The sequence below is a fragment of the Pseudomonas sp. P20 genome (assembly GCF_016463925.1).
In the GTDB taxonomy this organism is placed as follows: domain Bacteria; phylum Pseudomonadota; class Gammaproteobacteria; order Pseudomonadales; family Pseudomonadaceae; genus Pseudomonas; species Pseudomonas aeruginosa.
This window is the reverse complement of sequence record NZ_JAEMVM010000015.1, coordinates 1-57,671: the sequence shown is the minus strand read 5'-3', so window position 1 is coordinate 57,671 and position 57,671 is coordinate 1. Positions and strand designations below refer to the sequence as shown.

46 protein-coding genes and 3 pseudogenes (1 of these 49 running past the window's edge) are annotated in these 57,671 nt (G+C 61.3%); 20 read left to right on the top strand and 29 right to left on the bottom strand.

Annotated elements, in window-relative coordinates:
* The 9 genes from JHD77_RS20510 to JHD77_RS20470 form a co-directional block, all read right to left on the bottom strand.
* Positions 1–191: the 5' end (the start) of a cellulase family glycosylhydrolase gene (locus tag JHD77_RS20510; RefSeq protein ID WP_003089230.1), read on the bottom strand. The gene continues 1,138 nt to the left of window position 1, outside the view; 191 of the gene's 1,329 nt are visible here — the first part of the coding sequence; the start codon lies at positions 189–191; its stop codon lies off the left edge, out of view.
* A complete protein-coding gene (locus JHD77_RS20505; protein ID WP_003158941.1) occupies positions 181–1,368 on the bottom strand; it encodes a glycosyltransferase family 4 protein in 1,188 nt (395 codons plus the stop codon). The genes JHD77_RS20510 and JHD77_RS20505 overlap by 11 nt, the downstream gene beginning before the upstream one ends.
* On the bottom strand, positions 1,368–3,356 hold the full coding sequence (locus tag JHD77_RS20500) for a GumC family protein (RefSeq protein ID WP_003113719.1): 1,989 nt from the start codon (positions 3,354–3,356) through the stop codon (positions 1,368–1,370). Before JHD77_RS20500 ends, JHD77_RS20505 begins: the two co-directional genes overlap by 1 nt.
* 14 nt (positions 3,357–3,370) lie before the next feature.
* Positions 3,371–4,141 (bottom strand): polysaccharide biosynthesis/export family protein, encoded by a 771-nt coding sequence (locus JHD77_RS20495; protein WP_003089227.1) that lies wholly within the window; start codon positions 4,139–4,141, stop codon positions 3,371–3,373.
* A gap of 29 nt (positions 4,142–4,170) precedes the next feature.
* The gene (locus tag JHD77_RS20490) at positions 4,171–5,082 is read right to left on the bottom strand and encodes a glycosyltransferase family 2 protein (protein ID WP_003089226.1); all 912 of its coding nucleotides are present in this window, start codon (positions 5,080–5,082) and stop codon (positions 4,171–4,173) included.
* On the bottom strand, positions 5,082–6,548 hold the full coding sequence (locus JHD77_RS20485) for a mannose-1-phosphate guanylyltransferase/mannose-6-phosphate isomerase (protein ID WP_003113717.1): 1,467 nt from the start codon (positions 6,546–6,548) through the stop codon (positions 5,082–5,084). Before JHD77_RS20485 ends, JHD77_RS20490 begins: the two co-directional genes overlap by 1 nt.
* The gene (locus JHD77_RS20480) at positions 6,548–7,984 is read right to left on the bottom strand and encodes an undecaprenyl-phosphate glucose phosphotransferase (protein WP_003111160.1); all 1,437 of its coding nucleotides are present in this window, start codon (positions 7,982–7,984) and stop codon (positions 6,548–6,550) included. Before JHD77_RS20480 ends, JHD77_RS20485 begins: the two co-directional genes overlap by 1 nt.
* Before the next feature lie 531 nt (positions 7,985–8,515).
* Positions 8,516–9,112, bottom strand: a complete 597-nt coding sequence (locus JHD77_RS20475; protein WP_003089218.1) for a transglycosylase SLT domain-containing protein — start codon at positions 9,110–9,112, stop codon at positions 8,516–8,518.
* Between the two features lie 117 nt (positions 9,113–9,229).
* On the bottom strand, positions 9,230–9,949 hold the full coding sequence (locus JHD77_RS20470) for an MOSC domain-containing protein (protein WP_003117249.1): 720 nt from the start codon (positions 9,947–9,949) through the stop codon (positions 9,230–9,232).
* Between the two features lie 941 nt (positions 9,950–10,890).
* Here JHD77_RS20470 and JHD77_RS20465 point away from each other — a divergent pair.
* The 7 genes from JHD77_RS20465 (at position 10,891) to JHD77_RS20435 (ending at position 16,771) form a co-directional block, all read left to right on the top strand.
* Positions 10,891–12,102, top strand: coding sequence for a serine hydrolase domain-containing protein (locus JHD77_RS20465; protein ID WP_003113715.1), 1,212 nt, complete (start codon positions 10,891–10,893; stop codon positions 12,100–12,102).
* An 8-nt stretch (positions 12,103–12,110) separates the two neighbouring features.
* Complete coding sequence (gene vqsM / locus JHD77_RS20460) at positions 12,111–13,088, top strand: HTH-type transcriptional regulator VqsM (protein WP_003113714.1); 978 nt, start codon at positions 12,111–12,113, stop codon at positions 13,086–13,088.
* Positions 13,089–13,122: 34 nt separating this feature from the next.
* Positions 13,123–13,623: a hypothetical protein gene (locus JHD77_RS20455; RefSeq protein ID WP_003124674.1), complete on the top strand. Its 501-nt coding sequence runs from the start codon at positions 13,123–13,125 to the stop codon at positions 13,621–13,623.
* A 43-nt stretch (positions 13,624–13,666) separates the two neighbouring features.
* Positions 13,667–14,083, top strand: coding sequence for a hypothetical protein (locus JHD77_RS20450; protein ID WP_003115932.1), 417 nt, complete (start codon positions 13,667–13,669; stop codon positions 14,081–14,083).
* Positions 14,084–14,331: 248 nt separating this feature from the next.
* The gene (locus JHD77_RS20445; RefSeq protein ID WP_010895605.1) at positions 14,332–15,060 is read left to right on the top strand and encodes a hypothetical protein; all 729 of its coding nucleotides are present in this window, start codon (positions 14,332–14,334) and stop codon (positions 15,058–15,060) included.
* 32 nt (positions 15,061–15,092) lie between these two features.
* Positions 15,093–16,112, top strand: coding sequence for a pesticin C-terminus-like muramidase (locus JHD77_RS20440; RefSeq protein WP_019485419.1), 1,020 nt, complete (start codon positions 15,093–15,095; stop codon positions 16,110–16,112).
* Positions 16,113–16,123: 11 nt separating this feature from the next.
* Positions 16,124–16,771 carry a DUF3218 family protein gene (locus tag JHD77_RS20435; RefSeq protein WP_023088818.1) on the top strand — a complete coding sequence of 216 codons (648 nt, stop codon included), beginning with the start codon at positions 16,124–16,126 and terminating at the stop codon, positions 16,769–16,771.
* A 489-nt stretch (positions 16,772–17,260) separates the two neighbouring features.
* On the opposite strand, the gene JHD77_RS20430 is transcribed toward JHD77_RS20435, so the two are convergent.
* The 3 genes and pseudogenes from JHD77_RS20430 to JHD77_RS33110 form a co-directional block, all read right to left on the bottom strand.
* Positions 17,261–18,502, bottom strand: coding sequence for a helix-turn-helix domain-containing protein (locus JHD77_RS20430; protein ID WP_031756555.1), 1,242 nt, complete (start codon positions 18,500–18,502; stop codon positions 17,261–17,263).
* A 192-nt stretch (positions 18,503–18,694) separates the two neighbouring features.
* A pseudogene (locus tag JHD77_RS20425) lies at positions 18,695–19,519 on the bottom strand (hypothetical protein); the annotation flags it as partial.
* A gap of 62 nt (positions 19,520–19,581) precedes the next feature.
* Positions 19,582–20,459: pseudogene (locus JHD77_RS33110) on the bottom strand (IS3 family transposase); the annotation flags it as partial.
* Between the two features lie 418 nt (positions 20,460–20,877).
* Here JHD77_RS33110 and JHD77_RS20415 point away from each other — a divergent pair.
* Together JHD77_RS20415 and JHD77_RS20410 are read left to right on the top strand one after the other, a co-directional pair.
* The gene (locus JHD77_RS20415) at positions 20,878–21,519 is read left to right on the top strand and encodes a hypothetical protein (RefSeq protein ID WP_023087971.1); all 642 of its coding nucleotides are present in this window, start codon (positions 20,878–20,880) and stop codon (positions 21,517–21,519) included.
* 177 nt (positions 21,520–21,696) lie between these two features.
* On the top strand, positions 21,697–22,323 hold the full coding sequence (locus tag JHD77_RS20410; RefSeq protein WP_169311264.1) for a hypothetical protein: 627 nt from the start codon (positions 21,697–21,699) through the stop codon (positions 22,321–22,323).
* A 129-nt stretch (positions 22,324–22,452) separates the two neighbouring features.
* On the opposite strand, the pseudogene JHD77_RS20405 reads toward JHD77_RS20410, so the two are convergent.
* Positions 22,453–23,415, bottom strand: a pseudogene (locus JHD77_RS20405) (IS3 family transposase).
* 470 nt (positions 23,416–23,885) lie between these two features.
* Here JHD77_RS20405 and JHD77_RS20400 point away from each other — a divergent pair.
* Positions 23,886–24,428: a hypothetical protein gene (locus tag JHD77_RS20400; protein ID WP_003122765.1), complete on the top strand. Its 543-nt coding sequence runs from the start codon at positions 23,886–23,888 to the stop codon at positions 24,426–24,428.
* Positions 24,429–24,450: 22 nt separating this feature from the next.
* Here the strand turns inward: JHD77_RS20400 and JHD77_RS20395 are convergent, their stop codons facing one another.
* Entirely contained in the window at positions 24,451–25,650 is a 1,200-nt protein-coding gene (locus JHD77_RS20395; protein WP_003160255.1) for a PucR family transcriptional regulator, read from the bottom strand.
* A gap of 294 nt (positions 25,651–25,944) precedes the next feature.
* On the opposite strand from JHD77_RS20395, the gene JHD77_RS20390 reads away from it, so the two are divergent.
* Positions 25,945–26,811, top strand: coding sequence for a phytanoyl-CoA dioxygenase family protein (locus JHD77_RS20390; RefSeq protein ID WP_003089190.1), 867 nt, complete (start codon positions 25,945–25,947; stop codon positions 26,809–26,811).
* 84 nt (positions 26,812–26,895) lie between these two features.
* Here JHD77_RS20390 and JHD77_RS20385 read toward each other — a convergent pair whose 3' ends face one another.
* The 7 genes from JHD77_RS20385 to JHD77_RS20355 form a co-directional block, all read right to left on the bottom strand.
* Positions 26,896–27,858 carry a WD40/YVTN/BNR-like repeat-containing protein gene (locus JHD77_RS20385; RefSeq protein ID WP_024099933.1) on the bottom strand — a complete coding sequence of 321 codons (963 nt, stop codon included), beginning with the start codon at positions 27,856–27,858 and terminating at the stop codon, positions 26,896–26,898.
* A gap of 10 nt (positions 27,859–27,868) precedes the next feature.
* Positions 27,869–30,271: an efflux RND transporter permease subunit gene (locus JHD77_RS20380; RefSeq protein WP_052155813.1), complete on the bottom strand. Its 2,403-nt coding sequence runs from the start codon at positions 30,269–30,271 to the stop codon at positions 27,869–27,871.
* A gap of 8 nt (positions 30,272–30,279) precedes the next feature.
* Complete coding sequence (locus tag JHD77_RS20375; RefSeq protein ID WP_003089183.1) at positions 30,280–31,926, bottom strand: DUF1302 domain-containing protein; 1,647 nt, start codon at positions 31,924–31,926, stop codon at positions 30,280–30,282.
* Positions 31,927–31,949: 23 nt separating this feature from the next.
* Positions 31,950–33,374 carry a DUF1329 domain-containing protein gene (locus tag JHD77_RS20370; RefSeq protein WP_003089182.1) on the bottom strand — a complete coding sequence of 475 codons (1,425 nt, stop codon included), beginning with the start codon at positions 33,372–33,374 and terminating at the stop codon, positions 31,950–31,952.
* Between the two features lie 554 nt (positions 33,375–33,928).
* Positions 33,929–34,576 carry a hypothetical protein gene (locus tag JHD77_RS20365; RefSeq protein ID WP_003122770.1) on the bottom strand — a complete coding sequence of 216 codons (648 nt, stop codon included), beginning with the start codon at positions 34,574–34,576 and terminating at the stop codon, positions 33,929–33,931.
* Between the two features lie 110 nt (positions 34,577–34,686).
* Positions 34,687–36,054, bottom strand: a complete 1,368-nt coding sequence (locus JHD77_RS20360) for an NAD(P)/FAD-dependent oxidoreductase (RefSeq protein ID WP_003122771.1) — start codon at positions 36,052–36,054, stop codon at positions 34,687–34,689.
* A 61-nt stretch (positions 36,055–36,115) separates the two neighbouring features.
* Positions 36,116–37,003, bottom strand: a complete 888-nt coding sequence (locus JHD77_RS20355) for a phytanoyl-CoA dioxygenase family protein (RefSeq protein WP_023089827.1) — start codon at positions 37,001–37,003, stop codon at positions 36,116–36,118.
* Positions 37,004–37,451: 448 nt separating this feature from the next.
* On the opposite strand from JHD77_RS20355, the gene JHD77_RS20350 reads away from it, so the two are divergent.
* The 8 genes from JHD77_RS20350 (at position 37,452) to JHD77_RS20315 (ending at position 47,358) form a co-directional block, all read left to right on the top strand.
* The gene (locus JHD77_RS20350; protein WP_003122773.1) at positions 37,452–38,033 is read left to right on the top strand and encodes a TetR/AcrR family transcriptional regulator; all 582 of its coding nucleotides are present in this window, start codon (positions 37,452–37,454) and stop codon (positions 38,031–38,033) included.
* Between the two features lie 383 nt (positions 38,034–38,416).
* The gene (locus JHD77_RS20345; protein ID WP_004349748.1) at positions 38,417–39,943 is read left to right on the top strand and encodes a flavin-containing monooxygenase; all 1,527 of its coding nucleotides are present in this window, start codon (positions 38,417–38,419) and stop codon (positions 39,941–39,943) included.
* A complete protein-coding gene (locus tag JHD77_RS20340; protein ID WP_003144183.1) occupies positions 39,940–40,815 on the top strand; it encodes an alpha/beta fold hydrolase in 876 nt (291 codons plus the stop codon). Before JHD77_RS20345 ends, JHD77_RS20340 begins: the two co-directional genes overlap by 4 nt.
* Before the next feature lie 230 nt (positions 40,816–41,045).
* A complete protein-coding gene (locus JHD77_RS20335) occupies positions 41,046–42,203 on the top strand; it encodes an iron-containing alcohol dehydrogenase (RefSeq protein ID WP_003089170.1) in 1,158 nt (385 codons plus the stop codon).
* A gap of 12 nt (positions 42,204–42,215) precedes the next feature.
* Positions 42,216–43,547 carry an APC family permease gene (locus tag JHD77_RS20330; RefSeq protein ID WP_003158801.1) on the top strand — a complete coding sequence of 444 codons (1,332 nt, stop codon included), beginning with the start codon at positions 42,216–42,218 and terminating at the stop codon, positions 43,545–43,547.
* Positions 43,548–43,625: 78 nt separating this feature from the next.
* Positions 43,626–45,050 carry a gamma-aminobutyraldehyde dehydrogenase gene (locus JHD77_RS20325; RefSeq protein ID WP_009876410.1) on the top strand — a complete coding sequence of 475 codons (1,425 nt, stop codon included), beginning with the start codon at positions 43,626–43,628 and terminating at the stop codon, positions 45,048–45,050.
* Between the two features lie 45 nt (positions 45,051–45,095).
* Positions 45,096–46,349: an aspartate aminotransferase family protein gene (locus JHD77_RS20320; protein ID WP_017001518.1), complete on the top strand. Its 1,254-nt coding sequence runs from the start codon at positions 45,096–45,098 to the stop codon at positions 46,347–46,349.
* 88 nt (positions 46,350–46,437) lie between these two features.
* A complete protein-coding gene (locus tag JHD77_RS20315; protein WP_003122778.1) occupies positions 46,438–47,358 on the top strand; it encodes an NAD(P)-dependent oxidoreductase in 921 nt (306 codons plus the stop codon).
* Positions 47,359–47,661: 303 nt separating this feature from the next.
* Here the strand turns inward: JHD77_RS20315 and JHD77_RS20310 are convergent, their stop codons facing one another.
* From JHD77_RS20310 to JHD77_RS20280, 7 genes are all read right to left on the bottom strand, one after another.
* On the bottom strand, positions 47,662–49,320 hold the full coding sequence (locus JHD77_RS20310; protein WP_034022851.1) for a cation acetate symporter: 1,659 nt from the start codon (positions 49,318–49,320) through the stop codon (positions 47,662–47,664).
* Complete coding sequence (locus tag JHD77_RS20305) at positions 49,317–49,640, bottom strand: DUF485 domain-containing protein (protein WP_012614186.1); 324 nt, start codon at positions 49,638–49,640, stop codon at positions 49,317–49,319. The genes JHD77_RS20310 and JHD77_RS20305 overlap by 4 nt, the downstream gene beginning before the upstream one ends.
* Positions 49,641–49,696: 56 nt before the next feature.
* Positions 49,697–51,343, bottom strand: coding sequence for an acyl-CoA synthetase (locus JHD77_RS20300; RefSeq protein ID WP_011666659.1), 1,647 nt, complete (start codon positions 51,341–51,343; stop codon positions 49,697–49,699).
* A gap of 86 nt (positions 51,344–51,429) precedes the next feature.
* The gene (locus JHD77_RS20295) at positions 51,430–52,197 is read right to left on the bottom strand and encodes an SDR family NAD(P)-dependent oxidoreductase (RefSeq protein WP_003123438.1); all 768 of its coding nucleotides are present in this window, start codon (positions 52,195–52,197) and stop codon (positions 51,430–51,432) included.
* The gene (locus JHD77_RS20290) at positions 52,197–53,369 is read right to left on the bottom strand and encodes an acyl-CoA dehydrogenase family protein (RefSeq protein ID WP_034022849.1); all 1,173 of its coding nucleotides are present in this window, start codon (positions 53,367–53,369) and stop codon (positions 52,197–52,199) included. Before JHD77_RS20290 ends, JHD77_RS20295 begins: the two co-directional genes overlap by 1 nt.
* 50 nt (positions 53,370–53,419) lie before the next feature.
* On the bottom strand, positions 53,420–53,776 hold the full coding sequence (locus tag JHD77_RS20285; RefSeq protein WP_003089151.1) for a DUF6285 domain-containing protein: 357 nt from the start codon (positions 53,774–53,776) through the stop codon (positions 53,420–53,422).
* Entirely contained in the window at positions 53,773–54,828 is a 1,056-nt protein-coding gene (locus JHD77_RS20280; protein ID WP_052155812.1) for a phosphotransferase family protein, read from the bottom strand. Before JHD77_RS20280 ends, JHD77_RS20285 begins: the two co-directional genes overlap by 4 nt.
* Positions 54,829–55,024: 196 nt before the next feature.
* Here JHD77_RS20280 and JHD77_RS20275 point away from each other — a divergent pair, with 196 nt between their 5' ends.
* The gene (locus JHD77_RS20275) at positions 55,025–56,977 is read left to right on the top strand and encodes a sigma-54-dependent Fis family transcriptional regulator (RefSeq protein WP_003144202.1); all 1,953 of its coding nucleotides are present in this window, start codon (positions 55,025–55,027) and stop codon (positions 56,975–56,977) included.
* A 65-nt stretch (positions 56,978–57,042) separates the two neighbouring features.
* On the opposite strand, the gene JHD77_RS20270 is transcribed toward JHD77_RS20275, so the two are convergent.
* Entirely contained in the window at positions 57,043–57,525 is a 483-nt protein-coding gene (locus tag JHD77_RS20270; RefSeq protein ID WP_223309047.1) for a transcriptional regulator, read from the bottom strand.
* Between the last annotated feature and the right edge of the window lie 146 nt (positions 57,526–57,671).

Sequence of the window (57,671 nt, the reverse complement as noted above, 5' to 3'; positions counted from 1 at the left end):
TGCTTGTTGTAACGCTCCGGGCTGAACCAGAGGAACTGCGCGTTGACCCCGAGGAAGTCTTTCCAGACCACCGCGCGAGGCGCCTTCAGTACCTGGATCTCGGCGTCGGCGGGACGCCCCCAGAACACCAGCAGCAGTACCACGGCGAGCAGCAGCGCGCTGCCGCCCAGATAGAGTCCCTTACGTGCCATGAACGGTTCCCACCATGTCGTTGAACAGTGCCTGGAAGCGCAGCGCGGTGCGCGGCCAGGTCCGCGCATGGCCGATCGCTCCGGCGCGCTCGGCCCAGGCCTGTGCCAGGCGGGGTTCGCGAGCGAGGTTCAACAACTGTTCGGAGAGGGCTGCCACGTCTCCCTGAGGGTAGATGGCGCCGTTGCCGCTGGCGACTTCCTCGGCGAAGGCACGAGCGTCCGAGGTGATCGCGCCGCGCCCGCAGGCTGCCGCCCAGGACAGGGCGCCGCTGGTGCCGCGCTGCTGGCCGAGCAGACCGAGTTTCTTCGACTCGCGGTACGGCAGGACCATCACGTGGTGGGCCTGGATGGTACGCGGGATGTCCGCGGCGGCCAGGTTCAGGTTCCAGTCGATGGCGTCGGCCAGGCCAAGCTCGGCGATCTGTGCCTTCAACTGGTCGAGGTAGTTGCCGCCGGCGCCGAAGGCCATTTCCGCGGCGGTGCCGCCGGCCAGGGTCAGGCGCACGCGCTGGCGCATCTCCGGCGCGCTGGCGAACAGGTCGGCGAGGGCCTCGAGCAGGTCCTCGATGCCTTTGCCGCGATAGATGAATCCGAAGTACAGCAGGCGCAGGGTGTCCAGCGACGGCAGCGGCACCGTGGCGATCTCCAGGTTGCCGTGGTTGATCACCTCGACCCGCCCGGGCGGCAGGCGCATCCGCCGGGCCAGGCACTCGCCGCCCAGGCCGGTGAGGGTCACCAGGCGCGTCAGGCCCTGGGCCACGGCACGTTCTTCGCGCAGGGTCAGCGGGTCGGCGAGCACCACGGCGGCCTGGGGCAGGGGAGAGGGCAGGCGTTCCAGCAGGTTCAGCGGCCAGGGCAGGCGCTCGCGGCGCCAGACCATGCGCTCCGGATCGTGCACCGTGGCGCTCAGCGGCAGGCGCGGGAAGCGCTTGCGCAGCTCGCGCAGGGCGATGAACTCGCCCAGGCGGCCGCCGCCGAGTTCGGCATGGACCAGGTCGAAGCCGTTCCAGTCGACGCTGTCCAGCCGGCTGGCGATATTCGCGCTGTCGGCCGCCACGCCGGCGAGCGGCGTGGCTACTTCGATGCCGAGACCCTGCAGGGCGTTGCGGAAATGACTGGCGTAGTCGGCGATGCCATTCTTTTCCGGCGGCAGGGGCGCGAGGAGGGCGATCCGCATCAGAACGCGCTCCGGTAGCGGGCGATGGTCTGCAGGACCTTGCTCGGCACCTCGAAGCGGCGCCGGTTGATGATGATCCCGTCGACCTTGCCGAATGCCGTGGTGAGGATGGTCAGCGCATGCTCGACCACCGGCACGGTGCTCTTCTGCGCCTCTACCACCAGGGCGATCAGGTCGGCGCGGCGCAGGGCGATGAAGGCCTCGCGGCTGTCCAGCAGGGCCGGCGCGTCGAGCAATACCACCTCACCCGGCTGGGCCGGTTCGCCGCCGATCCGCACGCGCACGCCGTTTTCCTCCAGCAGGCGGCGCAGTTGCTCGATGATGAAGGTCACGCCTTCACCGTGGCGCGCCGAGGTCAGGCCCAGGGTCAGGCCCTTTTCCTCGATGCGCGCGTAGGGCAGCAGCCCGTACAGCCGGTAGATGCTGGCGGTGAAGGCGTTGCTGCTCTCCGCGGTGCTGTTGCTCAGCTCCGGCAGGGTGGTCCACAGCGGCAGGCCGAATTTCTCCTCGACCAGGCCGCCGTCGTGGATGCGCTGGTCGAGCAGGTAGCAGAGATAGACCACCAGCAGGCCGACGGCGAGGCCGAAGGGCACGGCGAGGAACAGCATCAGCAGGGTTTTCGGGAAGATCCGCCCGGGGTTGTAGGTGGCTTCCTCGATCACCGAGATGTTGCTGATCTGGCTCTTGTCCAGTTCACGGTCGATCCGCGATTTCTCCAGGCTGTCGACGTACAGCGCGTAGTTGCGCTCGGTGGCGTTCAGCTCGCGCTGCAGGCGCGCCAGGGTCGGCTCGATGTCCAGCGCTTCGCGCCGTTGCGCCTCGAGTTCGGCGAGCTGCTTTTCCTGCTCCGCGAGCTGGGTGCGCAGGGCCGCGTTGTTGCTGGTCTCGTCCAGCAGGACCCGTTCCAGGTGAGTGGTCAGGGTGTTCGGCGCGCGGTCCTCGGAACTCTGCACGGTGGCGCCTTCGTCCTGGACTTCCTTCTCCAGGGCACGGATCGAGGCGTCCAGGGCCTTCACCGGCGGCGCGTCGTCGGTGTAGGTGCGCATCATGTCGGCGCGTTCCAGGCGCTTCTGGTTGAGCAGCCGGCGCAGGTCCTGCTGCGCCGGGTTCAGCGCGATCTGCCGCACCGTGACGATCTCCCTGGGCAGCCCCTTGAGTTGCTGGCGGGTGGATTCCAGGGCGCTGTCGGAGGAGGCGATCAGGCGGATCGAGTTGAAACGCTCGCCGCGCAGCACGTTGATCCGCTCGGACAGGTCCTGCAGGCGGTCCTCGATGCTGGATGCGCCGATCTCGTTGAGGTGCTTGAGGATCTGCGCCTTGTAGCTCTTGATCTGCGCCGCGCTGTCGGCAGTCTGCGCCTCGTAGAAGGCGTACAGGCTCTTGCGGCCGAGCGCCTGGGTGCGCTCTTCCATGTAGATCTCGATCCAGGCCTTGACCACTTCCTGGGCGACTTCCGGCTCGCTCCAGGTGAAGCTGATCTCCATCACCGTCGAGCCGGCCGCATGGGTGACCTCGAATTTCTTCTCGAGGTCCTTGGCCAGGCGCTCGACCGCGGTGGTTTCCTCGATCACGCCGAAGGTTTCCAGGGTCACGCGAATCCCGTCGAACACCGCGCCGATGGCCTTCTTCACATAGAACTTGGTGCGCTTCCACAGGCCCTCCGGCGGCGGCCGGTTGGCCAGCACCTCGAGGTAGCGCTCGGCCACCTGACGGACGATCGGCCGGCCGGTGAGCAGGCGCTCTTCGTCGACGATAGGGTCGCGCTGGGTGCTCGGCATCACCAGCGCCTGGCGGTTGCTGATCTCTATCGGCAGGGTCGAGTCACGGCCCGGCTTGACCAGCAGGCGTGCGTTGGACTCGTACTTGGCCGGCAGCAGGAAGGCGCCGAGGACGATGATCACCACCGCGCTGAGGGCCGCCAGCTTGAACTCGCGCTGGTAGATGAACAGCAGGCGCAACAGATCACGCAAGGAACGAATTTCTATCATGGCGATGTCGCTCCTCAGCGATCGTTGTTGACGGTGTAGCTGACGCCGACGCCGATGGACTTGGCGAAGGGCAGCAACTGGTTCAGGTAGACGTCGACGCCCTCGATACGGTCGCCGACCATCGACTTGGGCACGAAGACGATGTCGCCACGCTGCATGGCCAGGGGCTTGCGGCCTTCCGGCCCGATCTTCATCAACTGGCTGAAGTCGAGGAAGTAGGCGTGATAGCGGCCTTCCGAGTCCTCGCGCATGAGCGCCACGCGGCGGGCGTCGCCCACCGGCAGGATGCCGCCGGCGCCGAGGATCGCCTGCTCCATGTTGTTGGCGGCGGGGATCGGCACGGCCGACGGGTTGCGCACCGCGCCGCCGACGAACACCGTATTGCCCGGCGCCTGGTTGATGTTCACCGTGACCCGCGGCTCGCGGTAGATCGGCGCGAGCTTGGTGGTCAGCTCGTTGGCGATTTCCTGCGGCGTGCGGTGCGCGGCCTGGATGCGACCGATGAACGGATAGTAGATGCTGCCGTCGTTGAGCACGGTGTACAGCGTCAGTTCATAGATGGTGGCGACGTTGAACGCCGAGAGGGTCGGCATCTCCCCGGCATCGCGGACGATCCGCAGGGTGTCCCCGACGCGCACCCGCTCCATCGCCGGCGGTAGCCTGGCGAGTTCTTCCAGGGCACGCTTGCCGCTGTCCACGGTGTCGCTGTCCGGTGCGGGAATCCGTGCGGGGGTGTTGCATGCGGCCAGGGCGAGCATGGCGAGCATGAGGAGGGTGCGTTTCATGAGGGAGCACTTCCTGTAGGTCATGATGTTCACTTCCAGTAGCCTGGAAACATGCTGATGCGGCGCTTGAGGGCGACCGGCAGGTGGCGTTCCAGCTGGCCAAGGCGGTAGCCGAGCAGCTTGAACGCGCTACGCAGCGCTATTTCAGGTACGCGATACAGGGCACCGGCGGCACGCAAGGCCTGTATCTCGGCGAGGACATAGCGCTTGCCCTCGCCACCCGCGCCGCCGAAGGCGGCACGTATCCAACGCTCGCGGCCGTAGAACACGCCGATGTCGAAATAGCGGCGGAACTCTTCCAGCAAGCGGTAATCGTGGGAATGGTAGACCTCGGCGCTGGCCGCGTAGCGCACCGCGTAGCCGGCCTGCAGCAGGCGCGCGGCGACGTAGGCGTCCTCGCTGCCGATGACGTCTTCGGGGAAGCCGCCGACGGCCGCCAGGGCGTCGCTGCGGTAGGCGGAGAACGAGTCGGAACTGAAGCAGGTCTTGATCCCCAGTTCCGAGGCGTCGGCCAGGCGCTTGCTGCGGCTTTCCGGCGGGTAGTTGAAGCGCCGCGCCTGGGCGCCGAGCAGGCCGGCGCCGGGGTGCGGCAACTGGCGGCCGTAGGCCACGCCGATGTCGGCCTCGGCATAGAGTTCGTCGAGCAGGTTGGCGAAACTGTCGGGCGAGGCGGGAATGGCGTCCTGGGTCAGGTAGATCAGCGCGTCGGCCTCGACCTGCTGGCTGGCCCAGCGCCGCGTCCCGCCGTGGTTGAAGCTGGCCGGCTCGATGACCTCGACCCGCGCGCCGAAGGCGCGGAAGCGCTCCACCGTGTCGTCGCTGGAGCGGCTGTCCACCACCAGGATGCTGTCCGGCTGCCGCCGTTGCGCGGCCAGGGCCGGCAGCAGCCGGTCCAGGTGCGCGCCGGCGTTGCGCGTGGGAATGACCAGGGCGCAGCGCATCAGGCTTTCTTCTCGTCGCTGGCGGGGGCGCGACCGTAGATGTCGTTGAAGCGGACGATGTCGTCCTCGCCGAGGTACTCGCCGCTCTGTACCTCGATCATCACCAGGTCGATGATCCCCGGATTGCTCAGGCGGTGGCTATGCCCGGCGGGGATGAAGGTGGATTCGTTGGTGTTGAGGAGAAACTCGCGCTCGCCGTTCTCCACCAGCGCCATGCCGCTGACCACGATCCAGTGCTCGCTGCGATGGTGGTGCATCTGCAACGACAGCGAAGCCTTGGGGCGCACCACGATGCGCTTGATCTTGAAGCGGCGGCCTTCCTCGAGCACGGTGTAGGTGCCCCAGGGCCGGCTGACCGTGCGGTGCAGGCGGAAGGCGTCGTGGCCGCGACGCTTGAGTTCCTGGGCGACGAACTTGACGTCCTGGCTGCGCGCCGCGTCGGCCACCAGCAGGGCGTCGGGGGTGTCGACGATGATCAGGTCGTGCACGCCGACGGCGCCGACCAGGCGCTTCGGCGAATCGATGTAGCAGTTGCTGACGTCGTGCAGCACGCTCTCGCCGCGTACCTGGTTGCCGTTCTCGTCCGCCGCGCTGAGTTCGCGCAGCGCCTGCCAGGAGCCGATGTCGCTCCAGCCGATGGAGCAGGGCACCACGGCGACCTTGTCCGAGCGCTCCATCAGCGCGTAGTCGACGGAGATGTCCGGCGCCTCGGCGAAGGCCCCGGCGGCCAGCTCGCGCTGGCGGCACTGGCCGTTCTCCAGGCTGCTGCCGTCGGCCAGGGCGGCGCGGGCGGCGATCAGCACCTCCGGCGCGTGGCGCTCCAGTTCCTGCAACACGGTGGCGGCCTGGAAGCAGAACATGCCGGCGTTCCACAGGTACTTGCCGCTGTCCAGGTAGGACTGGGCGGTGGCCTGGTCGGGTTTCTCGACGAAGCGCGCGACCCGGAAGCCGTTGCCCAGCGGGGCGCCCTGTTCGATATAGCCGAAGCCGGTCTCGGCGCGCTCCGGGGTGATGCCGAAGGTCACCAGGTAGCCTTGGGCCGCGAGTCCGCGAGCCTCGGCCACCGCCGCGGCGAAGGCCTGCTCGTCGCGGATCAGGTGGTCGGCGGGAAGGATCAGCAACTGCGCCTGGTCGCCGAAGTGCTCCTGCACATGCAGCGCGGCGGCGGCGATGGCCGGCGCGGTATTGCGTCCCACCGGCTCCAGCAGCAGGTCCTGGGCCAGGCCGCTGCGGTTGACCGCGCGGTAGTCGTCCAGGGTGCGGAACAGCAGGTCGCGGTTGGTCACCGTGAGCAGGCGGGCGACGTCCGGCAGCCCGGCGATACGCAGGAAGGTCTTCTGCAACAGGCTCTGGTCATCGGCCAGGCGCATGAAGGGTTTCGGCATGCTCTCCCGGGAAACCGGCCACAGGCGGGTCCCGGAACCGCCGGAAACGATGCAGGGGATCAGCGGGGCGACGGCGTTCATCAGTAGACTTCCTTGGTCAGGAGTACGGCTGGCACCGTACGGAACAGGATGTAGAGGTCGAACCACACCGACCACTTGGCGATGTATTCGAGGTCGTATTCCACGCGTTTCTTGATCTTGTGCAGGGTGTCGGTCTCACCCCGGTAGCCGTTGATCTGCGCCCAGCCGGTGATGCCGGGCTTGACCCGGTGGCGCGAGCTGTATTCGCTGACCGCCTCCTCGAAGGGAATGCCGGCGGCCTTGGTCGCGGTGGCGTGGGGGCGCGGGCCGACCATCGACATGCTGCCGGCGAGCACGTTGAACAGCTGCGGCAGCTCGTCGATGCTGGTCTTGCGGATGAAGCGGCCGACCCGGGTGATGCGGTCGTCGTCGCGGGTGGTCTGGCGTTCGGCGTTGGCGTCGGTCCTTTCCGTGTACATCGAGCGGAACTTGAAGACCCAGATCAGCCGGTTGTTGTAGCCGTAGCGTTTCTGCCGGAACAGCACAGGCCCCTTGGAGTCGAGCCTGATCGCCAGGGCCACCAGGGCCATCAGCGGGGCGAAGAGGACCAGCGCGATGCTCGCCAGGACCAGGTCCTCGCAGCGCTTGATCAGCGGCGACCAGCCGCGCAGCGGCAGCTCGGACGCGTTGAACATGGGGATTCCGGAAACGTCGACGATGCGGTTGTGGGCATGCCGGAAGGCAGCCATGTCCGGCACCAGCAGGACGTTCACCGGCAATTGCCGCAGGCGGTGGACGATGGCGCCGATGCGCCCCTCGGCGAACCAGGGCAGGGCGACCAGCACCTGGTCGACCTGTTCCTGGCGGATCAGCTTCTCCAGGTCCTTGGTGTTGCCCAGCAGCGGCAGCGAGTTGTAGTTCTCCGGGACCCGCTCGGAGCGGTCGTCGATGAAGCCGATGATGCCGGAGCGGATGTCGTGGTTGCGTACCAGGTATTCGGCCAGGTGCATGCCGCTCTCGGTGAAGCCGAGGATCACCGTGCGTTGCAGGTACATGCCGCGTTTCATCCAGGCCCGGTACAGGCGCAGCACCAGCAGGCGCTGCACGCCGAACAGCAGCAGGCTGCCGGTGAACCAGAAGATCACCAGCTTGCTGCTGAGGTAGGGAAACAGGCCCAGGCCCTGGTACATGAACAACAGCAGGCAGAACGCCGAGGCCCAGGCGAAGAACATGATGCGGAAGCGCAGGCGGTTGCTGAAGATATCGTCGGAGTAGACGTCCAGTGCCTGGAACATGATCACCGTGAGCGCGCCGAAGAACAGCAGCAGCCCGAGCATGTTGCTGCGCAGCTCCACGGGAACCAGGCCGGGGTAGTACAGCAGGAACAGCGCCGGGGCGATGGCGGTGAGCGCGTGTACCAGCTTGGTCGCGACCAGGAAGTACTCGATGAATCCAGCCCGTGTCAGCGACAGGCTATCTACCGACTTCGAATGCATGTTGTTTGCTCTGCCGATCACGGGCAGTCCATTGAGTGGATAGGGAAGAGCAAGGCGGTGAAGCGTCAATTTAGTGACTATTTTTCATTTGCCACGCGGTTTAGTCATTTTCCCGTCGAATAGGTTCATTCGTCGATAGTGGCTTTGTGATAGCTATCTTAGCATTCCCAGGGAAATATCCGTAGTCTGGGTAAGTTTTTTTAGTCAATTTATTGACGTATTTCTGGCGCCAAACTTTTATCCAAACAGTAGACGAGGAAATCTGACGCCGCCAATCCGCGAGCGCTCTGGCCTGGGAAGCGAAGCGGGGTGAAAGGTGAGGGCAGGCCGCTCGGCCAGGTGGCCAGCCGCCGGTTCGACGACCCGCCTGTTCACTGGCGCTGCGGGCTGCCTGGGCAGGATGCGCCTGCGGTTCCATGACGCAGGTTGGCCGTTCGAGCGTGCCGGTCCGACCTGGGGGGCTTGGCGGACGTTGTCCGTTGCCCTCGTCGAAGGCGGAATAGGTTCGGGCCTGCGGCGTGCGCGGACGGGCTACCAGAACCAGCCGCCGCGCGACAGTTCCTGCTGGCAACTGCGGTACTGGGCGCCGAACAGCGAGGCGCGGGACTGGACCTTCTGCGAGACGTTCTTCAGCCATGGCTTGGCGTCGTAGCTGCGGTTGCGGTAGCCGCCCCAGCCCTCGTGGTAGTTCAGGTACTGGCCGTAGGCGTCCCACTTGGAGACGCCGTTGACCCGCTGGCTCTTCTGGATGTACCAGCCCATGAAGTCCAGGGCGTCGGCGAAGTCGTCGCGGCTGGCGCCCCAGCCGCCGGCCTCGCGCTTGTAGTCGGCCCAGGTCTCGTCCTTGGCCTGGGCGTAGCCGTAGGCGGAGCTGACCCGGCCCCAGGGGATGAAACCGAGGAAGTAGTAGCGCGGCGGCAGGGCGTCATGCTTGAAGGAGGATTCCTGGTACATCATCGCCATCGGCACCTGGACCGGCGCGCCCCAGCGCTGCTGCATCTTCAGCGCCGCCTCGTGCCATTTCGGTTTTTCGCGGAAGATCTCGCAGAGGTTGTCGGGATTGGCGGGGGGCTTGGTGGCGCAGCCGGCAAGAGCCAGGAGCAGGGCCGGCATCGAGAGCCGCAGCATGAAAGGGGTCCTTTGGCAGACGTCTGGGTCGCTTAACGCTGGCGCTTTATACCCGCTTTCCGGCACTCCATGCATCCCCAGGCCGATTCCCTGCCTGCGGGGGGCGTCGGCGCTTCCTCAGGTCGGCCTGGGCGTCTCGGCCTGGCCGGGGGCTCCCTCCAGGCGCGGCCCCCAGTCCTCGACCTGGCCTTTTTCCAGGCGCCGCTCCAGGGTGCGCCGCCAGGATGGCGTCAGCGGCAGCGCCAGGCACTGGCGCAGCAGCTCGGCGTCGGCCCGCCTGTCGAACAGCACCTCGGACAGGCGCAACAACGACCAGTCCGGATGGCGCCGTTCGACCAGTTGCAGGATATCGCCAGCCGCCACCACGCCTTCCTCCAGCACCCGGTAGTACCAGCCGGTGCGCCCGGACTCCTGCACCCTCAGGGACATCCCGGCGACCTCGAAGCGGTCGTTGAGCTTCCAGCAGGGCATGCGCCCCTGGGACACCTCCAGCAGCGCGGTGCCGGCCCGCACGCGGTCGCCGAGGCAGACGTCGGCTTCGCTCCAGCCGCTGGTGCTGAAGTTCTCGCCGAAGGCGCCCGCCTGCATCAGCAGGGGGTGTTCGCCCAGTTCGGCGATCCAGGCGGCGTAGTGTTCGCGTGGGTAATGGTGGATCGCTTTCTCGACGCCGCCATGGACGCGCAGGTCGCCCTGTTCGTCGCCCTCCAGGCCGACGGGGGTGACCCTGAGCGCACCGTCGCGCGGAGACTTGGCGATGCCGCTGCGCGAGCCGGGGCGGGTGAAGGGCCGGGCGCGGCCGGTGAGAAGGGCATCCAGGGGTAGGGCAGGCAGGGGCATGGGAGGGTTCTCTAAGATGCAAGATAGTATCGACTAAACACAATATAGAGTCCGCCAAGCCTTCGCCCGCTGTCAAGCCGCCAGACCCTCCGGATGCGTCGATAACCTCGGTGGGCGGGGAGACCCCAGGACCTAGCTGAGCTGGCCGTGGGATTCTGAAGCTCGTCAAGAATCTTGGCGTAATGGTCACGCTGGCTTGCACGCTACGGTGCTTACGACATTACTTTGCGTACGGAACCTAGCGCAGAAGTAACACAAGATAAGTGTTAAATCGATATCTCCAAGCATGAAATGGATTTTCGAATCTATAAATTGTAGCGAATACCTCTAGTCGACTCATCTACGATAGTTACAATCTGGACGACAAGTCATTAGTACTCTCCACGGGGTGTTTAATGAAATAAAAGCGCAGATAAGACATGGTGCCGCTAAGGACCTGCCGAAGAGGGTGTCCGAAAATATCCGGCATTTGTCCGAAGATACTCTAGCAAAAAGATGCTTCATACTGGTTTTATCAGCTTTCGGGCTAGTAGTACGCATGAGGCGGCGGATGGAAATAATGAAAAAGACTGAATCTATCCTGTTGCTGATCCTCCGGGATATGCGGCGATGTTGGGTCTTGTTTATTGCGGGCGTCTATTGATGAGTCTGCCGATTCATCCAAGGGCGATATCGATCATGCTGCAGTGTTTCGTGTTGCTAAATTGAAAGCATAGTCCAAGGGAGGCGGATACCTTCGCGACTCAGATAATAGTAGTGCATGGCATGCGTGCGGAGTAGTGTTAAGCGAGTTAAAATTAAATATCAGTAGATGGTGAAATGCCTTGATCTTCACCTTTAAGAGAAAAGTCCTTAAGGACTTAACCTTGCTCCACTACCGGATAGTCACTGGCTGTTAGCTGGGTCGAGACGAGCTAGCACAAACTGAGAGATCGACAAGAATGATAAATAAGAGAAATGCTATTTTCCTCTCAATGATTCTCATCTTTTTTAGCATCGCCTGCATTGGTAGTGCAGGTGTGAGAGTGTGGAATTTTTACACTTTGTTTGACTCGGGGAAAATTGCTGAAAATTTTCGAGCAATGCCGAGACTGTTTAACTCGGTCCCAATAAAGAAGAGCGGAGCGGCTCATTTTTTTGAAAAAAACCTCAGGGATATGCCTGGCTCATTTAGCTTTCAAGGTCACGAGATTGGCTTTAAAGACTGGTTGGCGAGCAGCAATACCACCGGCCTTATAGTTCTCAGTGACGATCGCATTGCCTTTGAGGAATACTACCTGGGCAATAGTGCGAAAAGCCTTGCTATTGGCTGGTCGCTAAGCAAATCACTAATGTCCCTCTTGATTGGAATGGCAGTTGATGAAGGATCAATACACAGTCTGCTAGATCCTGTGAACCTGTACGCCCCACAGCTTTCTGCTGGCGGATATGCGGGTGTTTCTTTGAGAGATGTGCTTGAGATGTCATCAGGAATAGCTTTCAGTGAGGACTACGGGAATTCGGACTCCGATATCAACCAGCTAGGTAGGACTATAGCGCTTGGCGGATCAGTAAATGAAAAAGTGAGTTCATTGAGAAGAGAAGATGCCCCGGGGAGAGTGCACCACTACGTTAGCGTAGATACCCAGGTGCTTGGTATGGTCTTATTGGGCGCGACTGGTATGGGCCCCTCACAGTTTATGAATCAAAGACTTTGGCCCCAACTGGGTGCCGAATGTGAAGGTGCTTGGTTAACAGACGATCGGGGCACAGAGCTAGCATTCGGTGGGGTGAACCTTTGCCTAAGAGACTTTGCACGCATTGGTCTATTATTTCTTCATGGCGGTCGCAGCCTGACTGGAAGTCAAATTGTAAGTGCTGAGTGGGTCAAGGCATCAACCAAACCTCGGAGTGCTCACTTGCGTCCTGGACGTTACATAGAGGATGGTGAGCCAAATCTTGGGTATGGTTACCAGTGGTGGATTCCAGAAGGCAAAGAAGGGGAGTTCTTGGCTATCGGAGTGTACGGGCAGTTTATTTATGTAAATCCACTTAGGCGTGTGGTGATTGCAAAGACCTCCGCGTATGTCGACTACAACGTTGACGGCATCCGTATGGAGCATGAGGCACTTGCAGCGTTCAGGGCTATATCAAGAACAGTAGGGGTGAGGTGAATATAGACATGGTGACCGAACACATATTTGATTTTGAATGGCGCCCTCTGCAGAACTATCTTCGTGATCGTGATATCGCAATACCACCCTTTGCGGCAGAACAAGAGTCAAGAAGTGACGCACTTTACAACTGGATAGTCAGCAAGGGGTATTCAGGAAAAGAAGGACTGAATCTTGGAACTTATTACCATATATCTGATTATGGCGTGATAGGATTGGCGTTGCTATGTGCCGAGAACGTAGGTGATATTTTGAAAGTCATCAGGGCCTATGTCAAGTTGTTCAATCGTGATATAGCTAATGTTGGCGTCAAGCCTAGGGAGAATTACGAAGTAGAAATCCATATTTCAGTTAACTTTAAGCCAGAGTGGAATGACGCATCCCGTCAGTTTCATGTAAATGTTATAGCCTCTGCAACCTACAAGCTCATTATGGATCTGTTAGGTAATGACTTTCCCATCTCTGCATTGACAGTGCCTGTGCACGGCGCAGATAAAACAATATATGAAGGTTTCTTTTCTTTGCCTGTGAAGCATGAAGGAAATGACATAATATTTAGCTTTCCAGCTCATCAGTTGAATAGAACACTGGCGACTGCCAATCCGGCGGTATTTCAGTCGGCCCTGACTATGGCAGGTGAGAGTTTCAATGCTCTGTTGGAAGTAGAGATGGGAGGGCTCCGTCAGCGAATCGAGTTATTCCTTGATTCCATACCAGATCAATACCCTAGCTTGGTGACTACCGCAAAGTATTTACGCATGAATGAGCGGACGGTAAGACGTCGCTTGGCGGACGAGGGCTGCACTTATCGCCAGATTGTAGATAAGGCCCGCAAAGAACGAGCAATTGCACTGCTACTGAATTCATCGATACCAGTTGATCGTATTAGCGATATTCTGGGGTACTCGGAAACAGCGAGTTTTAGACATGCATTCAGACGTTGGACCGGGCAGTCTACTACAGAATTCAGAAACAGTTTCCACTGATCTATCTAGTTTGAGATTGGGCAAGGAGCATCTTATGAATTTCAATAATCGTAATAATCAGATTCTGTCTATGATTGCCGAGACTCAGTTCGATGCTTACGTTTTGGGCTATATTGCGAAGGCGCGGACAATCTCGATTGCTGATGATTCCCTTCGCATTGAGGCCGAAGGATCAGCAATGCTTGCTGGACTAATTAGCGACTCATGCAGGAAGCGTCGAACTCAAAAGAATCCATTTCCATATCTGCTACTTCAGATTGCGCACGAAGCCTTGGATCGAATCAGGCTTAATCTCGCAAATATTCGTAATATATCTAGCGCTGATGCATTGTATAAAGAGCTGCTTAGTCAGGCTGCGTGGGACGCCTCAGTTGCTATGGATAATATATCGGAATTTGTCGAGCCAGATCAGGGTGGCGTCAGAGTAATCGAGCGACTTGTCGAGTTTGCACATAATTCGGGTATTGCAGAAGGTCAAAACCTGGCGCTGGAAGCTCTTGCAGTTCTTGGCTTAGACGTCAAGAGTCATTTTTAGATACTAAAATAAAAGACTGCCTCTTTTTCAAGGAGGAAGAGCGTTGAGGATAGTTTGCCTATTGGTATTGCTGAGTCTGATCGGCGGCTGCTCCCATTCAGTCACTTTGCAGGAGCGAGCAGAGCAAGAGGCCATTTTTATCCAGGAATTCCGCCAGGAATTCGCCAAGAGGCTTCGTTACCCGCTGTTCGCACCGGGAGATGAGATCCCCGAGGCCGATGTTATGGTGTTTTTCCGCTTCGCAAGCTCGTCGGGGCGCATAAGCAGTTGCCGGGTACAGTACGGCGCGGGGAATGATAAGAGCCGCAGTACGCTCGATGAAGTCTTCGCCAAGCGCGTGATAGCCACCTGCCGCGAGCCCGATCTACCGGTTGCTCCGCCGGCGCTGCTGGATGGTGGCGGAGGTTTCAGCTTCAAGCAGAGAGTGATGTTTCGCAAGGAAGTGGAACGCCTCAGGTGAGCAGCGTTCAGCGTCTAGGGTCGTTGCCGCAACTTTTTCCAGCTCATGCTCAATGACGTCTAAACTTTAGTGATGTTGAACATGAAGTGCTGGTAAAACAGAATGACTCTTACAAGTCTGCTTGTGTTTTTTGGGCGGACTAGCCTGCTCGACGGAACTTATAGATCAGTCGATCTGACCAGCAAAAAAACCATCCTATATGGGATCACCCAGCGCCCCACCTAGCTGCTTTCATGCAGGGCATAAACATGAAGCTCAAAAGCATTAGCATTTTTGCCATACTCACCCTTTACTACAATATCACTCTTTGTGTCGCTGAAGAACCAAAGAGCTACTTCCCTCCTGGGGATTACTATAGGACTGGAAATAGTGGGCTGCTGACGATATCTCCGTTATTCGAAGGACTTCAAAAGTTTCGGATACGAAGCACTGGACACAATGCACATGCTTGCGGATTGAATGGAACTATAGAGTCAGGTCATGTGCAGGTCGACGTCCGTGGCATCGGCGATATGTCGTGCGATGTCGTTTTCAAACTGAATGATGACAGAATTACCATAGAGAAAGGAGCCGCAAGCAGGGACTGTCAGGGCTTCTGCGGGGCGGCAGCAGGTTTTACTGGTACGTATTGGAAGCCTTCCCCAATCTGCGAGCCCGCCTCTATAAGATTCAACGACAAGCAAGTGAAGAAAGCACTGAAGAATAACGAGACAGAGAAGGCCTACTGGATTTCTCGAAAACTGATAACAGAGTGTAGGGATATGTTTGAAGGTTTTGGTTATCTCTCTCGTGTTTTTCATACGGCACATCTCTCCTTGTCTGCCAAAAACCACCAATGCAAGAAGATACTAGAGAAGGGCAGCTTCTTCAGAGACCTGAAGCGAGAGTATTTGCCGGAAAAAATGCAAAATGAATATGATAAGTATTCTACTGAGTTCAATCGTCTAGAAAGCGAGTGCGAACAGTCAATGAAATAACAAATTGGCTTCACTAAGCAGAGGAGACTAAGGTGGATAGAGAATTGGATCAGACCCTTCAGCGCAATCTGGAGCGGCTATACAATTACCTAGAAAATCCAGAACGAGAGGAGGCACAGCGTGTTCTGCTCGCAGCGGAACCAGAGCCTATCCGAATTACTCACGGAATTCCTGACCTCTATACCGACTGGCTGTCATCCCCCAGCTACTCAGCACAAGGTGGGTTGACGGGGCAACTGACGCAGGTCATAAGCCAGACTGCCGGGCGGCCCGTTCTAGTCTTCGACGACTACTTCAAGGTTCATGAGGTCACTATTCGTACGGTCGCCGAAACCGGAGGAGCCAACAGTATTTCGGTGAGCGACCTCCAGGTGCAATTGAACCAGCAGATCAATACCTTTATCCAAGACCGCATCGATGGTGACAAAGCCGATAAGGTCAGCCGCCTCCAGTCCAATATTTCCTATCTGATTGAAATGGGTATTAATATCGATTTCACCGCCCGTCATGAGCTTCCTCCTGGTGGGCGAGGCAACAGAGCTACTATTCCGACCTCTGACCCCAACGGTGAATCAGGTGTAACGATTGGCTATGGCTTCGATGTCGGCCAGCACGATGAATCCGGCATTCAGGCTCTGAACATTGCTGAATCCACGCGCAAAAAAATTCGCCCCGCCCTCGGCTTGAAAGGAGCGAACACCGCGACCTTCCAGGCATTAGCCCAACTCATCCCGGTACTCACAGATGAAGACGGGCTGTCCCTCTTTACCGCCAAGATGATCAAGGTCACTGATCGGATGAAGGTGAAGTTCCAGCAGTGGAGCACCTTACCTCCGGCGGTCAAAACCATAGTGACAGACCTGTATTACCACTATGGTGAGTATTCCTCGTTCCCAAACTTTGAGACTGCTATTTCCCAGAGCGACTGGCCAGCCGCCATTAGGGAGTTGAGGAACTGGAATGGTACTCCCAACAGTACCGATCCGAGCGATGGCATAGCCAGGCGATTGAACAATCGCGCGGACTATCTCCAACGATCCCTGGGACTCTAGAGGTGGCGACGATGGCCGAGATCAATATCTACCAGAATCCTGGTCAATCCCTGGCTAATATCTATAAGGGTTTTGCCCGTCAATGCAATCCTGGCTTTGTCTTCCCCGAAGCACAGACTATAGAGGCATGGGACATTCCGCTGAGGCTACACCCGGAATTCATTCCGGGCGGAGACATCAGCAAAGCGGACCAGCAATACTCGACGTTGCTTGCCCAGGAAATAGCCAACGGCGTAACCATTGGTTTCAGGATGGTTAATGAAAAGGAACGTGTTTGCAACGTTGAGATACTTCCTTTGCTCACCTCCATGGCGCAGAATCTTGATCGAATAAAAGCCCGTTTCGGCAGTGGATATCTTGACCGCTTCAAGGGCAGTCCGAACGTCTATCCAACCGACGTTGGTTTCTCTACGGATGCATCCGGAGGCATTTCGCAGGAATCCGGACTACTGGTTACCTACGGTGTGAATCTGAGGACACTGACTCCTGGTACTTGGCAGGCAATGACGCTCCCTGAGGATATCAAAGCGTTAGTCGGACCTGGTGTTGGTTTACGTCTGGACGCTCCCAACTTCAGCGACGTATTCAATACGATCAAATCGGGTCTCCGCTATACGACCGCAGTAGCCTTGCTGCTGGCCTATTTCGCAGCGATCTAGTGTTATCTGGCCCTCTCCTTCGATAAAGAGGGCCAGATAAAAAATTATCACGCCCGCTAAATAATATGTGGATACCATCGTCCTTAATTCCGGAACTCGGAGAAGCGTTATTCCACACTGTCAGGTGTTGGAAAAACTCAGCTGGTTGGCCCGCAGCGCTATTTGTAGCGGTTTGCAAACGAAAGTCGCTACACTTATCGAACTATTTTTCTAGAAACCTGTCGACTCCCCACATGGGGAAATTCGTGTCACAGTTATAACTCCACGCTATACGTGTGGATGCCCAAACGATTTGCGTACCGATTAAGCGAGTCCAGTGATCCAAATACGCGCACAAGTTCACGTCGAGAACGTAGCGGGTAATATTGACCGTCGGGACTGTAGCGCACTTGGAGCTGCCAACCGTGGCCGGAAGGCGCAGGAATAGCACGTAAGTCCCGCGCAGCTCCGGCAACCACTAGTATCTTCAGTGCCTCGGCGCTGATTGACTCACGCATGGCGACTTCGCCTCGATGGTGGCGTGTTATCCAGGGCAGCGGCGATATCTTCCGGCATCAGTTCTCGCTGCGCCTTCTTCGACAGCATCTTGCCTTGCGTTGACTGCCGCGGATTTCCCGGTACCGATTGCGAGCGCCGACTGTCGCGCTGCGCTTGGACGAGCTGGGCGACTTGCAGCACATGACCCAAGCGCTTGTTCTCGACGATGGCACCCTGGTCTATCTCGCAGAGTTTGTCGTAGGTGGTAAAGGGGAGGGCGGTGCCGTCCACCCTGGGCTCGATGCGGCCATCCGGGTAGTGGTAGATCTCGACATGATCACCCGCCAGGCGACGGGACTGCGGAGTGTCCGCTAGCAGATACAGCACCTTGTCGTACTGCACGGTCAACCGCTGCGAAACTCGCCGCGCTTCTCGCCAGGCGAAGATCAGATCCAAATCTTCATCACTGTGCAGCGGGCGATGGCAGTCATGCTCAGAGCGCGGCGGCTTGGCAAAACGCGCGTTGTAGCTGGCCATAAAGTGGGCTGCAAAGGCATTGGCGTCGGGCATGTTGCTGATTCCGCGAAGCCGCAGCTCCTTGACCAGGCGATCCTGCAGAGTGAGGTTCGCACGCTCCACACGACCTTTGGCCTGGCTGCTGTTGGCGCAAATGCTCTCGATGTTCAACTCGTACATCGCTCGGCCGAACTGGGTATAGCCGTCGCCGCCCTGAGGCGCCTTGTGGTTACTGCGGAACACGCTGGCTTTGTCGCTGTAGAAGGCCAGCGGCTTTCCATCATCGATCTGGATCAGTTCGCCGCAACAGGCGCGCCGGTTGCGTGGCTGATAGACCTTGGGCGGCCGTTGCTTGCGCGGTACCCACATGCCGGCATCAACCATGATCCGTCGTACCGTTTCTTTGGCCAGCTTAAGGCCGTGGCACTCGACCAGTTTTTCCTGGGCCAGAGTTGGACCAAAGTCGCTATAGTTCCGTCGAATCAAGCTAATGGCGGGATTCTCCAGACCTGGCGACAACTGCCGGTTACTCGGCTGACCACGTCGACGAGATGTTAGGCCGGCTGGGCCGTCCTCGCGATAACGCAGAACCAGCCGGTGCACCTGACGTGTCGTCAGGCGCAGACGCTGCGCCGCAGCGGCAGGTTTCAACCGACCCTCGATGATTGCCTCGATGACCTTGAGGCGATCCAGCTCCCGCATGCTCATGGTGACCCATCCGCAAGTTGCCGCAGTCATGGCGTGCCTCCTGTGATGCAGGAGGGAAACCCTAGACGCCATTACTATTTGGCCGTAACACCATGGATTCGCATAATGTATATTATGTTAAATTAAATGCTATGTTAGAAGCCAGGATGATTCAGTCCTAAAGCGTCAAGCCCGATCTGGCGCTGTGCTGTACGGTGGTCGCTAAGCTGCTACCTTCAACGCTCAGGCGTCCTCAGATGTCATTGCCGAGGGCCTGGTGGTTGCGATGATGACGTCGTCCTCTGAGGTCACCGTTGCCAAGTACCCCTCAGATCTCATCTCGTTGACTAACCTCCGGTTTGACTCGGTGTTTCTTACCTTGATCTTCTTGACCTTCGCGCTCACGGTTTTGAAGTCCTCATCGTCGAGCAACCCTAGAGCTGCGGCAACCTCCGGCCACTTCATCCCAGGAAGACATTGTGTCAGCATTTCAGAGCGCTGCTCCGAGGTTAGGCTCGCGTTGCGAACCAGATGTCGCAGCACAGGCATCAGCGGATCAGCAAACCTTTCGCCAGCTTTATTGGCCAGCATAGATACACGGCCGAGCTCTGGAACCGCTTCCGGTTTGCTTTCAATCGTCTCTAGGCTAAGCCCTGACCACATCTGAATTTTCTGTGTGAGTGGCAGCGCTTTGCTTTTGCTCAGAGTGAGCATCGAGTCGAGCTGGAGAGAACTGATATCGATCTCTGCCTTTGCTAGATCCCACCGTTCAACCAGGTACTGGCCTTCGAGATGTGGGCAAGTATTCAGTACGATCTCCCTGACTTCCGAGCTGTATGGCAGAAATGATGAGGCTACCAGCATGACCCACCGCCCTTCAGGTAGCGCTGCTTTTATCATTGATAGGTCTTGAAGCACGACGCCATCGAGCAATATTTTGAGCACGTCATTACTGATACTGGTGGAGCTCAGAAGATACTGTTGCAGCGACCAGTCTGCGCTCGTTGACTGCCACAGCTTGCCCTTGAGAGACGATGCGTTCCGAACGATGAAATCGGTGAACACCGTTTGTAGTGGTCAACCCATCCCGGACAGTGGGTTGAGTTTTTCTTCGGCCACCGCAGGTGGTACCGCTGGACTTCCTGCGCCGTCAGGTAGCCAGTCGGCGGGACCCATTCCGACTTCAGGCTGCGGAACAGACGCTCCATCGGCGAATTGTCCCAGCAGTTCCCCCGGCGGCTTATGCTCTGCTGCATCCGGTAGCGCCACAGTCGCTGCCGGAACAAGCGGCTGGCGTAACTGGCTGAATCCGAATGGAACAGCACCTATTGTGGCTTGCCGCGCTGTTCGTAGGCCATGTCCAGGGCCTTGATCACCAGCTCGGCATCCGGCTTGGCCGAGAACGCCCAGCCGATCACCCGCCGTGCCTGCAGATCCAGCACCGCCGCCAAGTAATGCCAGCGGCCTTGCGCCCAGATGTACATGATGTCGCCACACCACACCTGATTGGGATGCTCGGTCGCGAATTCGCGGTTCAGCCGATTCGGGATATCCGGCCGCTCAACCATGGCCTGTTTGTAGGCGTGCGAGCCCGGTTGCTTGCTGACCAGGCCCAGCTCACGCATCAACGCGGCGCGCATCGACCCGACGACGTCGAAGACGGTGGACGTAGTAGCAAGACCGCGCCACATCGAAAGCTGAACAGACCACTTCCACCGACTATCGAGTTTGTCCGACATCAAGAGAGCGGTAGCCTTTTTTAGGATCGCTTTCTCCCGCTCCAGCCGGTTGATCCGAGCCTCCAGCTCCTGGATCTTCTGCTGTTCTGGGGCGAGCGCCTTGCTCTTCGGGGTCACGCCGTCGCGCTCCTGCTGGAGCTGTTTCACCCAACGGCGCAAGGCCGACCCAGCGAACGGCAGGCGTCGATATGGCTGTAGCCTTGGTCCAACACCAGGGGCGCGGCCTCTCGCTTGAACTCGGCGGAAAACGTACGTCGTTGCTTGCTCATCAGACACCTCTCTCACGGCAAGGATTGTCGCCTAAATCGGTGTCCGGGATTACAAACTGCCCTTCAAAGCTAGCTATTGGTCGTTCTCTGCCGGTCTCAGATCCGATGCAAATGCTTAGTCCAGTCAAATGCAATCAGGTGGTCAAGTAAGCGCAATTGCGCAGCGGCGAGCGGTAGTTCAGTGCGCTGCGGATGTTCCTCGTTGTAATCCTCTCTCCCCTTCAGGGCCTGACACAAGAAGGGCATAATGGCATAATGCAGCCACCTGCATCGCTTGCTGCCAGGAAGCGATGACGTAGCGATAAGGAAGTCGCCCCGCAATGCTCTTCCCTTGCTTTCCGTCATTTCTTGATATCCGTAAATCATCACTACCCTCTCGATGCAACGACCAGAGTTGCGGGTAGTTCAAGGAGAGACCGTGCGTTCGACTCTGCCACCACTCACTGGTTTGCTGATGCTTGGTCTGGGCGGGTGTGTTTCGTTCCATCCCGCCGGTCCCATCGGCGCACCTTCAGAAACAGCGCAAAGCACCTACCCGCACGCTGTTCAGGTGGAAGAGGTACAGATCACCGACAGGAAAATTACCAATGCTGACTGGCGCCGCACCGTCAGCGCGGCCCTGACCCAACAGATCGGGCAGCATGTCGAGCGCGGTGAGTATTTCGGGCGCTTGATCAGCTTTCCAGCGAAGGTCGAAGGCAATGACGTTGTGTTGAAGTTCAGCTTCTCCTCGCTAGAAGGCAAGCGAACCCCGCATCCCGGCTATATCCCAGGTGCCCTGCTGACACTGACTGCATGGATCTGGGTGAACGGCCCAATCTACGTGGACAAGTACGATCTGGTCGGTGACCTGTTGATCGAAAACGCTGAGGGCAAGGCGCTGGCCAGCAGCCACAAAGCACTGGACGTCCAGCAGAACACAGGCCTCTGGGATCACGACTATGCCGCCTTCTCCCTGGGCAGTGTGCAACTCACTCAACTGGTGGAGTCGCTGCTGAAGGATGCCACTGCGCAGTTGCCCTGCCCTGAGGGGGAGCCTTGTGAAAGCAAGCCGGATTGACCAGGGAACGGTTGCAGTCCGCCAAACCGGTAGTTTCACCATCCAAACAGCAACAACGGCGATTCAAAGCATTAGCCACTGCAAGATCATCCAGAAGGCCGATGGCTACGCCTTTTTCTCACACCCTACCGATAGCACCCCCCAGAAGGAGGCAGCGAGAGCAGGGTCACGCTTCGCGTGACGCGCTATCCCTCCTCGCCCAAGGACGAGGTTTCTCGCGCAAGACTGATGAAGAAATACCACCTCGCGCTATTAGGCGCTCTCTGCCTGCAACTCACCGGCTGCATTTCCTATTCGCACCAGCAGCAGGCAGACGCCAGCGCTTGGCCGATTCCACTGAACTCGGCCAAGCCCACCGTCAGCCTCAAGGTCGATACCGACTATCAGTTCAACGGTACCCCCAGTCAGCGCGGATTCAATCTACCTCGCCTGGAGAGACTGCTGATCAAAGAGTACCAGAGCAGTCAAGCGTTCGAGCAAGTCGCGCTCGGACTCAATACTGCGGACGTCTACGCCAAGGTGAAGGTTAGCAACCATGAAACCGGCAGCATGCTTCTGGCGATCCTCTCAGGCGCTACTTTACTGGTGATTCCGGGAACCTTTGACAATGAGTGGATCATGGAGACTCGTTTCTTCGATGCCAATGGCAAGGAACAAGGACGCGTGGTCAAACGGGAGATAACGACTACCTGGACGCAGCTACTGCTGGTGTTCGCCCTGCCCTTCAACGAATCGACTGATGAGATCTTGGCCAAGTTGGCACGGAGCACTCTGGAAGAAGCAAGTCAGCGCAAGTTGCTCTGAATGACGTTACGGTAGGGGGCATCAGTAGGCCGACCAAAACATCTTGGCGTAAGACTGGGTAGGTGTGATGATCAAGGCAGTCAATGTGCCCGCGTTGCAGTGACCTGCCCCCAGTTTTAGTACCGCTGCCTAGTTAGTAGGCCCTGGGGTTGATATTAATTTTTCCTGCTTCAGCTGCTGCTGGCGAGTTCGCCAACTTGCAGCAAATTCTGCCGGGGTGGGATTGCCAATCGCGCTGTGCGGTCGGTGTGCGTTGTAATCCCGCCGCCAGGCCGCGATGCGGATTCTCGCTTCGGCCAGCGAACAGAACCAGTGCTCATTGAGGCATTCGTCCCGGACTTACCGTTGAACGACTCGATGAAGGCATTCTGCGTGGGCTTACCAAGCTGAATCAGCTTCAGCTTGATGTCGCGCTGATAGGGCATTTGATCCGCCGCCCGTTGCTCAGTGCATCGAAGACGAAGTCCATCGACCAGACTTGGTTTGGTGCGCTCGGCAAACTCAGGCGTTCGCGCTCCACCGCGACGCCATGGCGGCGGCGCCGCCGTTTCACCATCAAGCCGGCAGCGCGGTACAGGCGATAGATCCGCTTGTGGTTGACCTGCACGCCAGCACGCCGCAGCAGGATGTGCAGGCGGCGATAGCCAAAGCGCCGGCGCTCTTGGGCCAGTTCCACCAGTTGGGCTTGCAGCTCGGTGTTTTGCACACTGGCTCGCGGCTGGTAGCACAACACCGAGCGGGACAGCCCGATCAACTGACAGGCACGACGCTCGGAGATGCCGGTTCGCGCCTGCATCTCCTGCACCGCCTCCCGCCGTGCTGTCGGGCTTACCCTTTTCCCCGGGCGACCACTTTCAGCGACTCGATGTCGAGGTGGGCCTCGGCGAGCAATTTCTTCAATCGGCTGTTTTCCAGTTCAAGATCCTTCAACCGTTTGGCGTCCGCCACGGTCATACCGCCAAACTTGGCCCGCCAGGTGTAGAACGAGGCATCACTGAAGCCGTGTCGGCGACACAGTTCCTTCACCGGCACACCGGCCTCCGCCTGCTTGAAGAAGTCGAGAATCTGCTCTTCGATAAAACGCTTTTTCACTGCCGTCTCCTGCTCGGAAAACGGACTCTACTAAGTTTGACGTGGTACTGAAACCGGGGGGCAGGTCACCGCCTCTGCACGGAGCCCACTGCATGAAATGCTGTATCGCCGATACGGGCCCGTCATGAGCAAATACTCATCCTCACGCTGAATGTCCCACAGCCATGACGGTCCATCTATGCCGCATATTCGCAGCCTGCCGGCTGCTCTGGCACTCCGTCTGGACAATGGATTGGCAATCAACAGTCGAATGGATAGATCGACGTTGAATGCATTGGGACGACGTCCGCTGTCTTGAGTCGAAACCGGAACATGACATGAAGATGAAATTGTAGGTATGTTCCATTGACGATGACGGCGCTGCTGCAGCAAGCGCCGTCCTGCATTGAATATTCAAAAAGTGTTCTGGCGGGACTCATCTTTCTATTCGAAGATGAAACCAGCAGGCAACCATAGTAGAAGGACGACGGATGTCACCTAGCCCCTCCCCCGACGAGCGTCGGCTTGTATTCGAAGCGCGCCGACTGACCATTGAAGCACTGGTGAAAATCTATCTTGAGCAGGTTTCTTCCTCAAGGAACCTGGTGACGGTCTACCTTCGCCTCATGTTCACGTTGTCACTCGGTGCCCTCGCCGGCGTGATAACTCTATATGGGACCATGCTTCGCTTTGGCACTTCGGCCAGTATCAGCATGATCACTCCCCTGGAGGTGGTTCTTGCTATCGCAGCGCTTGCGGCCCTGGTCACTTCGGCTCTGCTTTCCGCGCGTGCGCTCCAGAAAAGTGCATTCGATGTCGCTCCGCTCTTGCATAACCCATTTCCAAGCGCGGACTCGGTGATCGATTCAATATTCGATGCAGACGATATCGATGAGCGGCAAATACTCAGAAAGCTTTATTTCGCCCTGGACAAGACTGTCGAGCATCAGCCTCCTCTCAGGCTCAGCACTCGTCTGATCACCCTCTTCCTTATTGGCGGTCTTTTCCTGACCGGGGCATCCTTTTTACTGTGAAGAGCGCGTTCGGTCTTTATGGTTATTTATCATCATCGATCAGGGGAGTACTCCAGATCACCAGTTCAAGGGCCGCGGCGATCTGAATGCGATGATCGGCAAGCCGGACGGGCAACAGGTCCTGGGCACGCTCCAGCCGGCGCAGCAATGTGTTGCGATGCGTGCCCAGCGCTTCTGCGGTCTGGGTGACATTGCAGCCATTGGCCAGGAAGGCGTGCAGCGAGCGCTGAAGCACCGAAGGCTCCGTCGCCAGCCGCCCCAGGGTGCTCAAGACGAACTGCCTGGCCGCGCGGTCGTCCTGGGTCATCAGCGACACCATCCTCACTTGGTCGATGGTGGCAACGGCGGGTGCGCCCGCCAGGCGGCCCATCAGCCTTTGCGTCGTCAGTGCCTCCAGATGCGAGCGACGGAAGCCATTGACTCCCGTGCCCGGCGAGCCGATTGCCGCGCGAATCCCTGAAAACCGCAGTGCGATGCCTTGCAGCAGGTTCAGGTCCAGCGGTTTCGCCGCATGGCTCCAGACCCACAGGGTCGCGGGGCCGGCGAATACGATCAACGGCGCCGCCGTGCCCGTGAGTTGCGCCAGGGTACGCGCCACATCCTCCAGAAGGCGGATCTCGGCGTCCGGGCTTTCGCACCAGACCAGGCCGGCGTAGTGCTTCTGGAAAAGGCTGTAGCCCAGCCGCCTGCCGAATTGCTCCGTATCCACATCCCTGCCCTCGAGCAGCCGACTGACCAGGCTTCGTTTGTCGATCGGGTCGTCATGGGCCTGGGCGCTCTTTTCTTCGAGGATGATCTGGGTCACCACACGCATGTTGCTGTCGATGAACTCCGAGATGGACCGCGACGAGACCTCCAGGAATTCCTCAAGCACCCTGGGATCCTGCGTCAGGTTGAAGGCCATCTTCATCCATAGCTCCCAGGCGGTGTTCTGTGTCGACCTCGCGACATTCATCAGCAGCTCGGACAGCCCTCTGCGGGCGAGTTCCCTGGCCGTGTCCACCATGTCGGCCGAGACGTAGGGTTGCACCGGTTCTCCGGGGCGCTGCAGATTGGCGTTCGCCCAATGCAGCAACTCTGCGCGGTTGGCGCGCCGGCACGCCGCGAGGATGACCGGGTCCTCCAGCAGCTTGGCATCTTCCGGTGAAGAGAACAGCGCCTGATTGAGGCGCTCGACCCACTCCGGCGGCAGCGTCTGAGCGAGCTCGGCGCCTTTGCGCATGAGTTCACGAACGGCTTCCGATGGGCGTGGCCAGGAGGATGGCGTACTGGTCATGGGCGGTGCAAAACACTCAAAAATCACAGAGGAAATGGTGCAGTTCGTACCTTGGCGCAAGGTTGGGGGAAACCTAGCATGAACTCACTGCCTGAACAAAAAAATACAAGGAGGCGCCGTGACGCTCCATGTTCTTTTTTTGGGGTTTAGCGCAGTGGCAAGCGGGCTTGTTCGCCGGTGCCCGTTGCCCGGGCAGCGACCCGCCTGCGCCAACCGTTCCTTCAATCCGGAGTTCTTTCAATGTCAGCCTCTCGCGATACCTTCAGCCTGCCCGTCGTAACCCGCTCGACTCCAGCGCAAGAGATTGCACTGCTGAGCGACCAGGCAGGTGCGGTGATCATCCGCAACTTCATGACCCCCGAACAAGTCGCACGGATCAACAACGAACTGGACGCTCCCCTGGCCGCGCTCGAGGCCGGCTCCAAGCACCAGCACGAGCTGATCGCCGAGTTCCATGGCCGCCAGACCAAACGGCTCACCAACCTCGTCACCCACAGCAAGACCTTTCGCGAGGAGATCCTCGATGACGACCTCTTTCACGACCTGGGGAACGTGCTCTACGCCGCGGAGTGCGGTGATTGGTGGCTGACCACGGCCCAGTTGATCGAGATCGGCCCAGGCAACAAAGCGCAAATGCTGCACCGCGACATGGCGCAGTACCAACCGTTCGTGGCCATGAATAAACATGCGCCGCGCACCATCACCAACCTGATGCTGGCGCTGACCGATTTCACCGAGGAAAACGGTGCCACGCGCTTGATCCCCGGGAGCCAGGACTGGGATGACTTCGACGATGTAGGAACCCCAGAAATGACGATCCCTGCCCTGTTGAAAGCAGGAGATGCCGTGCTGTTCGGCGGGAAAGTCGTTCATGGCGGCGGGGCCAACGTGACCGCTGACTTCTACCGTCGCGGGCTGACCATCCCGATGCAGGCTTCGATCATCACGCCTGAAGAGGCCTACCCGTTGATCGTGCCGCTCGAACTGGTCAGAACGCTTGCTCCGCGCGTTCAGAAGATCCTCGGCTTCCGCTCCCAGTACCCCAATGGCAGCCCAGGCCTGTGGCAACATAACTACGCAGACCTGGCCGACTATCTCCAGCTCTAGAAGCCTTCCACGCTGGCCGGCCTGGCCCCGAAGGCGCCAGGCCCAACCGCGTCCCCGGACAAGCAAAGAGGCCGGTGAACACTTTCATTCCTGGCGGGGCATTACTCCGCGACGTGAAAACAGCAGCGGCGTGCCGTCGGCGTTGAACAGTGCCGCCGTCAGCGAAAGGCCGTCAGCCGACGGTGCTTCCTGGAAACTGTTTCCACCATCCCTGCTCCGTACCTTCAGTCCGTCAAGCCCGACCGCCAATACCCGAGCGCCAGCCACTGCTATGGATGTGACCGAGCCCTTGCCTTGCGTCGGCACTCTGCGAAAAGCCTTGCCATCGGCAGAGCCCTGCAACAGGGTGCCACGCTGACCACCCAGCAGCAGACGCCCATCGGCCAGCACCGCGCCAGACCACAGGGTGCCCTCATAGCCGGTATCCAGGTAACGCCAGTTCTTCCCCTGGTCGTCGGAGCGCAGCACCTGCCCATGCTCGGCCGTGGCGTACAGGGTGCCGTGGTTGTCGGCAAACAGCCCCATCAGGTTGAGGTCGACCCGCTTGGCTCCTGGAGGCGCTTGCAACGGCTGCTCCGTCCATGTCTTGCCGCCATCCTCGGTGGTCAGCACCAACGACCAGAGCCCTACCGCAACGCCCTGCCGGGCATCGAAAAAATGCACGGCGAACAGCGGCCGGTCTTCTTCGCTCGACAGGCGCTGGACCTGCCAGGATTCCCCGCCGTCGGCGGTGGACAGGATCGCCCCCCAGTGACCCACCGCCCAGCCGTGCCTGGCATCCACGAAGGACACACCCGTCAATGGCGTGGATAGTGGGACCGAGCGTGCCTGGCGCCACTGCCTGCCCTGGTCGTCGGACAACAACACGACACCGTGGTCGCCCACGGCAACCACCCGCTCTCCGGCCCAGCCGGCGGCCAGCATGGTGGCCTGCGTGGCATTGCCCGCCTGCACGGCCGGCACGGTCTGCAACGGCGCGGCCTGGAGAGACATCAGCGGCAATCCTGCTGCGAGCAAGGCCGCGGTGAATGAAACCCTGAACTTCATGCTTCTCTCCTCAGTGCACCAGCGCGCCGATCATGCGCACGGGACGTTTGCGCGGGAACGCCCGCTCCAGCCATACGGCGAAGGCCGGCAGCACGGTCATGGCCATGACCATGTTGACGACGAACATGAAGGCCAGCAGCTTGCCCATGTCGGCCTGGAACTTGAGCTCCGAGAAGGCCCAGGTGGCCACGCCAACGGCCAGGGTGATGGCGGTGAAAATGGTGGCGACGCCCACCTCGAGCAGCGCGTACTCCACCGCCTTGGTGATCGTCTGGCCATGGGCCAGGTGCAGTTGCAGGCGGTTGTAGATGTAGAAGGCGTAATCGACGCCAATGCCCACTGCCAGCACCATCACTGGCAAGGTGGCGATGGTCAGGCCGATCTGCAGCTCCTTCATGAACCAGTAGCCAATGAAGGTGCCGATGGTCAGCGGCAGGCAACACACCAGGACTGCCCGCAAGTCGCGATAGACCACGAACACCAGCAAGGCGATGGCGGCATAGACGTAAAGCAGCATGGGGGTTTCGCTCTTCTCCACCTCTTCGTTGATCGCTGCCAGGACGCCGGCGTTGCCGGAGGCGAGGCGAATCGAAATGCCTGACATCGGATACTCGCTGCGGAAGGCCTTGGCGGCGTCCACCACTCGGTTGATGGTCGTGGCCTTGTGATCGGCAAGGTACAGGTGCACGGCCGACATGCTGCAATCGGTGCGCATCAGCCCGGGGGTTCGCGCAACCTCGGTGGCCAGCGCGGCGTAGTTCATCGGGTCGATGGGCACCGCCGCCATCTTCGGGTTGCCTTCGTTGTAGCCCTCGTTGAACTGACGCATGGTGGTGGAAAAGGACGCGACCGAGAGGACGCCGGGCACCCCCTGCATGGCCCACACGAAACGATCCTGGTACTGGCCCAGGGCAACATCCTCGCAGGCCACCTCGGAAGGAGCCTTGTCGACTTCGAACACCACGCTGAGCCAGTCCAGGCCAATGTCGTAGTTGCTGGCGATGGAGACCGCGTCGCGATTGAAGCGCGAGTCCTCGCGCAACTCCGGCGCACCCGCCTGCAGCGTGCCGACGACGCGGTCATGGCTTTGCCAGATCGCCGCCAGGAACACCGCCAAGGCTGCGCCGAGCACCCACTGCGCCTTGCGTGGCTCGGCGAGCCGGGCCAGGCCCCGCAGCCAACGGCTGCGACGCTGCCGGGAAACCTCCTGGGCGGCTGCGTACTTGTCGTCGACGCGCAGCAACGACGCCATCAACGGCAGCATCACCAGGTTGGTGACGATCTTGTAGGCCACGCCAAGCGAAGCCGTGATCGCCAGTTCCCGCACCATCGGGATCGGGATCAACAGCAGCGTCACGAAGGAAACCAGCGCGGTCACCAGCGCCAGCGTCCCGGGAACCAGCAACCCGGTGAAGCTCGAGCGTGCCGCCTCTTCGGCGCTCTTGCCGATGGCGATCTCGCGCACGATGAAGTTGATTTGCTGCACGCCATGGGAAACCCCGATGGCGAACACCAGGAAGGGCACCAGCACTGCCAGCGGATCGAGCCCGTAGCCCAACAGGCGCAGGCTGCCGAACTGCCAGACCAGCGAGGCCAGCGAACAGACCAACGCCAGCAAGGTGAAACGCAGCGAGTGGCAATACCAGTACACCGCCCCCGCCGTCAGCAGCAACGCCAGCAAACAGAACTCCAGCACGGCTGAAGCTCTGTCGGCGATGTCGCCGATCTGCTTGGCGAAACCGATGATCTGGATTTCGAAATCGCCGTCTTCGAAGCGCTGGCGGATCTCTTTCTCCAGCCGATGGTTGAAGGTTACGTAGTCCAGATGGGCGCCCTGGCTATCGTACTCGTTGAGTTCCACCGTGATCATCGCGCTGCTCTGGTCCCGGGAAACCAGCGTACCGATGAAGCCGCCCTGGGCAGTGGAATTGGCGATCTTCGCGATGATCCGGTCATCCAGGTGCTCGGGAGAAACCGTTCCGGGTACCAGCGGATCAGCACGAAAACCTTCCTCGGTGATTTCGTTGACGAAGGCGTTGGGCGTCCACAGGGAGCGCACGCTGCTGCGCGATACTCCCGGGAGGAAGGTCACCGCCTGGGTGACGTCATACAGCCGCTTCAGGCCCGGGGCGCTCCAGATATCGCCCTCTCGGGCCTTGACCACGATGGTCAGTCGGTTCGCCCCCAGCAGGTCATTGCGGTAGGCCTCGAATGTCTCGATGTATTCGTGGCCTACCGGCAATTGCTTTTCGAAGCCGGCATCCATGCGCAGCTGTACGGCGAACCAGCCCATGATCAGCGTGAATACCGCCAGGCTCGCCAGCACCAGCCGGCGATGCCTGAACAACACACCTTCGACATATGACAACAGGCCACGTGTCGGGGCCTCAGGTAGCTTTACAGAACCGTTCACGGCAAGCCTCACAAGGTGCGGGAGATCGCGATGCCGACATAATCGCGGTCACGATAAAGCTGGTCGTAGGGCGTCTCACCGCCCATGAACTTCGCGTAGTTGAGGGAAATCTGCCAACTGGCCGGGTTCCGCACGAAGTTCAGGTACAGGTTCATGCTGCTCGCGTCCTCGGTGAAGGTTGCGCTGAGGTTCGGTGTCCGTCCTCCCAGCGACCGTGCATAGAAGACGCCCGGCGTGACCTGCCAGCCCGGCAACAAGGTGCCGTCATAGGTCAGGCTGAAGTCCAGGTTGATCCCTGAAGAGGTCTTGTCGCCACGGGACTTCGGCGCTCTGGCAGGATCCAGCTGCCAGGCATTGAGTCCCGCGGCGAGCGGTTCGCCATTGACCTCGTCATGCAGCCCCGGGTACTTGATGACCACCAGTTCGGTCAGCAAGCTGCCCGTGCTGGCCCCGCTGAAATCCAGAAGCGTCGGGGAATTGGACGGCGTGAAGCTGTACAAGCCGGTCAGGTGCCACTGGAATTTCTTCTCGTCCTTCCAGCATTTGCCGCCGTTGCCGGTACACAGGTCGATGACCGGGTTGAGCATGACCGAGTCCTTCGGCCGGTACGACAGCTCCGTACCGACGGCCCAGTCACCGATCGGCATGTTGGCACTGATGCCGTACATCATCCGGTCTTCCTGGTACTCCCAGGTCGGTGCCGCCGCGAAGGTGTTCGGGTCGAGAATGGCGACACGCAACGATGGCAACTTGTCGTGATAACGCATCACGTAGAAGCCATAGGCGACGTCGCTGTCCTCCGGCTGCCAGCGCAGCGAAAGGCCCCACTGGCCGCTGTCGCGGGCGTCCTTTTCGGAGAATCCATAGTCCCCCCTGCCCTCACCCAGCGCGTTGGTGGTGGACCAGTAGCTGCCTACCGGCGGCAATTCGCTCTTGTTCCAGCGGAATTGATAGTAGGCCTCGACGTTGACACCCGAGCCCAGGCCCGACGCGACACTGAGCATCGGCGCCGGCAGCACGGCCTCCTTGAGCTGCACGCCGGGGCGCGCCAAGGCCTGGTAATCGTAGGCGTTGGTATTGTTGATGCCACCGGCCACGAACAGGCTTTCGCCCCAGTTGATCACCTGGTTGCCCAGGCGTGCGCGGACCCGCTGCCCGCCCACGTCGAAGCCTTTGCTCACCCACAGGTCCAGCAGGCGGGCCTTGAACGCGAGGTCGTCGCGAGCGTCGTCGCTCAGCCCGTTGCTGCCGACGCTCTCCGGGGTGTTGAACGACAGCGTGCCGGTGGTATCGGTGGCAGCGAAGTCGCGGATCCAGGTGCCGCGCGCCATGAAGGTGATGTCCTCGGGCATCTTCAGCAACAGCTCATGGGTGCCCTTGAGGTAGTTGGTGAACATGTCGCCGCGGTCGTAGTTCAGGTCGCCCTGGTCGGCCACGCCGGAGCTCTGCGCCAGGCAGCCGGAGGGCGCGTTGTGCCCGGTCGGTCCCTGGTTGATCAGGTTGCAGCCCCGTGACTCGGTACGCAGACCCATGCCTGCGGTGATCGTGGAGTCGAAGGAGCCATTGAGGGTTTCGGTTTCGAACGTGAATCCCATTGCCAGTGGGGTTGTGCACGCGATGACAAGGCCTGAGGCTTTCGTAATTATTTTTTTCATGCTGGCTCTCGATCTGGCGTCGGTTAGCGCTCGCTGATGGCTCGCAGATTGTCGGAGGTGAAGAAGTCACGCTTCAGGCGGGGGGAGCCGTTGTCTTCGGTGAGCCAGCGAATATCGTTCTTGCCCGCACCGATCGAGGTCATGTCGAAGAGGTAGCGGCCATCCGCCAGGTTGTACTGGACCTGGGCCTGGACGTCGCAGGCGCCTGTCTCGTACACGGGAATCGAGAACCCTTCGCGCACTTTCCAGATCTGCCCTTGCTTGTCGTAGTCCACCGCCAGCAACGGGTTCCAGCTGTCCTCGTCGATGTAGAACATGCGCTTCGGCGCCTGATGGCGCATGCCTTGACGGACATTGGCCTCGACGACCCAGACCCGATGCAGCTCATAGCGACGCGACTGCGGCGCGATCGAGTCGTTGCCGGCAAACGTCTCCACCTTGGCGCCAGTGTCGTAGGCACCGAAATCGTTGTAAGGCACCAGCAACTCCTGCTTGCCGATCAGCTTCCAGTCGAAACGGTCCATGGTGCCGAAGAAGACGTTCGCCTCGTCGACGGTGTACTGGTTATCCAGGCCGATCTGTGGCGCATCGTAGGAGTACGACGGCATTCGCCGCACGCGGCGCTGGCCGGGGAAGTAGTAGAAGGTCGTGGCCTGTTCGCCGGCCACGGCAGTCTGTACCGCGGACTGGCCGGCCAGAGCAGCCGGCTCGAGGTAGTTGAAGAAGGTCGCATTCTCCAGGCGGCCAACTGACGAGAAGAGCGCACTCCCCTTTTTCCCCCAGGGCGTGAAGAAGAAGGTATCTGTCGACTGACGTAACCATTCCCCCCCCTTGCGTGGAGAAATTCCGGAAATGGTCCGGGGAATTTCGACGCCAACGCCGCGGTAGCGCATCTTCATGTTCCACATCACCTCGGCACCGGTACTCGGCATGGGGAACGGGATGCCCGGAACGTGAGCCTCGTCCAGAGCGAGGCCGGCAGCATCGAGCTTGGCGAAACCAACGTTCTGCCGGGTGTTCTCGACCACGAAGTCCGGAGCGCTACAGGTCCGACGGGTCGGATACACATCCATGCGATAGCCGGGAATCCTCTTGAACAGCTCGACCTGTCCGGGGGACAGCTTGCTCGAGTGTTGCGCGAGATTGTTCGCGTCGATGCTGTAGAGCGGCTTGTCGCCCTTGAACTTCCAGTGCTCTCCTCGCACCTGGCCGTAGCTCCATCCCTCGTCCTGCTGTCCAGGCTGCGTCCAGGCAGGAATATCCCCGCTTGCACTCGCTGCGATCTCCCCGCCCAAGGGGGTCAGTTTCGACCCCAGCGCCTCGGGGCCCTGGGGCGCAGCCTGGACCGAACAGAGCACGGTCGATACCGCGAGGGTCATGAACAACTGCTGCTGGAAAACACGACGGGTGGGCGCTTCACCTTCCAGCCGTTCAGTTACATCTTTCATTGGATGGCTCCTCACACAGGGCATGGACCGGTTGCTCGACCTCCCAAGGGGATGAAGTCGGCTCCTGTCGATAATGATCATTTGACCTGATCAATTGACCATGTCGGACGATCATGAGGCAAACCATATGCCAGTTCTCTTTCATGTTTTTTTAATTGTTATAAATCAGGCGGTTATGGAAAAAGTTCTGTTCCAGGCCCAGTGCCCTGTGCACCACCTTGGGAAGTAAAGAAACATGTGTTACCTGGAGATGCTTGGTAACAGGGCACAAGAGAGCTTGAGGGGAACTTTCGTAGATATCGGCTCGGGCATTTTTAATTGTCGTTTCGCCTCGGGTCAGAGGGAGCGATTGGATATGACCGGTCATGAATCGAGCAACTTTATCCGACAATGCACGCTCCGCGGCGGAGCGGGACTATAGCGGATGTAATGCCTGCAAAAAAAACCGCCCCGAAGGGCGGTAAAAGGCAGGGCCAGGGCCTGCCATGGAGTTACAGCAGAACAGTTCTGCCAGGTTATCGGGTCAGAAAGAAAAACTTGTCGCGCCGTATTGTTTATCGTGGACGAGGAAACGCTTGGCCGTATACCTTGTTCGAACGCTCCAGCGCACCATAGGCATAGTACAACTGCACCATGGAATAGGACCAAGCCAGGAAGGCCATGGTCATGAAGACCATCTTCGTGTCGTCTCCCGGAATCGGGAAGAAGTCATATCTGAGCGCTACTACCAGGCCCGCCAGCCCGCCAGCGATGGTGGCCAGAGTATGGAGGGCTTCGCCTGCACGGGCCAGTTGCAAGGTGAAGTAGCAAAGATACAAGGTATAGGCTGACCACATGAATACATAGAAATAAGGGAGGAATCCCTCGATGATTCCAGACAGGAAATAGACGCCGGTAGCGGCAAAGCCAGCTACAAAAATGAGGATGTCCTTGGCGGGCGACGGTTTGTAATCGTGGGTAACTGCCATTAGCCCGAGCGTAGCGATAACTGGCACTCCCACCCCTCGCGAAAAGGCGTCGAGAAAGATCGCGATGTTGTAGTTGGCTTGCCAGCCGGTGGCTATGAATGTAGTGAAGTTCGATGCCGAGATACCTACGATCAAGAACTCCAGGCCAAGCAAATAGTTTTTCCGCCTGATGAATGCAGCGCCATAAAACAATCCGGAAATCACCAGGAGAATACATGAGAGCAGAGCGAACAAGTCTCTCGGTTCCACGTTAACTGCCCCTTCAGATAGAGTTGTATCGATGCCTTGTGTCTAATCGGTGCAAGGGAGTACGGGCATAACCCCATTAACTCCCCGCATCGTTATCAGCCGTTCAAGGCTTTGTCTTTGCGCACTTTCTTGTCGGTCCATGCATCCAGTAGCCTGGCGGCCGCAAAGGCCGTCTTTATGGCGCACCATTGAAGTGGCTCGGGTAGCATGGATGGCGTCTTGTGTTCCAGCGCCGCTAGCAGCGGAGGCTCTCCACCGCCGATTCGCTCGGCGAAAAGCGCGCCCATGAGCGATTGAGTGGCAAGGCCATGCCCTGAACATCCCGCCGTATAGAAGATGTTCTGCCTGGCCCCTGTCACCCCGACCACGGGGAGGAAGTCGTAGGCCCCGCTGATATACCCGCTCCAGCAATGCCGAATGGCAAGGCCCTGCAAGGAAGGAAAACGCTCGCGCAACACTCTCGACAACGCGGCGTAGGCGGCGTGGTCCGGAACATTGGGTGTCTTCGAGCCGTAGGCATAACCCAATTGCTTCACGGTCAGCAGCAGGGTGTCATGGGCCGTCAGGCGATGACTTTCCATGGTGTAGTGCGGCGTAATGAGGCCTTCACGCTCTTGCCAACCCAGGGACGCCAGTTGCTCCGCCGATAGCGGCTGGGTTTCGATTGCCGAAACCCGGATCGGTGCAACCTTGTTGCGTAGCACTCCCAGCTGAGGCGTGTAGGCGTTGGTCGCCAGAACCATTACAGGGGCGGTGGCGATACCCTGGGCCGTATTGCAGGTAATCACCTGCCCTTCACAGTAGGAAAGCACCGGCGTGCGTTCGTACAATTTCACGCCAGCCTTGATTGCCGCACGACGCAGGCCGTTGACGTACTTTCCCGGATTCAAGGTGCCGCCACGCTGCTCGCTGCCAAACAGGAATGCGGGCGGTATGCCTCGCGCGCGCATCTCGGCGCTATCCACGAAGCGCGTGACAGAGCCCAGCGCGTGGCCAAGCTCCATGTTCGCTCGCAGTCGCTTTTCCTGGCTGGGATGGACGGCGGCCCGGATGATTCCCGAGGGCGTGTAATCGCAATCGATGTCCAGCGCAGCCAAACGCTCTTCCACATAGGTGACGGCCTCGTCATAGAAACCGACGAACTTACGTGCCTGCTCAAGCCCCACTCGCTTGACGAAAACCTCGCATTCTATGCCCATGCTGCCGAGCAGATAGCCGGCATTGCGCCCGCTGGCCCCGAAGCCTGCGAACTGCTGTTCCAGAACGATGACGTTCGCTCCACGCGCCCTTAGTTCCAGCGCCGTTGACAGGCCGGCGAACCCGGCGCCGACCACGACTACGTCTGCGTGCTCGTGGCCTTTCAGCGCCGGCTGCAGGTCGTCTGGCTGCTCCACCCATCCGCCAAGGCTGCGGAATCTCATGGGTTCGGCATTGTTGCGTGCCGCTCCGTTGAAGGCATTCATTCACATCACTCCCGGGTTGCCGGACGTTGTTCCTCTCATGGGCCGATCCATGGCAGTGCCGCTAGAACCCCTTCCCTGCCTCGGAAAAGGAGGGCATGCCCAGCAGCTCTTGCGGGTCACGCATCTGACCATCGATCTCCACCCATCCCAGTAGCGTGGAACTGGCACTCCACCCCAGCAGACGCTGCATTTGCGCGGGGAGTTGCCGAACGCGCTCGACGGGTATGGAAAGGAAGTGGTTTTCTTCCAGGCGCAGGAAGGCCAGGTCGTAGGCCATGGTCAGGCCTGTGCGAGGAGCGTCGGATCTGTTGGCGCCACCGCCGTGATATACCGATCCCAGCCAGAGAAGCGCAGTGCCTGCCTTCATTTCTGCGCCGATGGTTTCTTCCTGGGTGGGCATCCGTTCGTCATCCCATTGATGACTGCCAGGAATGACCCGCGTCGCGCCGTTCTCTTCGGTGAAGTCGGTAATCGCCAGCATGAGCTGCAAGCGAGCCTCGCGACCATACTGCGGATGCCGCCAGAGCGAAGTGGCATCGTCGCGATGCAGGGGTTGAAGACCTTGTCCAGGCCCGATCTGTATGGCCTGGGTCATGCTCAGTTGGATATCGGGCGTGATCTCGACCCGATCGTTCCCTACCCAGACATGGGTGGGAGTCTGCAATACCTGCTTTGCCGTCTCGAGGAACAGGGGGTTCAGTGCCACTTCCACGGCGGAGTCGCTTTTCGCCAGGATCCGCGCGGTACGTCGAGTCTGGGTGCCGGCGAAGTAAGGGTCCATGCCGCAGGGGGTAACGCCCAGATAGCTGTCCAGGTCCTCGGTAAGAGACTTCAAGGTTTCTTCCGAGACGAAGTTGCAAATAGCGACAGCGCCATCACGCCTGATGATTTCCACTACCTGCTCGATCGGGGTGTCGCAGCTGACTGTCGTCAATCTTCGCGTACTCATCTGATGCCTACCTGTGTGGTGTTGTCATTGTTCTGCAGGGCCTCCGCAATCAGCCTCAGCCCATGAGCGTTCACTCTCATGCGGTCAGACCGCCCTCTCCTTGCGCCTGGCGAGGAAAGGAGGTTTGATCATACGACATGATCATATGATCAAGTCAAACGATTAATAATTCTGCGTGGCATCTCGGCGCTCAGGAAAGGCCTGCCGAATCAAGATCCGGCTCTACGCGGGTTCGCGCTGGCGATAGCGGATTGCCCAGGCTCGATCCTGTTCCGCTTCGGCTACGCATCGCCTGCGGTCGGAGCGAAACATCTGGAGAGACAAAGGGTCGCTGCCTTGGTCTTCAGGCGTGTCGACTCATGGATTGGAGAACGGCCATGCGTTAGCATTCGTCCCGGTCGACAGCGGACCAGTCGCCTGGCGGCAACACCGAAGAAGGAGAAGCTGAATGGCTCGAGTGGGCGCCGAAGTGCGCAGGCAAGACTTTATTGAGGCCGCCGTGAAGGTGATCGCGGAATATGGTGTGGCGAATGCCACTACCCGTCGCATCGCGGCCGCGGCGAATTCTCCATTGGCCTCCCTGCACTATGTCTTCCACACCAAGGACGAATTGTTCGACGCGGTCTATGAGTCCCTGATAGACAAGCCACAGCAGTCCTTGCTGCATGTTACGGCGGGAGCCACGGCGGCAGACTCGGTAGCAGAGATATTGCGCCAGTTGGTCGGATGGTTCACCACGCATCCGGAACTGGCGACTACGCAGTTCGAGCTGTTTTTCTGGAATCTGCGTAACAACCCCGCTATGGCGAGCAAGATCTACACCGATTCCGTCGAAGCGACGAAGCAGGCCATCGAACAGGTCGCTGGCTCGGTGCTGGACCAGGAAGCGCTGGCCACTGTCAGTCGCTTGCTCATCAACCTGTTCGATGGCTTGCTTCTCGCCTGGTCCGCCCATGGTGACCAGGAGCGGCTGAATGCCGAGACCGAAGCCGCCTGCCAGGCTGTGAAGCTGTTGGTGGCCAGCTTCTGATCTTTTCGAAGGCGCATCTCTAGAGAGGGGCATGGTGACACGGTTCGCCGTGCCCCTGCTCTTCGGGCCTCTTGCCAGTTCAGGTGCGGCGCCTCTTCTAGTTCTCCTCTCCCCGCCTCCGCTTCCAGCGGAATCCTGGGCGGCTATCTCGCCGGTCCTTCCCCCTCATAGTCCTGCAAGTTGACTGTGCGCTTCTCGTCCATGCAACAGGCCTTCCGCCATGGCCTGGCGGGAACAGGCTGCGGCACCTAGGTGCAAATAAACCCAAACCGATGGAAACCTGGTGCATTTCGCACCTTGTACCAGCAACTCGCTCGCGCCTATTCTGGTCAAACGATCAAGTCAAAAGATCAAGTCTCTATAACACAACAATAGGAGGCGACATGTCCTCTCACACTGCTCTTCCAATTGAGCCGCTCGATGTTCTGATCATAGGAGCCGGTGTGTCTGGCATCGGCGCTGCGGCTTACCTTCGACGTCACCAGCCGCACAAGGTGTTTGCGATTCTCGAGTCCCGGGAGCGAATGGGCGGCACCTGGGACCTGTTCCGCTATCCCGGCATACGCTCCGACTCGGACCTGTACACCTTCGGCTTCGACTTCAAGCCTTGGACCAAGGCGAAATCTCTGGCGGATGCCGCCGACATTCTCGAATACCTGCGAGAAGCCGTCGCTGAATACCAGTTGGACCCCTTCATCCAGTACCGGCAGAAAGTGGTCTCGGCGAATTGGCAGAGCGACAAAGGGCTGTGGGCAGTATGCGTCGAGGACGGCCACACGGCAGAAACCCGCACCATCGAATGCCGCTGGCTGTTCAGCGCAGGCGGCTACTACCGTTATGACCAAGGCTTCAGCCCACGCTTCGAGGGCGCGGAGCAGTTCAAGGGGCAAATCATCCACCCGCAACACTGGCCCGAGCGCTTGGACTATCGGGGCAAGCATGTGGTGGTCATCGGCAGCGGCGCAACGGCGGTGACCCTGATTCCCGCCATGGCCGACGAGGTCGCCAGCATCACCATGCTGCAGCGGACGCCCTCCTATATCGTCAACCAGCCCGCCAACGATTCCGTTGCCGCTTTTCTTCGCAAGATTCTGCCGGCGCAAACCGCCTACTCACTGACGCGCTACAAGAATGCCAAGATCACCCTGGTCTTCTGGCGATTCTGCCAGCGCTTCCCCGGGCTCGCCCGCAAGCTGCTCATATGGCTGACCCGTAGAGAATTACCGAAGGGCTATCCGGTCGACGTTCATTTCAACCCGCCCTACAAGCCCTGGGACCAACGCTTGTGCTCGGTTCCCGAAGGCGATCTTTTCAAGGCCATCAGTGCAGGTAAAGCCTCGGTCGTTACCGACCATATCGAGCGCTTTACCGAGTCCGGTGTCTTGCTCAAGTCCGGCACGGAACTGAAGGCCGATATCATCATCACGGCCACCGGTCTGAACGTGCAGTTGTTCGGCGGTATCGCCCTGCACAAGGATGGCGAGCCGGTAGTGTTGAGCCAGACGCTGGCGTACAAGGGCACGATGCTTTCCGGCGTACCCAATTTTGCCTTTGCGGTGGGCTATACCAACTCATCCTGGACGCTGAAAGTATGCCTGCTGTGCGACCACTTCTGTCGCTTGCTGGGCTTCATGGACAGCCAGGGCCATAACGTCTGCGAGCCGAAGGCGCCGGATGGTGTCGAAACCCGTCCCCTGCTGGATTTCGGGGCCGGATATGTCCAGCGGGCATTGGATAGCATGCCGCGCCAGGGGCCTCGCGAGCCCTGGGTGATGTCGATGGATTACTTCCGTGACATCAAGCTTTTGCGCCGAGGGAAGGTCGCCGACGAATGCCTCCGGTTCAGCACGGTGCCTGACGCCTACCTGCACAGAAGCGTGGCGCTTCAGACTCAGGGCGGCGGGCGATGACTGCGGATCGGTTCTGCGAGCTACCGGGCAAGCGTAGCCTCTGCTATCGCAGCCACGGTCCGGAAACCGCGCCTGCGGTCATCCTCATCGTCGGCCTGGGGCTGCAATTGATCTACTGGCCTGAAGCGCTCATCGCCGGCCTGGTCGAGCGGGGCCTGCGCGTGATCACGCTGGACAACCGTGACTCGGGCAGGTCTTTCTTCACCGAGGTCACCCCGCCCACGACCCTGCAACAGTTCTTCCGCAAACCGACTGCGGGGTATGACCTGGGCGACATGGCCGACGATGTGATCGGCCTCATGGATGGCCTGCGCCTGGGTGCGGCGCACGTCGTAGGGATGTCGATGGGCGGCATGATCGCCCAGACACTTGCTGCTCGTTATCCGCAGCGAGTCATGAGCCTGGCGTCCATCTTCTCGACGACAGGATCGCTGCGAGTAGGCCAGCCAGCGTTCAAGACCATCTTGCAGCTTCTCCGGCGTCCTCCCCGGAACCAGCGGGAGAGCGTTCGCGACTATGTGGAGATCATGCGTTCCGTCGGTACGACGCTGGAATGGGACGAGCAGGCCCATCGCGACTACGCCATGCAAGCCTGGGAGCGAGGCGGCGGGGAAGCGAGCAACCTCGGGATGGCGAGGCAGATCGGCGCCATCATCAACTCGGGCGACCGAACGCAGGAACTCCAGCGAATTCGCTGCAACACGCTGGTCATCCATGCTGAGAAAGACCTCATGGTCGCCACCAGCGGAGGCTTCGCCACGGCGGCGGCCATTCCCAGGGCGCGCTTGGTGCTGTTGCCGGGAATGGGGCATGACTTCCCCGCCTGCCTGACAGGAACGCTGCTTTCCCTGCTCGCAGGCCAAATGCATTAGTACGGAGCATCCCTTCAGGGGCGGGTGGGTGCCGCCCCTCTTTTTACACCTCGGGACTTGCATGGGGCTTTTCGAAGTTCGTGCTTATCCAGGCCCACATAAGACAAAAAGGTTCCCGGTTGATTCTCGACCGCAGAGCCATGCATCACACGCCGGAGCCGTTGGTTCGCCCTGCGCGTGAATTCCTCCACTGCCGTTCAACAACGACAAAAATCGAGCAAGAGGTACGTATGGAATTCAAGTTCTTACTCCCCGCCAAAGTCGTGATGGGACCCGGCCTGCGTGAGCGCACCGGCGAATACCTGCGGGAACTCGGCATGGCGCATGTGCTGATCGTGACGGACGCCGGGGTAAAGGCCGCAGGCCTGTTGAATGGCGTGTATGCCAGCCTGAATGAGTGGGAGATCGCGTTCGACGAGATATCGGACGTCAAGGCAAACCCTCGCAGCGAAGACATCAACCAGGCGGCGCAGCTGTATCGCGGCAAAGGTATCCAAGGCCTGCTGGCCATCGGCGGCGGCAGCGCGATGGACGCGGCCAAGGCGATCAGCCTGCTGCTGACCCACGAGGGTCGGATCGAAGACTACGAGGGCTCTTTCACCCTCAGGCACGCCATCCCGCCTATCGTCGCCATCCCGACCACCGCCGGAACCGGCAGCGAAGTGACCTGTTTCTCGGTGATCACCGATACCGCCCGGCATTTCAAGATGAGCGTCCAGGATTACCGGGTGGGCCCCGTTCTGGCATTGCTCGACTCCCGCATTCTCGACACGCTGCCTGCATCGATTGCCGCCGCAACCGGCATGGATGCCCTCACCCACGCCATCGAAGCCTACACCTGCCGTGTGTCGAATCCGATCAGCGACGGGCTGGCGCTGCATGCCATCCGCCTGATCAGCCAATACCTCAGGCCCGCCGTACTGGAGCCGGGCAACCTGCATGCACGCGAGCAAATGCTGGTGGCCAGCCTGATCGCCGGCATGGCCTTCGGTAACGCGGACGTCGGCAGCGTGCACTGCATTTCCGAAGCCATCGGTGGCATGTACGACACGCCACACGGCGTGGGCAACGCGATCTTCCTGCCCTTCGTGTTCGGCCATAACCGCGACGCCGACATCACCCGCCACGCGCAGGTCGCCTACGCATTGGGTATCGACCCCAACCTCTCGCCGGCCGAGGCCGCCGAGGCCGCCGTTGGCTACCTGTTCCAGATGAGCAAGGACCTGGGCATCCCCCGCTTCGCCGAGGTGAAAGGCGTGCGCGAGGAAGACTTCCTGAGCATCGCCGAAAAGTCGAAGAAGAATTTCTCCGACGGCAGCAATGCCAAGCAAATGACGGTGGAAACCTACCGTGAAATCGTCGCCGCCGCTTACCACTACGTAGCGTGAAGGAGGCCCGTCATGAGCGAATCAATCGCCGGCGCTTCATTGAAGCGCACGCTGGGTCCGTTTTCCGTTCTGCTGTTCGGTCTGGCGTTCCTCGCTCCGTTGATCGTGTTCGGCACCTATGGCGTGATCACGCAGGCCAGCGGCAACACCACTGCGGTGGCCTACCTGATCGCGGCAATCGGCGTGGTGTTCACGGCCTTGAGCTATGGCCGGCTGGTCAGGGTGTTCCCGGTCGCCGGTTCGGCCTACACCTATACTCGCAAGATGCTGAGCGCGAACCTCGGCTTCATGGTGGGCTGGGCCGCCCTGCTCGATTACTTCTTCATCCCGATGCTGATCTGGCTGCTCGGCGCCAGCTACCTCAACATGGCCTTTCCAGAGGTGCCGCAATGGGTGTGGATCATCGGCTTCATCGTCTCCACCTCGCTGCTTAATATCCTGGGCATCCAGGTCGCCAACCGCTTCAACGTGCTGTTGATGGTCGCGCAACTGGCCATCATCGTCGTGTTCATCGGCCTGTGCGTGCACTACATCGTCGCGGCCAACGGCCCTGGCGGGCTGCTGTCGGCCAAGCCGTTCTTCAACCCGGACGTGTCCTTCGCCACCAGCATGGCCGGCGCTGCCATTGCCGCGTACTCGTTCCTGGGCTTCGACGCGCTGTCCACGCTCAGCGAGGAGACCCGCGACCCGGGCCGGACACTGCCGCGCGCGATCCTGCTGGTCGCATTGATCGGCGGTTCGGTCTACGTCGGCTCGTCGTACTTCATGTACCTGGCGCACCCCTCCCCCGCCTTCGAGCATGTGGACGGCGCCGCCTTCGAGATCGCCCGCATGATCGGCGGCGACCTGTTCTTCGCCGTGGTCCTGGCGGGGATCATCATCGCCCACTTCGCCGCAGGCATGTCGTTCCAGGCCAGCGTGGGCCGGCTGCTGTACGCCCTGGGGCGGGACAACCAACTGCCGCGCAAGCTGTTCGGTGTCCTGCATCCTCGCTACAAGACCCCGGCCTTCAACATTCTGCTCTGCGGCATTTTCGGCTGCGCGGGTTTTGCCCTGACGATCGCCACCGCGACGTCCCTGGTCAATTTCGGCGCGTTTCTCGCCTTCAGCGCAGTCAACCTTTGCGCGTTGCGGCTCTCCTTCGATACCCGCCTCGGAGACGGGGCGGGCTTGTTGCGCGGGGTGCTCTGCCCGCTCGTTGGCCTGGTCACGGCCGGGTGGATGCTGGTCAGCCTGGATAAAGACGCGCTGATCATGGGCTGTAGCTGGCTGGGCCTGGGGGCGGTCTATCTCGCTTGCCGGACCAGCTTCTTCCGCAACCCGGTGCCCGACGCGCTGGCGTAGTGACCACCCTTCTATCGAACGCTCTGACAACAACCACAAGGCCGGCTTCGAGCCTGCCCTTCAATGGCGAGAATCGATATGCAAACCAAACTTCTGATCAATGGTGCCCTGGTGGCCGGCGAAGGCGAGAGCCACGCGGTGTACAACCCGTCCCAAGGCAACGTCCTGGTGCGAATTACCGAGGCCAGCGGCGCCCAGGTCCATGCCGCGGTGCAGAGCGCGGATGCGGCCTTCGACGCCTGGTCGCAAACGCCGCCCAAGGATCGCGCGGCCCTGCTGCTCAAGCTTGCCGAGCGCATCGATGCCCAGGCGCACGTGTTCGCTCGCCTGGAGGCGGACAACTGCGGCAAGCCTTTCAACGCCGTGCTGCTGGACGAACTGCCCGCCGTATCGGACGTGTTCCGTTTCTTCGCCGGCGCCGTGCGCTGCCTGCAGGGCTCGGCGGCGGGAGAGTACGTCGCGGGGCATACCTCGATGATCCGCCGCGACGCGGTGGGCGTGGTCGCCTCCATCGCGCCGTGGAACTATCCGTTGTTGATGGCAGCGTGGAAACTCGGCCCGGCATTGGCCGGCGGCAACACCGTGGTGCTGAAACCGTCGGAGCACACGCCGCTGAGTACCTTGAAACTGGGCGAGCTGCTTGCCGAGATCTTCCCCGCCGGCGTGGTCAACATCGTCCACGGTCGAGGTGCCTCGGTGGGTGAGCCGCTGACCAGCCATGCCCAGGTGCGCATGGTGTCGCTGACCGGCTCCGTGCGCACCGGCAGCCGGATCATCGAAGGTACGGCCGAGAGCGTGAAACGCATGCACATGGAGTTGGGGGGCAAGGCTCCTGTACTGATCTTCGACGATGCCGACATCGACGCCGCCGTCGAAGGCATCCGCGCCTTCGGCTTCTACAACGCCGGCCAGGACTGTACCGCCGCGTGCCGCCTCTATGTGCAGAAAGGGGTCTACCAGGAGTTCGTTCGCAAGCTCGGCGAGGCCGTATCCAGCATCCGGTGCGGGCTGCCGGACGATCCGGCGACCGAGATGGGACCGCTGATCACCAAGGAGCATCTGGAGCGTGTCGAGGGGTTCGTGAACCGGGCCAGGGAGTTGCCGCACATCGAAGTGGTCACCGGCGGCAAGCGCGCCGAGGGTGCCGGCTTCTTCTTCGAGCCGACGGTCCTGGCCGGCGCTACGCAGGAGGATGAGGTGGTGCGCCGCGAGATCTTCGGCCCGGTGGTGACCGTCTCGTCGTTCGAGGATGAAGCCCAGGCGCTGGCTTGGGCGAACGACTCCGACTACGGCCTGGCGTCTTCGGTATGGACCGCCGATGTGGGGCGCGCTCATCGCCTGGCCGCCCGCCTGCAATACGGCTGCACCTGGGTCAACACCCACTTCATGCTGGTCAGCGAAATGCCCCACGGCGGGGTCAAGCTGTCCGGCTACGGCAAGGACCTGTCGATGTACGGCCTGGAAGACTACACCGTGGTGCGCCACGTGATGTTCAAGCACTGACCGCCCACACCCCGGACTACCCAGATCATTTTTCAAGAGGTTTGCATGAACAACATCGAGACGTTCGAAAGGCTCGAGTCCAACGTGCGGATGTACTGCCGCGACTTGCCCCTGGTGTTCGATACCGCCCAAGGCAGCAGGATCCGCGGCGAAGATGGCCGCGAATACCTGGACTTCTTCGCCGGCGCCGGCGCCCTGAACTATGGCCACAACGACCCGCGCATGCGCGATGCGCTGATCGCGTATCTGTCGGCCAACGGCGTGACCCACGCCCTCGACCTGCACACCACCACCAAGCGCCAGTTCCTGGAAGCGATCGAGCGCGACCTGTTCAAGCCACGCGGCTGGGACTACAAGGTCCAGTTCACCGGCCCGACCGGTGCCGACGCCGTCGAGGCGGCGTTGAAGCTGGCGCGCAAGGCGACCGGGCGTACCAAGGTCGTATCGTTCTACGGGGCTTACCACGGCATGACCGCCGGCGCCCTGGCCGTCACCGGCAACCGCACTCGCCGTGGCCCTGGGCTTTCCACCGACGTGGTGTTCGTGCCCTACGAAGACAGCCCCTATGGCGAATTCGACAGCATTGGCTTCCTCGGGCGCCTGGCCAACGACCAGGGCAGCGGCTCGGAGCTGCCGGCGGCGGTGATCGTCGAGTCGGTGCAGATCCAGGCCGGCGTCTACCCGGCTTCCAACCAATGGCTGCAACGCTTGCGCAAGTGGACCACCGACCACGGCGTGCTGCTTATCTGCGACGAGATCCAGGCCGGTTGCGGCCGCACCGGCGACTTCTTCGGCTTCGAGCGCTCCGGGGTGGTGCCGGACCTGATCACCTGCGCCAAATCGATCGGCGGCTTCGGCCTGCCGATGGCGATCGTGTTGCTTCGTGCCGGGCTGGATGTATGGCAACCGGGCGATCACATCGGCACCTTCCGCGGCAACCAGTTGGCGTTCCTGACCGCCCGCATCGCGCTCAGCTATTGGCACGATGAGCAGTTCCTGAAATTGCTGGCCGGCAACTGCGCGGCCATGGAGCGCGCAGTTGCCGGCTTTGCGGAAATTCCAGGCGTCGCGTCCGCGCGTTGTCGCGGCATGATCGCCGGCATCGATTTCGGCCGCGGCAACGTCGAGGTCGCCAAGGACGCCCAGCAGCGCGTGCTGCAAGCGGGCGTGCTGGTCGACCGCTGCGGCCCGAATGGCGAAATCATCAAGCTGATGCCACCGCTGAACACTCCGACCGACCAACTCGAAGACGGCCTCAGGGCCTTCGGCGAATCGGTCGCGGCAGCGCTGGGCGAATAGCTGCCAGGGTCACCCTTCGGCCTGTGTTGAAGCGCAGGCCGGAGACCTGTTGGACATCAGCCAGAACAATAATCAGGAGACCTCGAGCGTGCGTGAACACAATGATGAAAGCTTCGAGTTCGAAGTGTCCGTGATCGGGCTCGGAGCCATGGGAACCATCATGGCCCAAGCGTTGCTCAGGCAAGGCAGGCGCGTGGCGATCTGGAACCGCTCACCCGGCAAGGCCGCGGCGCTCGTCGCCGCTGGCGCTCACCTGTGCGAGAGCGCCGAAGCCGCGCTGGCTGCAAGCCCGGCCACGATCTTCGTGCTCCTGGACAACCAGGCGACCCACGAGGTGCTCGGGATGCCAGGTGTGATGCAGGCGCTGGCCAACCGTACGATCGTCGATTACACGACCAACGCCCGGGACGAGGGCCTGGCGCTTCAGAGTCTCGTCAACCGCGCGGGCGGCCATTACGTCAAAGGGATGATCGTGGCCTACCCGCGCAACGTTGGTCGTCGCGAAAGCCACAGCATTCATACCGGTGATCCTGAGGCCTTCGAACGGCATCGGGCGCTGCTTGAGGGGCTTGCCGGCCATACGACGTTCCTCCCCTGGGACGAAGCATTGGCCTTCGCCACCGTGCTCCACGCGCATGCGTTTGCCGCGATGGTGGCTTTCTTCGAGGCCGTGGGGGCTGGTGTCCACTTCGGCCTGCCGCCTTCGAAGACCGCTCGGCTCATGCTCGACACGTCGCGCTTTTTCGTCGCCGATGCACTCGAGGAAGCGGTCCGTCGGCTGGAAGCGCAGGATTTCGCAGGCGATCAGGCGAGGCTCGATGTGCATGCCCAGGCCTTCGCCCATATCGCCGGAGCCCTGCACGCACAAGGGGCCTGGACGCCGGTCTTCGACGCGCTGTGCCAGGCCGTGCAACGCGCGGCAGCCATGGGCTATGGCGACCAGGACATCGTAGCCGTCACCCGCCTGTTCGCCCGCGAATGCGACACCGCAAGCGCGGCGGGACAGTGACTGCGCTGCGCTTCTAAGGTCCGCGTGGATAGCGCCCGAAGACAACAACTATAAAAAATCGCTGGAGAATCATATGCGCCGATTCGGTTTTCTACTGGCTGTCCTTGTACTGGTCATCTTCCTGAGTGCACTGTTTTCGAAGCCTTCCGTCGTCAACCGCGGGACGGCTCAGCGCATGGAGCACTACCCCACCGTCGGTATCGGAGACATCTTCCGGGGGCACTAGCCAGGCCTCGGGCGACAGACAGCCTCAAAGCCTGCCATGCGGTCGCTGCCACCCGTTCGACAGCGACCGTGTGCGCCTCAGTGGTCTATGGCTCCGCTGGCGCCAAGGCCGGTCTGGCCTCGTACGTACTGGTCGGCGAAGGCTGCCCTTTCCGCCATGGCCCGCTTGGTCCGGTCCAGGCGGGAAACGCCATACGCCACCAGGAACGCCAACGGCATGGAGAACAGCGCAGGCTGGGTATAGGGGAACAGCGGCTCGGCGAAGTGCAACACATCCACCCACACCAGCCTGGAGAAAACCACGAAGCCCATGGCGCTGAGCAACCCGACGTAGCCACCGGCCAACGCGCCACGGGTGGTCAGCCCCGACCAGAACATCGACAGGAACAGCACCGGGAAGTTGGCCGAAGCGGCGATGCCAAAGGCCAGGGCGACCATGAAGGCCACGTTGATGTTCTCGAACACGATGCCCAGGGCTATCGCCACCAAGCCAAGGCCCAGGGTTGCCAGCTTGGTTACCCGCAGCTCCTGCGCCTCGCTGGCCGCGCCCTTCATGATCACCCGCGCATACAGGTCATGGGCGATGGCGGACGCCCCGGCCAGGGCCAGGCCTGACACCACGGCCAGGATGGTGGCGAAGGTCACGGCGGAGAGGAAGCCCAGCAGCAGGTTGCCTCCCACTGCCTGGGCCAGGTGCATGACCACCATGTTGCCCCCGCCCAGCAGCTTGCCTCCCGCTTCCCCGCCCTCGAAGAACCGGGGCTGCTGGCTGACGATCACGATCGACGCCAGGCCCAGCAGGAAAATGACATTGAAGAAGTAGCCGATGAACCCGGTGGCGTAGAGCACCGACTTGCGCGCCTCCCGGGCATCGCCGACGGTGAAGAAACGCATCAGGATGTGCGGCAGCCCGGCGGTGCCGAACACCAGCCCCAGGCTCAGCGATAGCGCGGTCAACGGGTCGGCCAGCAAGCCACCAGGGGCCAGCAGGCGTTCGCCCAGGGCATGGCTATCCATCGCCTGGCTGACCAGCCTGTCATAGCTGAAGTCGAATTCGCGCATCGCCAGGAACAGCACCAGCGAGCCGCCGACCAGCAGCAGGAATGCCTTGACGATCTGCACCCAGGTGGTTGCCACCATACCGCCGAAGGTCACATACAGCATCATCAGCGCACCGACGATCACCAGGGCGATCTGGTAGTCCAGGCCGAACAGCAGCCTGATCAACTGCCCGGCCCCGACCATCTGCGCCACCAGGTAGAAACACACCACGGTCAGCGATCCGATGGCGGCCATGGTGCGCACCTTGCCCTGGTCGAGACGGTACGAGGTGATGTCGGCGAAGGTGAAGCGGCCCAGGTTGCGCAGCTGCTCGGTCATCAATAGCAGCAGTACCGGCCAGCCCGCGAAGAAGGCGATGAGATAGATGTAGCCATCCATCCCGGAGCTGTAGATGAGCGCGGTGATTCCCAGCAGCGTGGAGGCGGACATGTAGTCGCCGGCCAGCGCCAGGCCGTTCTGCCAGCCCCGGATACCGCCACCGGCGCTATAGAAATCCGCCGTCGAATGGGTCCGTCGTGCCGCCCACCAGGTGATGCACAGGGTGAACAGCACGAACACCATGAACATGCCGATGGCATGCAGGTTGAGCGGCTGGCGCTGGCCAGCGTCCAACGCGGGCGAGGCCAACAGCAGGCCGGAGTGCAGCGACAACGCCAGGGGAAGGAGCTTCTTCATGCGCCCTGCTCCTCTTCCAGCCCAGCGACCAGAGCCTGGGTCAGGCGATCGAATTCGCCGTTGGCGCGGTACACATAGAGCGCCGACAAGGCACAGAAGAACACGAACAGGAACACGCCGGCCGCGACGCCGAAGGTCATGTTCGAGCCCTGCGCCAGACGCCTGGCAATCACCTCGGGGCAGAACGATACCAGCGCGATGTAGCCGTGGAACGTGGCCAGGATCAGCAGGAGCAGGCTCAGGGTGAAACGGTTTCGGCGCGCCACCAGTTGCTGGAACCGGGCACTGGCGCGGATACGTGCGTATAGCAGGCTGGACATGGGACACCTCGGGCAACCTAGTTATTGTTATGGAATGTGCGGGTGCGGCAGCGCCATCAGCGGCCGGCGTCGCCGGCCTCCTCCTCCTGCCGGGCCCACTCGCGCAGGACGAACTTCTGGATCTTGCCGGTGGCGGTCTTGGGCAGTTCGGTAAGCGTCACATGCCGCGGTGCCTTGAAGTGCGCCAGGCGCTCGCGGCACCAGCGGACCAGATCGTCACCCGTGGTTCTGGGTAAGGCATCCGCCCGCAAGGCGACGAACGCGTGGGGTGTCTCGCCCCAGCGCGAATCCGGGCGCGCCACCACCGCGGCCTCGACCACCTCGGGGTGCTGGTAGAGCACTTCCTCGATCTCCAGTGAACTGATGTTCTCGCCGCCGGAAATGATGATGTCCTTGGCCCGGTCCTTGATTTCCACGTAGCCGTCCGGGTGCAGCACGGCCAGGTCGCCGGTGTGCAGCCAGCCGTCGGCCAACGCGGCACGGGTGGCCTCGGGGTTGTGCAGGTAGCCTTTCATCACGGTGTTGCCCCGCACTACCAGTTCGCCAAGGGTGCGGCCGTCGGCCGGGACCGGACGGCCGGTGTCGGTATCCAGCACCGTGGCCTCCTCGAGCATCGGGTGGGCGACGCCCTGGCGGCTCATGAACTGGGCCCGGGCCTCCAGCGGCAATTCGTCGACCCCCGGCTGCCACAGGCACAGGGTGCTGGGGCCGTAGCTTTCGGTCATGCCGTAGGCGTGGGTGATGCTGAAGCCGCGTGCTTCCATGGCGGCGATGACCGCGCTGGGCGGCGCGGCGCCGCCGGTGATCACCGATACCGGCACGGCAGGGACGCTGGCATGCTCGGCATGGATCAGCATCGACATCACCACCGGCGCGGCGCTCAGGTGGGTCACCGCATGCTCGGCAATGGCGGCGTGGATCGCATCTGGCTGGACCTTGCGCAGGCATACGTGCGTGCCACCGGACAGCGTCACCGCCCAGGTATGGCTCCAGCCGTTGCAGTGGAACATCGGCAAGGTCCACAGGTAGACGCTGCGCGGCCCCAACTGGAAGATCAGCGCGCCGGCGCAGGCGTTGAGGTAGGCGCCGCGGTGATGCAGGACCACGCCCTTGGGATCCCCCGTGGTGCCGGAGGTGTAGTTGATGGCGATCGACTGCCATTCGTTCTGCGGCGCACTCAGCGGCCGCCCCGGGTCGCCCTGGGCCAGAAACGCCTCATAGTCCAGGTCGTGGGCGAGGTCGGCGCGCTCGGCCTGATCATCGTCGATGCCCACCAGCAAGGGCGGCGCATCGAGCATGGCCAGCGCCTGCTGGGCCACGGCACCGAACTCACGGTCGCAGATCAGCACCCTGGCCGCGCAGTGGCGCAGGATGAAGGCGATGCTGCGTGCCTCCAGGCGAATGTTGATGCATACCAGCACCGCCCCGGCACCGGGTACGCCATAGTGGGCCTCGAGCATTTCCGGGATATTCGGCGCCAGTATCGCCACCCGCTCGCCCGCTTGTACGCCGACCCGCTCCAGGGCACTGGCCAGGGCGCAACTGCGCTCGTGCAACTGGCGGTAGCTGTAGCGCCTTGCGCCATAGACCACCGCATCGCGCTGCGGGTACACCTGCGCGGCACGCTTGAGGAACGACAGCGGCGACAGCGGGACATGGTTGGCTTCGTTGGGAGCAAGCTCGTGCTCGAGGGTCGGAACCATCATGGCAGCCACCTCATCGACACATTGCTCGGGTCTTGCACGCACATACATACCTCCTGTTCTTGTTGTTATTGCGCCAGGGCGCGTTACAGGCTGCTGCACAGGTGGCCGCCATCGACCACGATCTCGGCGCCGCTCATGGCCCGCCCGGCATCGCTGGCGAGTAGCAGCAAGGCGCCGTCCAGGTCCGCCGGCACGCTGAAGCGGCGGCTGGGGATACGCGAGCGCAACTTGTCGCCGGCCTCGCTGGCCAGGAAGGCCTCGTTCAGGTCGGTCATCACGTAGCCGGGCGCCAGGGCGTTCACCCGGATGCCATGGCGCGCCAACTCCAGCGCCATGGCGCGGGTCAGGTGGGCCAGGCCGGCCTTGGCCGCCAGGTAGGGGCCGACGGCGCCGGCCACACGGCTGGCGAGGATCGAAGTGACATTGATCAGGCTGCCGCCCTTCCCCGCCGCGACCATGCGCCTGGCGCTTTCCTGGGCCACCGCCCAGGCGCCCTTGAGGTTGGTGTCGAGCACGCGGTCCCAGCTTTGATCGTCGCAGGCCAGCAAGGGCTGGCTGTCGCTCACCCCCGCATTGTTGACCAGCACATCCAGCGGGCCGGCGGCATCGAGCACCCGGCAGATATCCTCACGGCAGGTCACATCGAGGGCAAAGGCCTGCGCCCGCCCTCCCGCCACCTCGATGGCCTCCACCAGTGCCTGCAGCGGCGCCTGGCGCCTGGCAGTCACCACCACCTCGGCGCCTGCGGCGGCCAGGGTCATGGCGAAGTGGCGGCCCAGGCCGCTGGAGGCTCCGGTCACCAGGGCGCGGCGCCCGTCGAGGGCGAACAGTCGGGTCAGGTTCGGCTGCATCAGCGGGCCTCCAGGCGCTGGTCGAGCAGTTTCTTCGCCAGGCTCATGCGGTGCACCTCGCTCGGGCCGTCATAGATGCGGAACGGGCGAATGTCGCGGAAGATCCGCTCCACCACGGTGTCTCCGGTCACCCCGCGCCCGCCCAGTACCTGGACGCAACGATCGACCACCCGCCACAACGCCTCGGCGCTGATCACCTTGGCCATGCTGGAGTCGACATTGGCCCGCCGGCCCTGGTCGAGCATCCAGGCGCAGTGCCACACCGCCAGGCGCACCACGTGCAGGTCCATCATGTTGTCGGCCAGCATGAAGCCCACACCCTGGTGCTCGCCCAGCGGCTTGCCGAAGGCGTCGCGGGTGCGCGCATAGTCGCAGGCGATGTCGTGGGCGCGACGCGCGGCGCCCAGCCAGCGCATGCAGTGGGTAAGCCGCGCCGGCGCCAGGCGCACCTGGGCATACCGGAACCCCTTGCCGATCTCGCCGAGCACATCGCTCGCCGGAATACGCAGGTTGTCGAAACGCAGCTGCCCGTGGCCACCGGTGAAGCAGCTGTCCAGCGAGTCCAGCTGACGCTCATGGATGATGCCGTCGCGTTTCATGTCGGTCAGGAACATGGTCGCCGTACCATCCTCCATGCGCGCCATGACGATGCCGAAGTCGGCGCCTTCTGCGCCGGTGATCAGCCACTTGCGGCCATTGATCAGGTAGTCGTCGCCATCGCGGGTGGCGGTGGTGCGCAGCATCGAAGGGTCCGAGCCGGAGCCTGGCGCAGGCTCGGTCATGGCGAAGCAGGAACGGGCATGGCCCTGGACCAGCGGGCGCAACCAGCGGTCTTTCTGCGCCTCGGTGGCGACCACGTCCATCAGGTGGATGTTGCCTTCGTCCGGGGCATGGATGTTCAGCGCCACCGGGCCCAGCGGCGAGTAGCCGGCCTCTTCGAAGACGATCGCCTTGGCCACGTGGCTCAGCGCCAGGCCACCCATTTCGCGGCTGGCGTGGGGCGTCAGCAAGCCGGCCGCGCGGGCGCGGGCCACCAGGTCCTGGCGCAGGGCGTCGCTGGGGCCGTGGCTGTCCTGGCGGGGGTCGTTCTCGAGCGGGATGACCTGTTCGGCGATGAAGTCTCGGGTCTTGGTCTGCAAGGCGAGCAGTTCGTCCGGGAGGGTGAAGTTCATGGTTGTCCTTCTGGGTGCTTGTCTGTCGGGAATGAGATGGCTGACGCCGTTCAGGGCAAGGCCTTGGGATTGCTGATGGCCAATCGGGCGAGGGTGACCTGGCGCAATGTCTCGACCAGGGTTCTATGGTTTTGCGGGGCGTCATGGCTGCCCAGGCGAATGGCCCGTGCCAGTTGGCGGCGCAGGTCGGGCAAGGCTGCGGGCGCCTCGTCGACCAAGGCGGCCAGACGTGTCCGCTCCTGGTCCTCGGCCAGAGCCCCCAGGCGGCTTTCGCGGGCTGCGATGGCCATGGCATTGGCGATCATCAGGGCCGGGTAACGCAGCTCGCCGGGCAGCGCTGGCAGCAGTTGCTCCAGAAGCGTCGAGCGAGCGATGTCGAGCAGTTCATGGGCATCGGGCTGGGTCATGGCGCTTCGGCTCCGGTCATGTGCAGGATGTCGAGCTCAAGCTCCGGCAGCAGTCGTGCGGTCAGTGCCAGCTCAATGGACGGCTCTTCGCCGGACAGGTGGCGCTGGCCTTGCTGCAGGGCGATCACCGCCCAGCGCAGGGTGGCCATGACCTGCCAGTAGTGCAGTTGGCTGCGCTCGATACGCAGCGGAGACACCTCGTGGTAGCCCCCCAGGAAGTCCTCCAGTTGGCCGATACCGCCGGCCTCGAGGTCTGGGCGGGTGAAGCGCCAGCAGCGGGCGGTGAACCAGCCGAGGTCCTCGCACGGGTCGCCCCAGCCGGTGAACTCCCAGTCGAGTACGGCTTCGAGTCCCTGTTCGCTGGCCAGGTAGTTGCCGGTGCGGTAGTCACGGTGCAACAGACACAGGATGCTGTTGCGCGGTGCGTGCAGCTCGCACCAGCGCAGGCCCCACTCCAGCACCGGATAGGCATCGGCGAGGGTGTCGAGGTAGTGGCGATAGGCGTCGATGGTCGCCAAGGCCGGTGAGCGGGTTGGCATCGGCAGGAAATCCAGCGCGGCGCACGGCGGGCGAACCTGATGCAGGCGCGCCAGGTTGGCGCCAAGCTGCGCCGCCAGCTGCGCCTGGCCCTGGGTGCCGGCGCCAGCGCTGAGCAAGCGACCGGCGGCGACACCCGGCACGTACTCCATCAGGAAGAACACCCGCCCATGCACGCGCATATCGCGGCACAGCCACAGCGGGCGCGGTACTTTCACACCGGCCTGATGAACCACTTGCAGCACCTCGAACTCCTGTTCGCGGTCAAGGCTGGCGGGTAGCGCGGAAAGCGCGTCGCTGCGCAGCACCCAACGCCGGGCGCCAGCCCAGGGGCCGCCTTCGATCAGCAGGTCCAGCAGCCAGTTTTCCTGGATGGCGCCGCCGCTCAGGCGCTGGCGTGCCTGGATGACCACCCGCTTCGCTGCGGCGTGCTCGCGGATGAACTCGACCAGTGGCTGGTCGTCCGGGGCCACGAATGTCTCGCCGTCCCGTACGGTCGTAGGAGGAGTGCTCATGGGGTTGTAGGGCCTGCCTGTAGTCATGTTGTCAGACAGCTTTAGCAACGCCTGGGCCAATTTTCGGGATATGCCTGTAACCCGCGCGCTCTCTGGCGCCAGGTTTTTCCATGGCGCTCGACGAAGCAATCCGGGTTTCACTTTTGCAACGAACTGATTCAGTATCGAAACAATTCAATCCTGAACAGGTCTCGACATGCGTCCTCCCCTTTCCCAGGTCGTCGTGCTGGTCAGTCACCTTCAACGACCTCGGCAGCGCAGTCGCCTCGCCAGCCTGGTGGCCGGCCTGGCGGCGGGCTACCCGGACGTCCATATCGAGGTGCTCGACACCTCGGTATCCGAAGCCCTGCAAACCGCCCGCGATCTCGAACAGCGCGGCAAGGCCGACGTGTTCGTCTGTGCTGGCGCCACTGCCGCCTACCTGCGTAGACACCTGGCACGTCCGGTTCTGACGATGCGCGTTGGCGGCGGAGACCTGTTGCGTGCGCTGGAGCAAGCCCGCGAACACTCCTCCCATGTCGCCCTGCTCAGCTACAACCGCATCGACCGGGACCTGCAAGCCATGCGAACGCTGTTCACGGTGCAGGTTCACCAGGTCGCCTACACCACCCTGGAAGAGGCTCGCCAGGCTGTCCTGGAGGTAGCCCGGCTGGGTTGCCGCAGCATCATCGGTTCGTCGACGGTGGTGGAGCTGGCGGAACAGGCAGGCCTGCACGGCGTGCTGTCGCTGAGCGAAGACACTGCGCGCAAGGCGCTCGAGGAAGCCATGGGAGTCCTCGACAGCCAGCGCCTGGAGATCGCCAAGCGGCGGCATCTGGACGCGGTGCTGCAACACATTCCAAGCGGTGTGGCAGCGGTCGACAACCAGGGTGTGGTGCAATCGCTCAACCCTGCCCTTGCCCAGTTGCTGGAGTTGCCGGTCAGCTCGGCTCTGGGTCGACCGTTACAGCAGCTATGCCCGGAGCTTGACCTGCAGCAGGCGCTAGAGGATGGCGGTGGCGAGGAAAACCGGGTGATCCGGCTGGGCTCGCACGCCGTGGTCAGCAATCTCCTGCCGATCCTGGAGAATGGCGAGCGTACCGGCCTGGTGCTCACCTGCCAGGACATCACCGCCGTGCAGCGCGCGGATCAACGCATCCGCTCCACTCGCCGTCCAGGTGCCTTCACCGCGCGTTACCGGCTCGAACAACTCAACGGCGCGAGCAAGGCCAACCGTGAGATGTTGCAACTGGCCAAGCGCTTTGCCGCCAGCCATTCGACCATCCTGATCACTGGCGAAAGCGGCACCGGCAAGGAACTGCTCGCCCAAGGGATCCATAACGAGAGCCCTCGCCGGCACGGGCCTTTCGTCGCCATCAACTGCGCGGCGTTTCCCGAGTCGCTACTGGAAAGCGAACTGTTCGGCTACGAGGAAGGCGCCTTCAGCGGTTCGCGCAAAGGCGGCAAGCCCGGCCTGTTCGAGGCGGCTCACCGTGGCACGCTGTTCCTCGACGAGATCGGCGACATGCCTGTGTCGCTGCAGACTCGCCTCCTTCGTGTATTGCAGGAGCGAGAGGTCTTGCGCCTGGGCGGCACCGAGCCGATCTCCATCGACGTGCGCATCGTCGCCGCCACCCACAAGGACCTGGGGGCCGCCATGAAGGATCGCGAGTTTCGCACCGACCTGTATTACCGGCTGAATATCCTGCGCTTGCAGACCACGCCCCTGCGCGAGCGGCCCGAGGACATTCCTCTGATTTGCCAGGGAATCAGCCAGCGCCTGCTGGTCCAGGGCCAGCCACCGGGTGCCGCAGGCATAACGACGCTCCTGCTACCCTACCTCGTCCGCCATTCCTGGCCCGGAAACGTCAGGGAACTGGAGAATGTCATCGAACGGGCGATGCTCTCCGCCAGCGAAATCTTCCATGAGCACGGCGTGGATGAGCATTACCTGGCTCGCGTGCTGCCCGAGCTATTCGAAGGCCAGCCTCAGCCCAGGTCCCGGAAAGAGCCATCGCGCACAAAGGATTTGCACGCCATCGGCAAAACCGCGCAGTTGCGCTACATACAGGAGACGCTGGACAGCTGCCAGGGCAGCCTTGACGAGGCTGCGCGTCGGCTCGGGATCAGCCGGACCACGCTGTGGCGGCGGCTTCGTTCGGCACGCTGAGCAAAACGATGCGCCTGGGCGATGCGGAACTCGCCCAGGCATGGACGCGGCCGGTGCCGTGAAACTCAATTGATCAGCGGAACCTGCTTGCCGATCTGCAACGCCTCCAGCGCGTCCAGTTGCGCTTCGATCTGCAGGAAGCGCATGGCCCGCCGAGGTGACATCTTCTCGGCCACTTCCTGCACGTACCGGTGCAGCACGGCCAGCTGTTTCTCCTGCAATCCCCGATAGAGGTCGACCATCCTCGAAGCTTCCGCGTCGGTAATGCTGCCGGAACCATAGGCGCGGGCATATTCGAGCAGGAGCTGGAATGTCTCCTTGTGCAGGCTGTCCGTCTCGCCTCGGTAGCGTGAATAGATCGGCCAGAACGTCTCGGCTTCGGTGCCGTCCAGCGCCATGTTTGCCTCGACCATCCGTTTGCGCTTGTAGTTGATGGTTTCCAGCTGGTTCCTGATCTTTTCCTTGTGCTCGTTCATCACCTGCTCGACCGATGGCAGGGGTTCGTCGGCATGAGCGGCAAGGGAAAGGGTCGCGACCAGGGTGGCCACGAAAAGCAAGCGCCTGGACATCGGCGTTCTCCTTCTGGGTTGATCGAATGGATTCATGCTGCCGCGGTGCGATGCGACATCAACGGGCCCCGCTCCTCAGGGCGATCCTGGGCGCCCACTCCAGCCATTCGTCATTGGCCGAATCG

Coding starts and splice junctions, on each gene's coding strand:
- JHD77_RS20390 (WP_003089190.1), top strand. CDS start 25,945: ATGTCAGCCTCTCGCGATACCTTCAGCCTGCCCGTCGTAACCCGCTCG.
- JHD77_RS20290 (WP_034022849.1), bottom strand. CDS start 53,369: ATGAACTTCACCCTCCCGGACGAACTGCTCGCCTTGCAGACCAAGACC.
- JHD77_RS20435 (WP_023088818.1), top strand. CDS start 16,124: ATGGCCGAGATCAATATCTACCAGAATCCTGGTCAATCCCTGGCTAAT.
- JHD77_RS20275 (WP_003144202.1), top strand. CDS start 55,025: ATGCGTCCTCCCCTTTCCCAGGTCGTCGTGCTGGTCAGTCACCTTCAA.
- JHD77_RS20335 (WP_003089170.1), top strand. CDS start 41,046: ATGGAATTCAAGTTCTTACTCCCCGCCAAAGTCGTGATGGGACCCGGC.
- JHD77_RS20360 (WP_003122771.1), bottom strand. CDS start 36,054: ATGAATGCCTTCAACGGAGCGGCACGCAACAATGCCGAACCCATGAGA.
- JHD77_RS20305 (WP_012614186.1), bottom strand. CDS start 49,640: ATGTCCAGCCTGCTATACGCACGTATCCGCGCCAGTGCCCGGTTCCAG.
- JHD77_RS20330 (WP_003158801.1), top strand. CDS start 42,216: ATGAGCGAATCAATCGCCGGCGCTTCATTGAAGCGCACGCTGGGTCCG.
- JHD77_RS20350 (WP_003122773.1), top strand. CDS start 37,452: ATGGCTCGAGTGGGCGCCGAAGTGCGCAGGCAAGACTTTATTGAGGCC.
- JHD77_RS20285 (WP_003089151.1), bottom strand. CDS start 53,776: ATGACCCAGCCCGATGCCCATGAACTGCTCGACATCGCTCGCTCGACG.
- JHD77_RS20280 (WP_052155812.1), bottom strand. CDS start 54,828: ATGAGCACTCCTCCTACGACCGTACGGGACGGCGAGACATTCGTGGCC.
- JHD77_RS20295 (WP_003123438.1), bottom strand. CDS start 52,197: ATGCAGCCGAACCTGACCCGACTGTTCGCCCTCGACGGGCGCCGCGCC.
- JHD77_RS20445 (WP_010895605.1), top strand. CDS start 14,332: ATGAAGCTCAAAAGCATTAGCATTTTTGCCATACTCACCCTTTACTAC.
- vqsM (WP_003113714.1), top strand. CDS start 12,111: ATGGTGACCGAACACATATTTGATTTTGAATGGCGCCCTCTGCAGAAC.
- JHD77_RS20340 (WP_003144183.1), top strand. CDS start 39,940: ATGACTGCGGATCGGTTCTGCGAGCTACCGGGCAAGCGTAGCCTCTGC.
- JHD77_RS20430 (WP_031756555.1), bottom strand. CDS start 18,502: ATGACTGCGGCAACTTGCGGATGGGTCACCATGAGCATGCGGGAGCTG.
- JHD77_RS20470 (WP_003117249.1), bottom strand. CDS start 9,949: ATGCCCCTGCCTGCCCTACCCCTGGATGCCCTTCTCACCGGCCGCGCC.
- JHD77_RS20310 (WP_034022851.1), bottom strand. CDS start 49,320: ATGAAGAAGCTCCTTCCCCTGGCGTTGTCGCTGCACTCCGGCCTGCTG.
- JHD77_RS20500 (WP_003113719.1), bottom strand. CDS start 3,356: ATGATAGAAATTCGTTCCTTGCGTGATCTGTTGCGCCTGCTGTTCATC.
- JHD77_RS20475 (WP_003089218.1), bottom strand. CDS start 9,112: ATGCTGCGGCTCTCGATGCCGGCCCTGCTCCTGGCTCTTGCCGGCTGC.
- JHD77_RS20495 (WP_003089227.1), bottom strand. CDS start 4,141: ATGAAACGCACCCTCCTCATGCTCGCCATGCTCGCCCTGGCCGCATGC.
- JHD77_RS20345 (WP_004349748.1), top strand. CDS start 38,417: ATGTCCTCTCACACTGCTCTTCCAATTGAGCCGCTCGATGTTCTGATC.
- JHD77_RS20480 (WP_003111160.1), bottom strand. CDS start 7,984: ATGCATTCGAAGTCGGTAGATAGCCTGTCGCTGACACGGGCTGGATTC.
- JHD77_RS20395 (WP_003160255.1), bottom strand. CDS start 25,650: ATGCGCAAAGGCGCCGAGCTCGCTCAGACGCTGCCGCCGGAGTGGGTC.
- JHD77_RS20355 (WP_023089827.1), bottom strand. CDS start 37,003: ATGAGTACGCGAAGATTGACGACAGTCAGCTGCGACACCCCGATCGAG.
- JHD77_RS20455 (WP_003124674.1), top strand. CDS start 13,123: ATGAATTTCAATAATCGTAATAATCAGATTCTGTCTATGATTGCCGAG.
- JHD77_RS20325 (WP_009876410.1), top strand. CDS start 43,626: ATGCAAACCAAACTTCTGATCAATGGTGCCCTGGTGGCCGGCGAAGGC.
- JHD77_RS20400 (WP_003122765.1), top strand. CDS start 23,886: ATGTCACCTAGCCCCTCCCCCGACGAGCGTCGGCTTGTATTCGAAGCG.
- JHD77_RS20490 (WP_003089226.1), bottom strand. CDS start 5,082: ATGCGCTGCGCCCTGGTCATTCCCACGCGCAACGCCGGCGCGCACCTG.
- JHD77_RS20300 (WP_011666659.1), bottom strand. CDS start 51,343: ATGGTTCCGACCCTCGAGCACGAGCTTGCTCCCAACGAAGCCAACCAT.
- JHD77_RS20370 (WP_003089182.1), bottom strand. CDS start 33,374: ATGAAAGATGTAACTGAACGGCTGGAAGGTGAAGCGCCCACCCGTCGT.
- JHD77_RS20505 (WP_003158941.1), bottom strand. CDS start 1,368: ATGCGGATCGCCCTCCTCGCGCCCCTGCCGCCGGAAAAGAATGGCATC.
- JHD77_RS20465 (WP_003113715.1), top strand. CDS start 10,891: ATGATAAATAAGAGAAATGCTATTTTCCTCTCAATGATTCTCATCTTT.
- JHD77_RS20485 (WP_003113717.1), bottom strand. CDS start 6,548: ATGAACGCCGTCGCCCCGCTGATCCCCTGCATCGTTTCCGGCGGTTCC.
- JHD77_RS20375 (WP_003089183.1), bottom strand. CDS start 31,926: ATGAAAAAAATAATTACGAAAGCCTCAGGCCTTGTCATCGCGTGCACA.
- JHD77_RS20320 (WP_017001518.1), top strand. CDS start 45,096: ATGAACAACATCGAGACGTTCGAAAGGCTCGAGTCCAACGTGCGGATG.
- JHD77_RS20385 (WP_024099933.1), bottom strand. CDS start 27,858: ATGAAGTTCAGGGTTTCATTCACCGCGGCCTTGCTCGCAGCAGGATTG.